A 50,219-nucleotide genomic window follows, 5' to 3' on the forward strand; every position below is an offset into this window, starting at 1 on the left:
CCGCGCCCGCTCGCCCACTCCCTGCTTGCGTCCAAATCCGTATCGTGGCATCAGGCCCGCTCCATTCCGCATGCAGACATTCCGCGGACCGCGGCGCTTTCGCACCCGGTCGCTCACAAGCCATCCCAAGACAGTTTTTCAAGAAGGAGCGGACGCATGGCCGAAGCCCTGGGCCTCGATTTCGGTACGACCAACACGGTGCTTGCGCTTGCCGATGGCGGCCTCGACACCCATTCGCTGTCATTCACCTCGCCGGCCGGCGTGAATGACAGCATGCGCACGGCGCTGTCGTTCATGAAGGATCCGCAGCTTGGCACCCGCGCGCTGAAGGTCGAGGCGGGCCATGCGGCGATCCGCAGCTTCATCGACAATCCCGGCGACTGCCGCTTCCTGCAGTCGATCAAGACCTTTGCCGCCTCGGCCCTGTTTCAGGGCACGATCGTCCAGGGCCGCCGCTTCCAGTTCGAAGACCTGATGGAGGTCTTCCTCGGCAAGCTGCAATCTTATGCCGGCGACGGCTGGCCGACCGACAGCAAGAGGGTCGTCGCCGGACGACCGGTGCATTTCGCCGGCGCCCAGCCCAATGCGACGCTTGCCATCGAGCGCTACAACGAGGCGCTGACCCGCCAGGGCTTTGCCTCGATCCACTATGTCTACGAGCCGGTGGCCGCCGCCTTCTTCTTTGCCCGGCACCTGAAGGCCGACGCGACCGTGCTGGTCGCCGACTTCGGCGGCGGTACCACCGACTATTCGCTGATCCGTTTCGAGACATCCGGCGGCAAGCTTTCGGCCACCCCGATCGGCCATTCGGGTGTCGGCATCGCCGGCGACCAGTTCGACGCCCGCATCGTCGACCACATGGTCGCACCCGAGATCGGCAAGGGCAGCAAGTTCAAGAGCTTCGACAAGGTGCTCGACGTTCCCAGCAACTACTACACCAACTTCTCGCGCTGGAACCAGCTGTCGGTGTTCAAGACCTCGCGCGAATTCGCCGACCTGCAATCGCTGGTGCGCCAGTCGCTGGAGCCGGAAAAGCTGGAACTCTTCGTCGACCTGATCGAACACGACGAAGGCTATCCGCTCTATCAGGCGGTATCGGCGACCAAGGTGGCGCTGTCTGCGGCAGACGAGGCGGAATTCAGCTTCGCCCCGCTTGGCGCCGCCGGCCGCAAGACCGTGCGCCGCGTCGACTTCGAACAGTGGATCGCCGGCGACCTCGCGCAGATCGAGGCGGCCCTCGACGAGGTGCTGACCAGTACCAACACGCCGGCATCCGCCATCGACCGGGTCTTCCTCACCGGTGGCACCTCCTTCGTTCCGGCCGTGCGGCGCCTGTTCACCGACCGTTTCGATGCCTCCCGCATCGAGACCGGCAACGAACTCGTCTCGATCGCCCATGGCCTCGCGCTGATCGGCGAACGCGACGATATCGAGCAGTGGACTGCCTGATGGCCGGGGCCTATGCTGCCCCTTGTGCTCCCAAGCCCATCCCGGCGCCGACGAAGGAATCCACCGATGCAGGTCAAACGCGTTGCTCTCACCCTCTTCGGCGCGCTGGTGCTGATCGTCGGCCTACTCTGGATGGCGCAGGGCACGGGCATCTTCCCCTACCCCGCCTCCAGCTTCATGATCGACCAGACCCCGTGGATCCTCTATGGCGCCGGCGTTGCCGTCGTCGGCGCGGTGCTGCTGTTCCTCGCACGGCGCCTTTGACAGACATGGTCTTCGCCATCTTCGCGCTTTGCCCGGCCGGCGACTTCGTCTAATGTCGCGCCATGACTGAAGCCTCCCTTGACCAGCTGAGCCCGGCGGAACTCGCCGCGCTGTTGAGTTTTTATGCCGATGCCGGCGTAGCCTGGATGGTCGAGGACGAGCCGGTCGATCGCATCGCCGAATTCGAGGCACAGAAGGCCGCCCACGAGGCGCGCCGCAAGGCCCCTTCGGCCGGGCCCACCGGAGATGGACAGCCGTCGGCAGCGCCTACGCGCGGTGCGCAGGCACCCGCCCGCCCCGCGACCAATGCCGCGCCTGCCATGGCGATCCCCGACGAGCACGCCGTGACCGAGGCGCGCTTTGCCGCCGAAAGCGCCCGCTCGCTCGACGAACTGAAAACCGCGCTCGAAGGCTTTGCCGGCTGCAATCTGAAGACCAGTGCCCGCTCGACGATCTTTGCCTCCGGCGATCCGACCGGCGGCATCATGGTCATCGGCGGCATGCCGAGCGGCGACGACGACCGCGACGGTCAGGCCTTTGCCGGGCGTGCCGGCATGCTGCTCGATCGCATGCTCTCGGCCATCGGACTGGATCGCAGCGGTCTGCTGCTGACCACCATCGTTCCCTGGCGTCCGCCCGGCGACCGGCCGCCGACCCCGATCGAGGCTGCCATCTGCCGGCCCTTCATCCAGCGCCAGATCGAGCTTGCCGAACCGAAGCACCTGCTGCTGCTCGGCAATTTCACCGCGCGCTTCTTCTTCCAGGGGCAGGAGACGATCCACCTGTTGCGCGGTCAGTGGCGCGAGATTGCCTGCGACAATCACACGGTGCCGGGGCTCGCCTGCCTGCATCCGCTGGAATTGCTGGCGGCACCGGCCGGCAAGGCGCTGGCCTGGCAGGATCTGCAGGACTTCCGCCGCCGCATCGATGGCAAGATCTGACCGCTTTTTAGGCAGAAATGAAGATTTGATGACACAGTCATGCGTTTTGTGCATGGCTGCAGCGCGCCAATACACCTTGCTTGTCTTATGTTGCGCTGCAATATTGACCCCGGGAGGATCGGAACAGCTAGGAATATCGCCGTGACCACCTCTCGCCGTCCCATCCACTGCAATTTCGGCAGCCTGCGTCATGCCGGCGAACGGGTCCGTCTCGGCCAGGGCCATCATTCCGGCGCTCTGGCCACGCATGAACAGCTGACCGCCCGCGCCTTTTCCGCCGCAAGCCGCGTCAGCCGCCCCAGTCTGGTGTTCACCGACTTTCGCAGCGTCTGAACCGATATCCGAAATTTAGCCACGAGACATGCCATGACGGCCGCACGCACCATATTCCTCAACGTCAAGACTGCCCTGCAGCAGATCCAGCACGCCGTCAGCGCATCGCGTGGCTATTCCGATGCCGCAAGGATGCGTCGTGATGACAGCCGTGCCGCGCGCGCCGCCTGGGCCAATCTCGACTGACACGATCCCGTCGGCGGATCCCGCCGGCAGCATGATGCGCCTTGGCACCATCCGTCTACGCGGCTGCCGTTTCCCGCCACAAGCGCCGGGATCCATTCCCTTTCGCCGCGGCTTCCTAGCCTGCCGAACGCTGTCGCAGCACGCTATCGGTCGCCAGCGCCTCGATGGCCCATTCGAAGGCCTCGTCCACCAGCGCCAGCTTCACCGCATGCCAGCGGCAATATTCCGCCAGATAATCGCGTGACATGAACACCGCCGTGCGGCGCTCGTCGACCCAGCGCAGGCAGTCGGCATCGACCGCCTTGCGGAAAAGCCGCTGCAGGTGCGTCCGCGACATCATGAAATGTGACGAGATGGTGCGCGCGTCCAGCCGGCCGACCGGCAGCCAGTCGGCATCGACCGTGTGGTTCACCTGGCAGATCAGTTCGTCCATCACCAGGCCACCGGCCTCGGTCCAGAGGAACATGGCAACCCGGCGCGGCGGATGGCGCCATGTCGGGTCGTCGACGGCCGCGTCGGCAAAGCGCGGCTGCGCCAGCTTGAACAGTTCCGGCCGGCGCTGCAGGATGGCCACCCGCTCGCCGCCGTCGACCAGGTCCAGCGCCGCCAGGTTGAGCATGAACCAGCCGAACATCGCTTCATAGCAGACCATCGTCACTTCGAATCGGCGCGGCCGCTTGGCCGGATCACCGCTCACCTGCACGAAGCGATAGGCGAGCAACTGGTCAAGGAAGGTCAGCACCGTGTTGCGGCTGGCGATCTTCTCGGGCAGGATCTTCGCCTTCAGGCTGCCCGTGGTCAGGCCCGGATGTCCCGGCTCGGTGCTGTGTTTCAGATAAAGCGCAAAGCCCACCTGGCTCATCAGCCAGCGCTGATGCGATGCGAGATACCGTGCAAGACGCGGATTTGCGTCAAACCGGGTTTGCAACTGCCCTGCCAGGAGCTTGAGCCCCGGCACGAGTTTCGGGCAGCCGGCGAGTTCGTCGACCGTCAGTCCCATATCTTCCCCATTCATCGACTATGCGGTTGTGATCCCGCACTGTTGAGGCGCCCCCGCCTACGGACTCGTCAAATCTCGAGGGCGCGGCCATCGAAATCGGAAAACCCAAAAAAGTCTTACCTCGCTATAGCAGCCTCAGGTTTAGTCATCAACGACGAAAGGCCGTGTTCAGACGGTTGACGCGTACAATCAAAGTGAATACTCCGCCCAAGGATACCCGGTCGAAGCCGCCGCGACGTGTCTCGTGCGGCCTTGGCTGTCGCAATCGACGGTTCCTTCGGGGGCGATTACAGGCAAGCTCACTTTATTTGCGGATACCCCCGATATGCTGAAAAGTCTCGCCTCCGTTTCCACCCTGATGCTGTCGACCCTTCTGATGATGGGCGGACTCGGGCTGATGAACTTTCTGGTGCCGGTCCGATCGGTGGCGGAGGGCTGGTCGACGATCACCATCTCGTTCATCGCCACCGGCTACACGCTCGGCTTTACCAGTTCCTGCATCGTCACGCCGATCCTGGTGCGTCGCGTCGGCCATGTGCGCGTCTTCGGCGCCGTCATCACGCTCTTGACCGTCTCCATCCTGGCCTGCTCGCTGGTGGTCGAATGGCATTTGTGGATGCTGTTCCGGGTGCTGGCCGGTTTCGGCATCGCCGGCGCCTATCTGGTGATCGAAAGCTGGCTCAACGAGCGGGTCAACAACGAAAACCGGGGCACGCTCTATTCCGTCTATATGGTCACCGCGCTGGTCGGCTCCATCGGCGGACAATATCTCGTGCCGCTCGCCGACACCTCGAGCTTCGTGCTGTTCGTCGTCTGTGGCCTGGTCTTCTCGTTCGCGCTCTTCCCGACCCTCCTGTCGACGGCCCAGTCGCCGGCGCCGATCGCCCAGGCGGAATTCGACCTGGGTCGTCTCTACCGCCGCTCGCCGGTCGCCTTTGTCGGTTCGCTGCTGTCGGGCGCGCTGTCGGGCACCTGGGGCAGCCTCGGCGGCGTCTACAGCCAGAATATCGGCATGAGCACGGCGCAGGGCGCGACGCTGCTGTCGGCGGTGCTGGCGGGCGGCGCCTTGGCGCAGGTGCCGATCGGCCGGATCTCCGACCGGATCGACCGACGCGCGGTGATGGTCGCTTGCGGTATTTTCGGTGTGATTTCCTGCGTGGTCATGGCGCTGATCGGCGACATGGGTGCCGCGCCGCTCTATGTCGCAGGCTTCATGGTCGGCTGCGTTCTCTATCCGGTCTATGCGCTCAACGCCGCCCATGCCAACGACCTGGCGGAACCGCATGAATATGTGACGATCTCCAGCGCCATCATGATCCTTTACGGCTTCGGCACGGTGATCGGTCCGCTGGCCGCCGGTGGCCTGATGCAGACCTTCGGCCCCTCCGCGCTGATCCTGTTCCTGGGCGCCGCCTTCGCCATCTATTCGGCCTATGCCGCATGGCGCATGACCCGCCGCGCACCCGACGACGGGGTCAACGAGAAGGCAGACTTCCAGGCCATGCCGATCCCGGTCATGGGTACCGACCCGTCGAACGCGCCCAACACGCTGCTGTCGGAGGCAGATCCCCTGCACCCGGCGGCCTGACCGGGGTCATCGCCGAAGACCCGTATCGCGAATGGCTCAGTTCTGCGGTGCCGAGGCGCGGCGGGCCGCCCGCCGCTCGAGCCCCAGCTGGTGCTCGCGGTAGATGATGAACAGGCCGGCGCCCACCACCACGGCAGCGCCCACCGCCGTCGAGATCTCCGGCACCTCGTCGAACACGAAGAAGGCGATGCCCGAACCGAGGATGATCGAGGAATATTCGAACGGCGCGATGGTCGAGACGTCGGCATAGCGGTAACTCTGCGTCAGCAGGATCTGGGCGATCCCGCCGGAAAAGCCGGCAATCACCATCAGCCCCAGCGAACGCAGCGGCAAGGGCTCCCAGCCGAAGAACAGCGTGACGAGCGACAGCAGCGAGGCCGTCACTGAAAAATAGAGCACGATGGTCGAGGTGTTCTCCTCGCGCACCAGCTGGCGCACCTGCAGCATGGCGGCAGCACCCAGCACCGCCGACAGCAGAACCGCGATCGACCCCATCGCCAGATCGGAATGCATCCCGCTTTCGCTGAAAAGCGTCAGCTTCGGCCATGAGATGATCGTCACCCCGACCATGCCGATCAGCACCGCCGTCCAGCGATAGACGCGAACCGTCTCGCCGAGAAAGATGGCGGCGAAGACCACCGCGATCAACGGCATGGCATAGCCGAGCGCAATCGCGTCCGGCAGCGGCAGCAGCCGCAAGCCGTAAAACCCGGCCCCCATCGACAGGATGCCGATCACCCCGCGCTTCAGATGCCCGACCGGGTTCTTCGTTGCCAGCGCCTGGCGCAGGTCGCCGCGCCAGAGCAGATAGCCGATGATCGGAATGATGGCGAAGGCCGAGCGATAAAAGGTGATCTGTCCCGGCGCGATCCCGGTGCCGACCAGCTTGATCGCACTCTGCATGGCGAGGAAGAAGACGATCGACGCGATCTTCAGCGAGATGCCGCGCAGCGGATTGGGATCGGTAGTGGGCATGAGATCGGTATCGGAGGATGAGAGGGTTGCACGAAAGCGGTCCCGTTGCGGGGGCGCTTTGCCGTGGCTTGATGCGGGCGCACATTTGCACGTCTGCACCAGGCGGACAAGATGCGTCCCCGGCAAGCCAGGCTGGTAGAACCGCGTTCTGATTAACCAATAACAAAGGATAAATCGTTAAAGTACGACTTATTCCAAGCATGTCTGACTGATTCCCTTTTTTCAAAACTCTTTTCAAGCAGGGACCGCGCATGTCGAAAGTGAATTTGACCTCCAAGCTCCCGAAGGGAGTGGCGGTCACACCGCGATCCCTTCGTCTGGTGACCGAGGATATCGGCACCGATGTCGGCCGCTTCAGCACGGACAATGCCCATATCGTGCGCCAGATCCGCCTGTTGGCGATCAACGCCCTGATCGAGGCCGCCCGCGCCGGCGAGACCGGCAAGGGGTTTGCGGTCGTTGCCAACGAGGTCCAGCGTCTCGCCCAGAATGCCGCCGACATCGCCGTGCGCTTCCAGGCCGACGTGGTGCAACGCATCGACATCGGTCACCAGATGACGGAGGTCCTCGTCGAGGACATGGAGGGCGCGCGGCTGACCGATCTGGCCCAGACGCTCATACAGTTCATCGTGCGCAATCTCTTCGAGCGGACCGCCGATGTGCGCTGGTGGGCGACCGACCCCGCCCTCTGGCAGGCCCTGGAGACGAAGGAGGTAGCCGCTGCCACCTATGCCGCGGAACGGCTCGGTGTCATCAACCGCTTCTACACGGTCTATCTCGATCTGGTGCTGACGGATGCAGCCGGGCGGGTGGTGACCTCGGCCAATCCCCGCTTCCACCGCGCCCTATCCGGCCGCAGCATGGCCGGCGAAGACTGGTTCCGGATGGCCAGCCAATGCTTGAGCGGTGACGACTACATCGTCGATTCGGTCCGGCAGAGTGCGGCCCATGGCGATCGCGACGTTCTCGTCTATGCCACGGGCGTGCGCGAGGGCGGGCGCAGCGACGGCACCCTCGTCGGAACGCTGGGCGTCTATTTCGACTGGCAGGAACAGGGGCGCGCCATCGTCGAGAAGGAAGCCAACCTGGCGCCGGCCGTGGCGGAGCGCACCGAAGTCATGCTGCTCGACGGCAATCTGCGGGTTATCGCCAGCAGCAATCCGGCACGCCGCTTCACCCATTTTCCGCTCCAGCGCACCGGCGATGCGGCACGCGGCAGCTATTACGACCAGGCCGGCGCGATCATCGCCTATGCCCGCACCCTCGGTTACGAAGACTATGACGGTCTCGGCTGGTACGGGGTCATTCTGCAGCAGACGGACAGCGACGAAATACTGCGCCAGCGCATGGGATTGAAGTGATGGCCGATCGCCGTCAGACACCTAACACTACGCTGCGTCACAATAATTCGGCATCGGAGAGCAGCAATTGCCGCACGTTTTAGCAATCGTTCAGAAATTGGTGTAATCATAAGCGCAACACCGGGACATTTCATCCCCGGTTCGGGAACGCGATTAATACTCCAATTATAAAATCAGCAGATATCGGGATATATGATGCGAACAGATACGGGCCGGGTTGTTCATCTGGCAGACTATCGCCCCACGGACTTCGTTCTGGAGCGCGTGGACCTCACTTTCGAGCTGGATCCCGAAGACACCAAAATCGAGTCGCGACTGATCTTCCATCGCCGTGAAGGCGCCGACCCGCAGGCGCCGCTGGTGCTGGATGGCGACGAGCTGACGCTGTCCGGCCTGCTGTTCGACCAGATCGAGATGGATGCCGACCGCTATACCGCCACCGCATCGAGCCTGACGATCCGCGACCTTCCGGCCGCAGAGCCGTTCGAAGTGACCGTCACCACGATCATCAACCCGACCGCCAATACCAAGCTGATGGGGCTGTTCCGCTCCAACGGCATCTATTGCACCCAGTGCGAGGCCGAAGGCTTCCGCCGCATCACCTATTTCCCCGATCGCCCCGACGTTCTGGCCGTCTACACGGTCAACATCATCGCCGACAAGGAGGCCAATCCGCTGCTCCTGTCGAACGGCAATTTTCTGGGGGGCGCCGGCTATGGCGACGGCAAGCATTTCGCCGCCTGGTTCGACCCGCATCCGAAGCCGTCCTACCTGTTCGCGCTCGTTGCCGGCGACCTCGGCCTTGTCGAAGACACGTTTACCACCGTGTCCGGCCGCGAGGTCGCGCTGAAGATCTATGTCGAGCACGGCAAGGAGCCGCGCGCAGCCTATGCCATGGACGCGCTCAAGCGCTCGATGAAATGGGACGAGGAGGTCTTCGGCCGCGAATACGACCTCGACATCTTCATGGTCGTCGCCGTCTCCGACTTCAACATGGGCGCCATGGAGAACAAGGGGCTCAACATCTTCAACGACAAGTATGTGCTTGCCGACCCGGAAACCGCGACCGATCAGGATTATGCCTATATCGAGGCGATCATCGCGCATGAATATTTCCACAACTGGACCGGCAACCGCATCACCTGCCGCGACTGGTTCCAGCTCTGCCTGAAGGAAGGCCTCACCGTCTTCCGCGACCACGAATTTTCCGCCGACCAGCGCTCTCGCGCGGTCAAGCGCATCGCCGAGGTTCGCCACCTGCGCTCGGAGCAGTTCCCGGAGGATTCCGGCCCGCTCGCCCATCCGGTGCGCCCGACGAAATACCGCGAGATCAACAATTTCTACACGACCACGGTCTATGAAAAAGGCTCCGAGGTCACCCGCATGATCGCCACCCTGCTCGGCCGCGACGGCTTCAAGAAGGGCATGGATCTCTACTTCGACCGTCATGACGGCGATGCCGCCACCGTCGAGGATTTCGTCAAATGCTTCGAGGACGCCAACAGCGTCGACCTCGCTCAGTTCTCGCTCTGGTACAATCAGGCCGGCACCCCGCAGGTCACCGTCTCCTCGGCCTATGACGAGAAGGCTTCCACCTTCACCCTGTCCCTCGAGCAGGTCGTCGCGGCCACGCCCGGCCAGCCGACAAAGGAGCCGATGGTCATCCCGCTGAGCTTCAGCCTTCTGTCCGACGACGGCACGGTCCTGACGCCTTCCTCCGTCGAAGGCGGCAAGGTCGCCGGCGATGTGCTCCAGCTTGTCGAGCGCAGCCAGACCTTCGTGTTCCAAGGCATCGCAAGCCGCCCGGTGCTGTCGCTCAACCGCGGCTTCTCCGCGCCGATCACCCTGCACTACCCGCAGAGCAAGGACGATCTCGCCCATATCGCCCGTCATGACAGCGACCTGTTCTCGCGCTGGCAGGCGGTCACCGATCTGGCCCTGCCCGCCCTGACGGCGGCTGCGCGCAATGCCGCTTCGGGCGCTGCCGTCGAAAGCGACGATGCGCTGGCCGATGTCGTGGTCGCCATTGCGGCCGATGAAAGCCTGGAGCCCGCCTTCCGCGCGCAGGTGCTGGCCCTTTCCAGCGAGGCCGATATCGCCCGGGAACTCGGCTCCAACAACGACCCCGACGCCATCCATGCCGGCCGCCAGACGGTCCTTGCCTCGATCGCCGCCCATGGCGAGCAGACCTTCAAGACCCTGTTCGATACCCTGAATGCGGCCGGCAGCGCCTATAGCCCGGATGCCGCAGGCGCCGGCAGGCGCGCCCTTCGCAACAGCGCCCTGCTCTATCTGACCTTCGTCGAGAAGTCGCCGGCACGTGCAGCCGAAGCCTTTGCCAAGGCCGACAACATGACCGACCTGTCGCAGGCGCTGTCGATCCTCGCCCACCAGTTCCCGGACGCCGAGGAAACCAGGGCAGCGCTTGCAAGCTTCGAAACCCGGTTCGCCGACAATGCCCTGGTCATGGACAAATGGTTCCAGATCCAGGCGACCATCCCCGGCGACATGGCCCTCGACCGGGTCAACGCCCTGCTTGCCAACCCCCACTTCAAGGGTGAGAACCCGAACCGGGTCCGGTCGCTGATCGGCAGCTTCGCCTTTGCCAATCCGACCGGCTTCAACCGCAAGGATGGCGCGGCCTACGACCTGCTGGCAAGCCAGGTGCTCGACATCGACGGGCGCAATCCGCAGCTGGCGGCCCGCCTGCTGACCGCCATGCGCTCCTGGCGTCTGCTCGAGCCGATGCGCGCCGACAAGGCCCGCAACGCGCTGATGCGGATCGAATCGGCGGAAACGCTTTCGGTCGACGTGCGCGACATCATCGAGCGCATGCTGCAGGCCTGAACCACCGGGTGATCTCCAGTGATTTGAAGACGGCCTGCCCCAGCGGCAGGCCGTCTTTTTTGCAGGCGCAACGCCCTGAGCTGCTTGTCTCCGTCACAAATTTCCCAGCGCAAACTTATGGTTAACAATTCGTTACAATTTGCACTGGACACAGAGAATCACCTTTGATTCACTGGGGATGGTTCGAGCGAGCGGCGCGCGAATCACACGAGGATTCAAGGCGGTAGGTATGACGAACGCTCGGCGGGCGACAGCGGCCGACGACTGGCTGCGGCTGTCGTTTTCACAGCTATCGGATGTTATCGAAGAACTGTCGAGGGCAGACGGGCCCCGATCCCGGCGGGTCGAAGCCTTCTTCCGGCAGGCAATCCCAATTCTGATCATTGCGTTTCTCGTCGTTGTGGCGGCGGCGAGAGCGATCGGTGTGGTCGGCGAACATTCCAGAATGCAAAGTTCTCTTCGTCAGACAACGGCCCTTTCTGCGACCATAGCGGCGGCAGCGTTCGCCGACCGCACCGAACTCATCAACGACAACCAGCGCAGCGCCGTCGAGACGCGGCTCAACCAGTTCCTGCCGGGCGAGCGCCTCGGCAAGGGCGGCTTCGTGCTGATGGTCGGTGCCGACGGCCAGATCTTCGCTGCCTCCACCCGCGGCCTCGACTATGTCGGCGACCGGCTGACGACGCTGCTGCCGGAAGTCGCAGCCATCCGGCGCTTTTCCGACGAGACCGGCGCCATCGAGACCGATATCGGCGGCCAGCGCCACTATGCCGTGCTGCAGCCGATCGGCGACACCGGCGCGATGATCCTGGCGGCGCAGTCGCTGAAGGGCATCGCCGATCGCTGGCGCGGCGAAGTCGCCCTCAACGTGACGCTGTTTGCCGGCATCTCGATGATCCTGCTGGTCATCGTCTATGCCTATTTCATGCAGGTCAAACGGGCCCGCGAGGCCGACGACGTGTTCATGGAAAGCAATCTGCGGGTCGAGACGGCCCTGTCGCGCGGCCGATGCGGTCTGTGGGATTTCGATCTGGCGACCCGTCGCCTGTTCTGGTCGCGCTCGATGTATGAAATGCTCGGCATGCGCCCGGACGGCACCTCGCTGTCGTTCGCCGATGCCGCGCGCATGATGCACCCGGATGACGGCGATCTCTACCAGATTGCCCGCTCGCTCGGCCGCAATGGCGACCGGCAGATCGACCACGTGTTCCGCATGCGCCACGATCGTGGCCATTATGTCTGGCTGCGGGCGCGTGCCCAGGTGATGCGGGCGCCGGATGGGCGCATGCGCATCATCGGCATCGCCATGGACGTCACCGAACAGCATCGCCTTGCCCAGCGGTATGCCGAAGCCGACCAGCGCCTGGCCGACGCGATCGAATGCACCTCGGAGGCCTTCGTGCTCTGGGACAAGAATGATCGCCTGGTGATGTGCAATGCCCATTTCCAGAAGGTCTATGGCCTGCCCGACGACATGCTGCTGCCCGGCACCGAGCGCGCTGCGGTCAATGCCGCCGCCGCCCGCCCGATCGTCCAGCGGCGGGTTATCGATCCCGACCAGAGCGGCGCCTCGCGCACCTCCGAAGTGCAACTGGCCGACGAGCGCTGGCTGCAGATCAACGAACGGCGCACCCGCGACGGCGGCATGGTCGCGGTCGGCACCGATATCACCCTTCTCAAGCGTCATCAGGAGCGCCTGCGCGAACAGGAACGCCGCCTGATGGCCACCATCGGCGATCTCTCGTCGTCGCAAAGCAAGCTGGAGCGGCAGAAGACCGAACTGTCGATCGCCAACACCAATTATCTCGCGGAAAAGGAACGCGCCCAGGCGGCCAACCGGGCAAAATCGGAATTCCTCGCCAATATGAGCCACGAGCTGCGCACGCCGCTCAACGCCATTCTCGGCTTTTCCGAAATCCTGCAGAACAACATGTTCGGCCCCATCGGCTCGCCGAAATATGCCGAATATGCCCGCGACATCCATGACAGCGGCCAGCATCTGCTGAACGTCATCAACGACATCCTCGACATGTCGAAGATCGAGGCCGGCCAGATGAAGATCCGCCGCGAGCGCATCGACCTGGTGCCGCTGATCGAGGAAAGCCTGCGCCTGACCTCGATGGCGGCGGAAGAGAAGAACATCACCATCGAGCAGCGGCTGTCCGACGGCCTCGCCGTCTATGTCGACCGCCGTTCGGTCAAGCAGGTCCTGCTGAACCTGCTGTCGAATGCGGTGAAGTTCACCGACAATGGCGGGCGCATCGCCTTGCGCGCCCATCGCAGCGCCAGGGGCATCGTGCTGACGATCGCCGATACCGGCATCGGCATTCCCTCGGCCTCGCTCGGCAAGATCGGCCAGCCCTTCGAGCAGGTGCAGAGCCAGTATGCCAAGAGCACCGGCGGCTCGGGCCTCGGCCTCGCCATCTCCCGTTCGCTGATCGCGCTGCATGGCGGCACCTTCCGCATCCGCTCGCGCGAAGGCAAGGGCACGGTCATCTCGCTGACCATTCCCGACAGCCAGCTGGCTCTCGTGCCCCCGGCGCCGCGCCGGACCCATGCCACGCTGCCGGCGGCCAATCAGGTGCGGGAGCGCGCCTGACGCCCTTTGGACATTCCCATTGACGCCACCCCGCGTCACATTTTGCCGTCGAGACACGAACCCCAGTCTTGACGGCATTTTTTTGCCCAAGCCGCAGCCCCGCAGGTCTCGTGCTGGCGACGGCCGGCGAACCGGTCAGGGCCAGCCAACCGTCAATAGATGCGACCGCGAAACATCGGGCCGAGGGCCTCCAGCCCATGCCGTTCGCCGCGATCGGTGACCTGCCGGTAGTCCGGCGGAAACTGCCTGAACTCCTCCGCCGTCGGCGCGATCCCACGCTGGTTGCGCAGGAACAGGCGCAGATATTCCGCCTCCAGCACCCGCGCCTCGAACCGCTCGCGCTCCGCCTCGACCGGCACGGCCTCCAGCTCGGCTTCGGCAGCGGCAGCATCGCCCTTGCGATAAAGCGCCAGGGCGATGGCGCCATGCAGCACCGATTTGCAGGCGGCCGTCGCCAAGGATGTCCTTGCCGCGCGGATCGCTTCGTCATAGCGGCCCTTGTCGTGGAACAGCTGCACACGCGACAGCGCAATGTGGTGCAGCAGGTTGGTGTCCACGCACTCCTGCTCCTTGGCATCCAGATAGGCATGCGCTGCCGCAGCCCCGCTTGTGCGCATCAGCGCGGTGAATTCGAAAAGCGGATCCATCAGCGCCTGGACGGCGCCCCAGGCACCATCGCTGGCCGTTTCGACCATTCCGTTTGACAACAGCATTGCATGTCCCTTCGCATTCGGTGCCGCGCGCAGGGTCTTGTCGTCCGCCCCGACCCGGCCTGCGCATCCCGCGGTCAACCGACCTCTGTTCAACGCTTGCGAAGTCGCCATCGAATTATGATCTTTTTCCGCCCAAATTACCGCTGTCGCGGGGCAGCGACGTTAAGGAATCGTTAAACATTCAAGGTGTTGCGCAGATCACACGCAACACATTGTGTTCGGGCGACGCCGCCGCTAGGGTCTTGCGCCTGCCAACCGGGATCCGCCTCTTGCCGCGTTACATCGTCCGCCTCCACCTGATCATCCCGCTGCTTGCGGCCCTGGCGCCGGTCGAGGCCTTCGCCGAGGGCAAGGTGCTTCAACGTGTCGAGACCTATGCCGTGCGGGGGACGACAGGGCTGGAACTCTATCGATCGATCGGCGAACACGGGCCGGTGCTCGGGGCCAGCCGCGCCATCGCCCATACCGGCTTCCGGCTGACATGGAAGCGGGACTACCAGCAACGCGGCGCGGCCTGCGTTCTCGCCTCGGCGATACCGACACTGGTGATCACCACGGTCCTGCCCGAGGCGAAGGGCCGCCTGCCACAGGCGTTGAAACGCAGCTGGGACATTTTCCTGGCCGGCGTTACGGCACACGAGGCCGTGCATGCTGGCTACATTCGCGACCTTGCCCGCGACATCGAAAAGGCGACCGTCGGCCTGACCGAGCCGAACGACCCCGGTTGCCGCAAGATCCGCCAGACCATGCAGCCGATCCTCGGCGCCCTGTCGACTGCGGAACGTCGCAAACAGCGGGATTTCGACAAGGAGAGTTTTGCCGACGGCGGTCAGGTTCACCAGTTGATCCTGGCGCTCGTCAACGGCCCGTGACGGCCTTGGAAAGCCGCAGATTGCTCTATTACCAAGTTTTCATCTGGCGGACAGTTCGCCGTAACCTGACAAGCCCTATATCTCTGTCATCCACCGCCCGGCATGACAAAGCATGCCCTGCAATAACGCTTCGAAAGAAGGGAAACATCACAATGAACCGTCTGACTGCAAATGCTCGCCTGACCAGGATCCTGCGGAACACCTCGGCCGTTGGATTGGCGGCCGTCATCGCTGCCGGCGCCCTGCCCGCCTTCGTCACCCCGTCCTACGCCGAAGCGGTCAAGGTCAACGCGCCGAGCATTCCGAGCTTCGCCGATGTCGTGAGCGCCGTATCGCCGGCCGTTGTGTCGGTGCGCGTCGAATCCGAAATCCAGCCGGCTGCGGCCGACAACAGCTTCTCGTTCGGCTGGGGCGGCCAGGGCTTCGACAGCCTGCCGGATGATCACCCGCTGAAGCGCTTCTTCAAGGAATTCGGCGACCAGGGCCAGAATGGCGACGACCATGGCGGTCCGCGCCACATGCAGCCGAAGGGCGGCAAGGGCAAGCTTCGCCCGACCGCCCAGGGTTCCGGCTTCTTCATCTCCGAAGACGGCTACATCGTCACCAACAACCACGTGGTCGATGATGGTGCCGCCTTTACCGTCGTCATGAAGGACGGCACCGAGCTGCCGGCCACGCTGGTCGGCAAGGACAGCCGCACCGACCTCGCCGTCCTGAAGGTTGACGCACCCAAGCAGAAATTCACCTATGTGAAGTTCGCCGACGACGACAAGGTGCGCATCGGCGACTGGGTGGTTGCCGTCGGCAACCCGTTCGGTCTCGGCGGCACCGTGACGGCCGGCATCGTGTCTGCCCGCGGCCGCGATATCGGCTCCGGACCCTATGACGACTACATCCAGATCGACGCTGCGGTGAACCGCGGCAATTCCGGTGGCCCGGACTTCAACCTCAACGGCGAAGTCATCGGCATCAACACCGCGATCTTCTCGCCGTCGGGCGGCAATGTCGGCATCGCCTTCGCCATCCCCGCCTCGCTGGCACAGAACGTGGTGCAGGAACTGATCAACAAGGGCAGTGTCGATCGCGGCTGGCTCGGCGTGCAGATCGAGGCCGTCACCAAGGACATCGCCTCGTCGCTCGGCCTTTCCGAACCGGAAGGCGCGATCGTCGTCGCACCGCAGGCCGGATCCCCCGGTGAAAAGGCGGGCGTCAAGCAGGGTGACGTGATCATCGCGGTCAACGGCGACAAGATCAAGGACAACCGCGATCTGGCCCGCAAGATCGGCAACATGCAGCCCGGCACGAAGGTCGAACTGTCGATCTGGCGCGACGGCAAGGCGATCAGCAAGTCCTTCGACCTCGGCAAGTTCCCGACCGACAAGCAGCTGGCCGCCGCCAACTCTGACGACCAGACCGAGCAGGAGACCGGCACCGACGGTGCGCTTGCCTCGCTCGGCCTCAACGTCCAGCCGTCGGATGATGGCAAGGGCCTGGCGATCACCGACGTCGATCCCAACTCGGATGCCGCCGATCTCGGCATCAAGTCCGGCGACACCATTGCCGCCGTCAACAACCAGGACGTCAACTCCGTCGAGGATGCCCAGAACGCCCTCGACGCCGTCAAGAAGGCCGGCCGCACCAAGGTTCTGGTGCTCGTCCAGACGTCCAATGGCAATCGCTTCGTGGCCCTGCCGCTCGGCGACGCCAGCGACGACGACAAGGGCTGATCCCATCCATCCCCTCGTCCCGGCGGTGCGTAACTCTGCCGCCGGGATATCAAAGGCGGGCGCTGTGCGGCATGACCCTTCCTGCACGGCGCCCGTCTTCGTTTTCCCTTCCGCAGATATCCCAGGAGTTTCCTCATGATGTCGACATCACAAGACACAGGCAAAACCGCTGACCCGGCTTGTGCCGACAAGGCGGCGGGCGGTAGTGTCGCGCACATGAAGATACTTGTCATCGAGGACGACCTCGAAGCCGCAGCCTATATGAGCAAGGCTTTCCGCGAGGCCGGGATCGTCGCCGACCATGCCAGCGACGGCGAAAGCGGCCTGTTCCTGGCCAGCGAAAGTACCTATGACGTGATGGTCATCGACCGTATGCTGCCGCGGCGCGACGGTCTGTCGGTGATTTCCGAGCTGCGCCAGCGCGGCGTCAATACGCCGGTGCTGATCCTGTCTGCGCTCGGCCAGGTCGATGACCGCGTCACCGGGCTTCGCGCCGGCGGCGACGACTACCTTCCCAAACCCTATGCCTTTTCCGAACTGCTGGCCCGTGTCGAGGTTCTCGGCCGCCGAAAGGGGACGCCCGAGCAGGACATGATCTATCGGGTCGGCGATCTCGAGCTCGACCGGTTGTCGCACGAGGTCCGCCGCGCCGGCCGCGAGATCCTGCTGCAGCCGCGAGAGTTCCGCCTGCTCGAATACCTGATGAAGAATGCCGGCCAGGTCGTCACCCGCACCATGCTGCTCGAGCATGTCTGGGACTATCATTTCGACCCGCAGACCAATGTCATCGATGTCCATGTCTCGCGCCTGCGCTCCAAGATCGAGAAGGACTTCGGCAAGCCTTTGCTGAAGACCGTGCGCGGGGCCGGCTACATGATCAAGGACGAGGGCTGAGGCCAGGCATGCAAAGGCTCGGCATCCTGTTCAAGTCGACAGCGGTCCGCCTCTCGGCGGTCTATATCCTGCTGTTTGCCATCTGTGCCGCCTTTCTGGTCTTCTACGTCACGGCCCTGTCGCAGCGCCTGCTCGACCAGCAGACCCAGGAAAGCCTGCTGGGCGAAGTCAAGGAAGTGCAGCGCGCCTACGAACGCGGCGGCATGAACTACTTGGTGGCGATGATGGAGCGCCGCGCCAGCCAGCCCGGCGCCAATCTCTACGTCATCGCGAGCCCGGTCGGTGAAATCCTCGCCGGCAATGTCGCCTCCGTCGCCCCCGGCGTGCTTGCCCGCCTCGGCTGGACCGATCCGCCCTTCCACTACAAGCGCTACACGATCAGCGACAATGACGACGACGACCGCCGCCATGTCGCGGTCGCCAACGTGTTCAAGCTCGATAACGGCCTCAGGATCCTGGTCGGGCGGGATCTCGGCGAACCGACCAAGTTCCGCGGCCTTGTCCGTCGCGCCCTGATGGTGGCGCTGGCGATCATGGGTCTCGGCGCGCTGGTATTGTGGTTCGCGATCGGCCGCAATGCGCTGCGCCGGATCGACAGGGTCTCGGCCGCCAGCAAGCGGATCATGGCCGGCGATCTCTCCCAGCGCCTGCCGGTCAGCGGCTCCGGCGACGAGTTCGACCGTCTGTCCGAGGGGCTCAACGCCATGCTCGGCCGCATCGAAAAATTGAACGAGGGCTTGCGCCAGGTCTCCGACAATATCGCCCACGACCTGAAGACGCCCCTGACGCGGCTGCGCAACAAAGCCGCCAATGCGCTCGACGAAGATGACGAGGCCACCCGGCGTGCCGCGCTCGACGGCATCATCGGCGAATCCGATCTGCTGATCCGCACCTTCAACGCGCTGTTGATGATCAGCCGCGTCGAGGCCGGTTCGATCGCCGCCGAACTCAGCGATGTCGATCTCTCGGCGATCGCGGCGGATGCCGTCGAACTCTACGAGCCCGTGGTCGAGGATGCCAATCTGGTGCTGACCGGCTCGGTTGCGCCCGGCATCAGCATCCGCGCCAACCGCGAACTGATCGGCCAGGCGATCACCAACCTGCTCGACAACGCGATCAAATATGCCGATGGCGGCCCCGACAACGAGATTCATCTGTCGCTCACCCGTCGCCCCGACTGTGTGGTGATCGGCGTGCGCGATCACGGCCCCGGCATTCCGCTCGACCAGCACGAGGAGGTGGTCAAGCGCTTCGTCCGGCTCGATGCCAGCCGCTCCAAGCCCGGCACCGGGCTCGGCCTTTCGCTGGTGCGGGCCATCATGTCGCTGCATGGCGGCCGCCTCGAACTGACCGCCACCGATCCGTCGAACGAGACCCATCCCGGCCTGACGGCGACCATGATCTTCCCGACCAAACTCCCCTAGCGATTTTCCCTGACGGCATGGGGTGACGTCCGTCCGCGAAGCACGTAAACCGGGTTGGTCCGCATCGTGGAGGAGCAGGATGTCGAACCAGAATGTGCGGTTGCGCGACGTCGAACCCGGCGTGCTGCAGCCGTTCAACCAGGCCGAGCTGAAGTCGGTCGCCGCCAGCCTGAAATCCCTTGCGCGCGACCACCCGGAGCTTGCCGCGTGTCTCGCCGAATCCGGTCCGCTGCGCGACATGCTGACCGCCGCCCTCACCCTTTCGCCCTATCTGCGCGATAGCGTGGCGATGGAGGCCGACCTGCTCGCCCGCGCGCTCGCCGAACCGCTCGAACCGCTGCTGTCGCATATCGTGCGCGAAGCCCGCGACGCCTGGAAGCCGGATGCGGCGGCAATGCCCCTCTCCGACGGCGTGCTGATGACACGGCTCAGGATCGCCAAGCGCCGCCTGTCGCTGCTGACGGCGCTGGCCGATCTCTTTCGCCTGTTCGATGCCCGCCAGACGACCCGCTGGCTGAGCGCGCTTGCCGACGCCGCGGTCGCCGCCGCCGTCGACCACCTGCTGCTGTCGGGAGAACAGAGCGGCAAGCTGAAGATCGCCGATCACGCCCGCCCCTCCCATGGCAGCGGCCTGATCGCGCTCGGCATGGGCAAGCTCGGCGCCTGCGAACTCAACTATTCCTCCGACATCGATATCGTCATCTTCTTCGAACCGGATGCCGGCATTCTCATCGATCCGGAGGATGGCACCGAGACCTATAGCCGACTGATGCGCCGTCTGGTGCGCATCCTGCAGGAGCGCACCGGCGACGGCTATGTCTTCCGCACCGATCTGCGGCTGCGCCCGGACCCGGGCTCGACGCCGCTGGCGGTACCCGTCGAAGCCGCCCTTCTCTACTATGAGGGGCGCGGCCAGAACTGGGAACGCGCCGCCTTCATCAAGGCCCGCCCGATCGCCGGCGATCTCGCGGCCGGCGAGACCTTCCTTGGCGAACTCAGACCCTTCGTCTTCCGCAAATATCTCGATTATGCAGCGATTGCCGACATTCACGCGATCAAGCGGCAGATCCATGCCCACAAGGGTCACGACGCGATCAAGGTAAAGGGTCACGACATCAAGCTAGGCCGCGGCGGCATCCGCGAGATCGAATTCTTCGTCCAGACCCAGCAGCTGATCGCCGGCGGCCGCATGCCGGCTTTGCGGGTCAAGGGCACCGAGGACGGGCTGAAGGCGCTCAACCAGGCAAACTGGATCGATGATGCGACCACCCGCGAACTGACCGTCTGCTACTGGTTCCTGCGCGATGTCGAACACCGGCTGCAGATGGTGCGCGACGAACAGACCCATCTTCTGCCCGAGAGCGACAACGAGCTTCGCCGCATCGCCCTGATGCTCGGCTTTGCCAATTCCAGGGCTTTTGCCATCGAACTCGAGGCCGTGCTCGGCACGGTGGAGCAGCGATATGGCAAGCTCTTCGAAGCCGAGGAAACCTTGTCGGGCGTTGCCGGCAATCTCGTCTTCACCGGGCAAAAGGACGATCCGGGCACGCTGAAGACGCTGGCAGCGCTCGGCTTCGAACGGCCGGAAGACATGTCGCGGATCATCCGCACCTGGCACAATGGTCGCTACCGCGCGACCCACTCCGTCGAGGCGCGCGAGCGGCTGACGGCGATCATGCCGAACCTGCTGCGCATCTTCGGCGAGAACCGGCGGGCGGACGAGGCACTGCTGCGCTTCGACAGTTTCCTCAAGGGACTGCCGGCCGGCATCCAGCTGTTCTCGCTGCTGTCGAACAATCCGCCCTTGCTGGAGCTGATGGTCAAGGTCATGGCCGCCGCCCCAAGGCTCGCCGACATCATCGCCGGCCGGCCGCATGTGTTCGACGGCATGCTCGATCCGGCCTTGCTGGTCGAGTTGCCGACCCGCGACTATCTCGCCGCCCGGCTGTCGGCCTTTCTCGATCCGGCGGGTCATTACGAGGAGATCCTCGACCGTCTCAGGATCTTCGCGGCCGAACAGCGCTTCCTGATCGGAATCCGGCTGCTCACCGGCGCGATTACCGGCGGAGATGCCGGCCGCGCCTTCACCGATCTTGCAGAGCTGGTGATCACCGCCACGCTCGACGCGGTGCGCCGCGAGATGGACAGGGCCCACGGGGTCTTTCCCGGCGGCGAGGTGGCGCTGATCGGCATGGGCAAGCTCGGCAGCCACGAACTGACCGCCGGCTCCGATGTCGATCTGATCCTGCTCTACGACTATGACGAACAGGCCGATGCCTCGCTCGGCCCGCGATCGCTCGATGCGACGCGCTATTTCACCCGCCTCACCCAGCGCCTGATGGCGGCCCTCTCGGCCCCGACCGCCGAAGGCGTGCTCTACGAAGTCGACATGCGCCTTCGCCCGTCCGGCAACCAGGGCCCGGTCGCCACCCGCATCGGCGCGTTCGAACGCTACCAGCGCGAGGAGGCCTGGACCTGGGAGCACATGGCGCTGACCCGCGCCCGGGTGGTCGCCGGTGACGCCGGCCTGACGGCGCGGGCCGAGACGATCATCGCCAGTGTGCTTGCCACCCGGCGCGACCCCGCAAGGCTTGCCGCCGATATCCGCGAGATGCGCGACCTGATCGAACAGGAAAAGCCGCCTCGCGACATCTGGGATTTCAAGCTGATCCCCGGCGGCCTGATCGATCTCGAATTCATCGCCCAGCATCTCGTCCTCTCGGCACCGAGGCGGGGCGATATACCGGATGCGAAAAGGCTTTCAACCGCCGACCGGCTTTCGCTGCTCGGTCCGGCGACGATCGCCCCTGCCGATCTCGATCTCTGTCAGACGGCGCTGCGTCTGTTCAGCGATGTGTCGCAGGTGATCCGCCTCTGCATCGACGGCCCCTTCGAACCGGACACGGCACCGGCCGGCCTGATTGATCTTATCATCCGCAGTGCCGGCACACGGGATCTTGCCACTCTGGAGGAACAGGTCCGCGACCTCTCCGCCGCCATCCGCGGCATTTTCGACAGAAGCGTTCGCCCGCCAGCCTAGCCCCTCTGCCGCATCTTCCGACGCCCGTACGCCGCACTTGCGCGCTGTCCTTCAGCCTGTCTTGCAAGGCCTTGTATCATCGCGATGCAAGATAAGGCGCATTCTTACCATCCCGACAATCGATCCTTAATACCTCGTCCCTAATGTTCCAAGTTCTTATGGAATTCCATAGCAAGGCGAGGGGCCCTGCCAATGTCATTTTCAGACCGGATACGCACGGCCTACCGCAATCTCGTATCCTTTCTCAGCGTTCCGAATGACAGCCCGGTGCTGACCGTCGCGCAGTTCGAGGCCCTCTCGCGCCAGGTCCCGCTCCTCTACATCATCCTTGCGGTCAACATGCTGACGGTGGCCTGGACCCATCGCCAGGTCGCCCCCGACTGGATGGTCGTCTATATTCCCGCCGCCTTCTGCGGCATCTGCGCCCTTCGCGGCTACAGCTGGTACAGCCATCGCGATGTCGCCGTCACGCCGGAGCACGCCTATGCCAGGCTTCGGGCGACCAATCGCCTCGCGCCACCGATCACCGCCGTCTTCGTGATCTGGGCGCTTGCCCTTTTCCAGCGCGGCGACGCCTATCAGCAGGCGCATGTCGCCTTCTACCTGGCGGTCACCGTCATCGGCATCATGCTGTGTCTGATGCATCTGCGCTCGGCCGTGCTGCTGGTCTCGACCATCGTCACCTTGCCGTTTCTGGTCACCATGGCGCTGTCGGGGCGGGAAAGCTTCCTGGCCACCGCGATCAACATCGTCTTCGTCAGCGCCGCGCTGATCCTCGTCATCCACGCCCATTACAACGACTTCCGGCAGTTGGCCCTGTCGCGGCAAGCGCTCGAAGAGCGCAATGCCGCGGTGCTGTCGCTGTCCGACGAGAATATGCGGCTTGCCAATCTCGACAGCCTCACCAAGCTGTCCAATCGCCGCCGCTTCTTCCACAATCTGGAGCGCGCCTTCACCAGGGCCCGGGGACAGAACGGCCGGCTTGCGGTCGCCATCGTCGACCTCGACGGGTTCAAGCCGATCAACGATCTCTACGGCCATGCCGTCGGCGACAAGGTGCTGGCCGAGATCGGCCTGCGCCTGGCCCGCTTCGAAGGCGACGACCTGCTGATCCACCGCCTCGACGGCGACGAATTCGCGCTGCTGATGACCTGCGCCGCGCTCGACGAAAGCCACATCATCACGCTCAGTACGCAGATCTGCGATGCGATTGCAGCCCCGATCGCCCTTGCCAACACGATGGTCCAGATCACCGGCTCGCTCGGCGCGGCCATCTATCCGAATGTCGGCTCCAGTGGCCAGGACCTCTACGAGCGTGCCGATTATGCGCTTCACACCGCCAAGCGCCAGCAGCGCGCCGGCATCGTCCTGTTCAACCAGCAGCAGGCCGACGAGCTGTCGCGCCAGCAGGTGGTCGAAGAGGCGCTGGCAACCGCAGACCTGGCCCAGGAACTCAGCCTCGCCTTTCAGCCGATCATCGACGTCCAGACCGGCCGGGTTGCCGGATTCGAGGCGCTGGCCCGCTGGACCAGCCCGCAGCTCGGGCGCGTGTCGCCGGGCGAATTCATCCCGGTCGCCGAGCAGAGCGGCCGCATCACGCTGATCACGCGCATGCTGCTGGACAAGGCGCTTGCCGTTGCCGCCACCTGGCCGAAGGACGTCTATCTGTCGTTCAACCTGTCGTCCCATGATCTGGCAAGCAGCGACGGCATGCTGCGGCTTCTCGCCTCGGTGGAGGCCGGCGCGGTCGACCCGTCGCGGATCAATTTCGAGATTACCGAGACGGCCGTCATGTATGATTTCGAGCAGACGCGCTCATCCATCCAGATGCTGCGCCATCTGGGCGCCGGCGTGTCTCTCGACGATTTCGGCACGGGCTATTCGAGCCTCAGCCATATCCACCGCCTGCCCCTCACCCGGATCAAGATCGACCGGTCTTTCGTCAGCAACATCCAGTCGCTGCAGTCGAGCATGAAGATCGTCCGCTCGGTACTGACGCTCTGCTTCGAGATGGATCTGGACACGGTGGTCGAAGGGGTGGAAACCGATCAGGAGCTGTTCACCGTCGAGGCTCTCGGCGCGCGCTTCGTGCAGGGCTTCCATTTCAGCGCCCCGATCAGTGCCGAGGAGACGCTTCCAGCCATTGCCCGGCTCTGGTGTCAGCCGGCCGCCAACCGTCGCATCGCCTGAGGGCAAGGTTCACGCCGCCACGCGCCCCAGTCAGCCGGCATCCTTGTCTGCCAGCAGCGCCTGCAGCCTTGCCTCCTCGTCGGCCGACAGCCGGTCGGCAGGCGAAGGCGGACGCCGCCGGGTATAGACGAACATCGCGACAGCACCGATCAGCAGAAGCACCAGCGGTGCGCCCCAGAGAATATAGGTCTTGGCGGTGAAACGCGGTTTCAGCAGCACGAATTCGCCATAGCGTGACACGACATAGTCGATCACCTTGCGGTCGCTGTCGCCCTGCACCAACCGCTCGCGCACCAGCACCCGCAGGTCGCGTGCCAGATCGGCATTGCTGTCGTCGATCGACTGGTTCTGGCAGACCATGCAGCGCAGCTGGGCCGAGATTTCGCGGGCCCGATGCTCGAGTTTCGGATCGGACAGGACCTCGTCCGGATTGACGGCAAAGGCCGGCGCCGCCGCCGTGAAGGCCGCGACCACCAGCATCAGGGCCAGCGCGCCGCGTCTCAGGCGACCGGCCGTCTTTGCCTTTGCCTGCAAGGCCGTCATTCCGCCGCCTCCAGCGCGCCGGCCGGCGTCGCCCGCGCGCTGCGCTTCGGCGCGCCGATGCGCAGACGCCGGTCCGACAGCGAAACCGCGCCGCCGAGCGCCATGATCACCGCGCCGAACCAGATGCACAGGATCCACGATTTCCACCAGATGCGCACCACCATGCCGCCATCCTTCGACGGATCGCCGAGCGACACGTAAAGCTGGCTGAGACCGAAGGTGCGGATACCGGCTTCCGTCGTCGGCATGCGTCTCGCCGTATAGAGCCGCTTGGAGGAAATCACCTCGCCGCGCGACAGGCCATCCTCGCGGATGTCGAAATGCCCACGGTCCGCGGTGAAGTTCGGTCCGGTCGCGGATGTCAGCCCCTTGAAGGTCAGTGAATAGCCGCCGGCCTCCACCGTGTCGCCGGGCTTCATCTCGGTGACCATTTCCGTCGAGAAGGTCGATGCGGAGACAATGCCGATGACGCTGACGCCGAGCCCCAGATGGGCGAGCGCCGTGCCATAGGCCGAGCGCGGCAGGCCGGCAAAGCGGCGCCAGGCAACGGCAAAGGCAAGCTTTTGAAAGCCGGAGCGGATGAACAGATCCGACAAGGCGCCGAACACCAGGAAAAAGCCGGCCGCGAGTCCGAGCAGCGCCAGCACCGGCCCGCCGTTTTCGACATACCAGAGGATGGCGCCGGCGACGAAGGCGAGCGCTGCGGCCGCATAGAGCCGCTGCAGCGCGCCCAGGAGGTCGCCGCGCTTCCAGGCCAGCATCGGGCCGAACGGCACGAAGACCAGAAGCGGCACCATCAGCAGGCCGAAGGTGAGATTGAAGAAGGGCGGTCCGACGGAAATCTTGTCGCCCGTCAGCGTCTCGAGGATCAGCGGATAGAGCGTGCCGATCAGTACGGTGGCGGTCGCAACCGTCAGGATCAGGTTGTTCAGCACCAGCGCGCCTTCGCGCGAGATCGGCGCAAACAGACCGCCGCTTTTCAGCATCGGCGCGCGCAGCGCAAACAGCGTGAAGGCGCCGCCGATGAAGATCGTCAGGATGCCGAGGATGAATACCCCGCGCGACGGATCGGTGGCAAAGGCATGCACCGAGGTCAAGACGCCGGACCGCACCAGGAAGGTGCCCAGCAGCGACAGCGAAAAGGTGAGGATCGCCAGAAGCACGGTCCAGATCTTCAGCGCCTCGCGCTTTTCCATCACCAGCGCCGAATGCAGCAGCGCCGTGCCGGCCAGCCAGGGCATGAAGGAGGCGTTTTCGACCGGATCCCAGAACCACCAGCCGCCCCAGCCGAGTTCGTAATAGGCCCAATAGGAGCCCATGGCGATGCCGCAGGTCAGAAACATCCAGGCGGTCAGCGTCCAGGGCCGCACCCAGCGTGCCCAGGCCGCATCGATGCGCCCGTCCATCAGGGCGGCGATGGCGAAGGAAAAGCTCACGGAAAAGCCGACATAGCCGAGATAAAGCAGCGGCGGATGAATGGCGAGGCCGGCATCCTGCAACACCGGATTGAGATCCTGGCCCTCGGCCGGCGCCGGCCAGAGCCTGAGGAACGGATTGGAGGTAAACACGATGAACAGGATGAAGGCCGTGGCAATCCAGGCCTGCACCGCCAGCACATTGGCCTTCAACCGTTCCGGCAGATTGCCGCCAAAGACCGCGACCATAGCCGAAAACAGCGACAGGATCAGCAGCCAGAGCATCATCGATCCCTCGTGATTGCCCCAGACGGCGGAAAAGCGATAGACCGTCGGCATCAGCGAATGGGAGTTCTCCCACACGTTCTTCACCGAAAAGTCCGAGGCGAGATAGGCCCAGGTCAGCGTTCCGAAAGAGAACACGACAAGCCCGAACATCGCGATCGTGCCGGTGGTGGCGACCGCCATCATCGCGCCGTCGCCGCGCCTGGCGCCGATCACCGGCAGGATGGACACGATCAGGGCGGCGGCCAGCGCCAGCACCAGTGCGTAATGGCCAAGTTCGATGATCATTGCACCGCCTCCTTGGCCGAAGCCGCCTGGCCTTCCCACACACCGTCCTTCTTCAGCCGGTCCGCAACCTCTTTCGGCATGTAATTCTCGTCATGCTTGGCAAGCACCGTGTCGGCAACGAAGGTATGGCTGCCGTCGAACGAGCCTTCGGTGACCACCCCCTGCCCCTCGCGAAACAGGTCCGGCAGGATGCCGGTATAGGTGACCGGCACCGTCGCCTTGCCGTCGGTCACCGAAAAGGTCACCGTCTTGCCCTGCCCGCGCACCACCGTGCCATCGGCCACCAGGCCGCCGAGCCGGATGCGCGTGCCCGGCCCAACGCTCGTGGTCTGCAGGTCGCCCGGCATGTAGAAATAGGCGATTGTCTGGCCGAAGGCGAACATCACCAGCAGCACGGCGGCAATGATGAAGCTCATGCCACCGGCAATCACGGCGAGACGTTTCTGCTTGCGGCTCATTTCAGCGCATCCTCCACCGGCAGCTTCAAGGTCCGTGCCTCGGCCAGCAGGGTCTTGCCTTGCTCGCTGTCGGGCGGAAAGGCGGCTAGTCCGCGTTTCAGCGCATCGAGCGCCTTGGCCTGCTCGTCCAGCATGGCATAGGAACGGACGAGACGCGACCATCCCGCCGCATTGTTCGGGTCATCGCGCAGCTTGGCATCGAGACTGTCGACCATGCCGCGGATCATCTGTTCGCGGTCCTTGCCGCTCATCTGGTTGGCGGCGGCGACATCGGCAGCGCTCGGATTACCCGGTGCGCTCGCCACGCTGCCCTCGGTCGCCGCGCCGGCACCGCCCGCCGGTGCCGCGGCGACCGTGCCGCCATTGGCCTCGACATGCCGGTTGACCACCTCAAGCCAGGGGGCATCCTTCGGCGACGTCTCTACAATCGCCTCGAAGGCCGCGCGCGCCTCGTCCTTCTTGCCCGACTGTTCCAGCGCCAGCGCCAGATAATATTGCGCCTGCGGATCGTCGGGGGCGAGCTTCAGGGCCTTTTCGAATGCGCTGCGCGCCTCGTCGGTCACCACGCCTTCGGCCTGCGCGATCACCGCCTCGCCAAGCCCCTTCAGCCGCACGGCATTCTCGCCGAGCAGCCGGATGGCATTGCGATAGGCGAGGTCGGCGTCGCCGAACCGGCCCATGCGCATGTAGATCGGCGCCACGACATCCCAGCCGGAACCATCATCGGGGTTGGCCGCCAGATGCTTTTCAACCTTGGTGACGAGCAGCGCCAGATTGTTGCCGGGATTTTCAAGCCGGGCTGCGAGCGGCTGGTCGGGAATGCCGGGCGCGCCGGTGCCGAGATAGAGGCCGAGCGCGATCACCGGCAGGAGGACGATGACGAAGACCTGCGCCAGGCGATGCCGCCCGTCCACGCCGGCCGCGGCCTGCTCCTCCTCGTGGCTGACGGCGATCAGCCGACGGGCAATCTCGGCGCGCGCATAATCGGCGTCCTCGGGCGCGATCGTGCCGGTTTCCCGGTCCCGTTCGAGTTCCCCCAGCTGGTCGCGGTAGACGGCGGCCTCGCCGGCGGAGACGGTCGCGACAACCTCCCTGCTGCGCCAGAGCGGCAGAAGCAGGAAGAGCGCGACCACAAAGGTCAAAATCGCGGCGGCAATCCAGAATGTCATGAGGCCCAATTAATCCAACCCGTCCGGCTTTCCAATCACCAAACGGCCGATGACGAAGAGTTGAGGCGATTGGCCGCAAGCCGGTGCATCGAATGCGTTCGCCGAACACGCTTCCATGTCGCGCAAGCCGCACCCCGTCTGGCGCCCGTCGCATCCGGCCGGCAAACCGATTCGGGCTCGATCAGCCCGCGCCAGCGCCTCAGGTCAGGGGCGTCCAGGTGCCCTTGTCGTTGCGGCAGGCAGCCCCGCGCGCCTCGACGGTCTTGCCGTTGGCGGTCAGCTTGTGGCTGTACTGGCGGCAGTTCTGCGCCCCCACCTGATAGGGCGCATTGGCCACCACCTCGCCGCCGACGCCGTCGGCGCCCTGCCATGTCACCGGCTGTCCGCCGGGCGACGCTTCCAGCGCCCTGTATTCGGCTTCCAGCGCGCGCTCACGGTCACCGCTCGACAGCTGCACATTGGTGCGCTTGACGATCCCGCCCTGCAGCGAGGCGATATAGACCGAGGACGAGCTCTTGTGCGACAGGCCGCCAAGCAGCGACGTCGAGGTCGCTGCGGCCGGTTGCGGCCCGTTGGGGGCCTTCGTCGCGCAGCCCGCGGGCACGGCCGCGGCCGCCACAACGAGAAGCGCGCATTTGCTCAGTCCTGCCACATGTATCCCCATCGGTTAAGCCATCGATCCTGTCTGCTGCCCAGCAGAAATGGCATCATTAAGGCCGGTTCGGGTCACCCAAGCTTAACCCCGTTGCGTCTCGCGTGTCACCCCCGGCAGGAGCAGTCGCGCGCGAAGCCCGCCCATTCGCGACCGGTCTAACTCAAATGAGCCCTGATATTCCAGTGAAATCTCCTTGACGATCGAGAGACCGAGGCCACTGCCCGGCCGCGTCTCGTCCAGCCGCCTTCCGCGCTTCATCGCCTCTGCGGCCTGGTGCGGCTCCAGACCCGGACCGTCGTCCTCGACCGTCACCATCACCAGATGGCGCCGCGTCCCGTCGGCGGCGGGCTCCTGGCTGCCTTCGGCCACCGCCGACACAGACACCCGGCCTTCGGCATAGCGGGCGGCGTTTTCGAGCAGATTGCCGACCGTCTCCTCCAGATCCTGCGCCTCCAGCGCCAGCATCAGTCCGGGCGGATCGATATGCAGCGTGAACTCGGTCGCGGGATTGAGCTTGCGCATCACCCGCACCATCCGCTCCAGCACCGGCGCCACCTCGCAGCGTGCCAGCACCGAGCCCTGCTGGGCGGCAATCCGGGCCCGGTTCAGATAGCTCGTCACCTGCGCCTGCATCGCATCCGTCTGGCTGCGCACCAGCTGCCCTTGTTCGGGCGGAAGGGTGCGCGCCTCATTGATCAGCACGGCAATCGGTGTCTTCAGCGAATGGGCCAGATTGCCGACCTGCATGCGAGCCCGGTCGACGATCCGCCGGTTGCTGTCGATCAGCGCATTGACCTCGTTGACCAGCGGCAGGATCTCGCGCGGGAAATTGCCCTCCAGCTCGTTGGCCGCGCCGGCGCGGATCCGCTCCAGCGCCTGCTTGGCGTCCTTCAGGGGCCTCAGGCCCGAGAGAATGCCGAACGCATTGAGCGCCAGCCCGACAATGCCGAAGACCGCCAGCGCGATGTAAAGCCGGCGCTCGAATCGGGCGATCTCGCCTTCCAGTTCGTTCAGGTTGCCGGTCACGCGAAACCGCGCCGCCTGGTCGGAATTGTCGAGCACCACTTCCGTCTCGTCGACGCGCAGCCGGTTTCCGGCATAGTCGCGCAGCTCGTAGAATCGCTCGTAGTTTTCGTCGAAGGGGATCTCCGCGACGCTCGGCACCGGCAGCGAATTGACCCCGAGCGAGGTCGAGGTCAGCCTCACCGAGGCAAAGCTGCCGAGCGGTTCGACCAGCCAGTAGAAGCCGGTGGCGGGCTGGGAGAATTTCAGGTCCCCCAGTTCCGGAGAACCGTTCAGATTGCCGTCGTCGCCGATGGTGATCGAATTGATCACGTTGAACAGCTGGGCATGCAGCAGATGGTTGAACGACCGCTCGGCGCCCTGCCGGTAGAGCGCCGAAATGACAATCGCAATGGTGATCAGCGCCACCGCCGACCACAGTGTCGCCAACAGCAGGACCCGCTCGGTGAGCGACCTAATCCGCATGGGCGGCAGGTTGGGCGCCGGAATTGGCGGCGGGCGGCTGTATCCGGTAGCCGAGACCGCGCACCGTCTCGATCAGGTCGATGCCGAGCTTCTTGCGCAGACGCCCGACAAACACCTCGATCGTGTTGGAATCGCGGTCGAAATCCTGATCGTACATGTGCTCGACCAGTTCGGTGCGCGACACCACCTCGCCCATGTGATGCATCAGATAGGAGAGCAGCCGGAATTCGTGCGAGGTGAGCTTCAGCGTCGCTCCCGACACCGTCACCTTCGACGACTTGGTGTCGAGATGCACGGGGCCGCAGACGATTTCCGAGGAGGCATGACCGGCAGCCCTGCGGATCAGCGCGCGGATGCGGGCCAGCACCTCTTCCAGATGGAAGGGCTTGGCGACGTAATCGTCGGCGCCGGCATCGATGCCGGCCACCTTGTCGCTCCAGCGGTCGCGGGCGGTCAACAGCAGCACCGGCATGGTGCGCCCGGCCTTGCGCCACTGTTCCAGCACCGTGATGCCGTCCATCTCGGGCAGACCGATATCGAGAATCACCGCGTCATAGGGCTCGGTGTCGCCGAGAAAATGCCCCTCCTCGCCGTCGGATGCGGTATCCACCACATAGCCGGCTTCCTGCAGGGCCTCGGCCAGCTGGCGGTTGAGATTGATATCGTCTTCCACGACGAGAATGCGCATGCGTCCCCCTTGGGCGTCGTCTTCGTCTTGTCTGACCGCTGCGGCCGCGCAACGCCTTGCGGCGTTATGCTGACCGGCGGTCGGTGTTCACACTCGACCGGCAGCCGGCCTTACCTGGCGGGCACCCGCACCGTCACCTTGCGCGGACGCTGGTTGCCATTGCCCGGCACCAGCACGGTAACGACGCAGGAATTGCCGGACGGTTGCACCGACAACAGCTGCCCGCCCGTCTGGCCGACGGCGCGTCCCGCGGCCGAACGGCAGTCCACCCCGTCGCCTCCATTGGCGGCACCGCCGCGGCTGCGGTTATTGTCGTTGCGCTGCTGCACCAGGATCAGGGGAGCACCCTCGTCCGCCGAGGCGACAACCGGCAAGGAAGGCGCCGCGATCACACTGGCCAGAACAGCCGCAAGGAGGGTGAAAGCCATTTGCACACTCTTCGTTCCGGAGTTTCAATGGTCACTATGTAACCGACCGGGTCTGAATGGCAAATGAATAGGCCCGATATCCAGGGTGTTCGACGGCGCTCCCCCGCGCGCGACCGCGAAGGCGGCAGCTTTCGCCGGGGTTTCGAGCGATGGGGCACGCCATCGCCAGGGCGCGTCCGGGCGCCACGAACTCCGGCCGCACAGAGCCATCTCAGCGATCGGAACGAAAGCTCCGCAAGACCGTTATCCGCCACCGAGACATGGTGTCTCGCAACAGGAGAACGACAATGGGCAGCACTGCAGACAAGGTTTCCGGCAAGGCCAACGAAATCGCCGGCAAGGCGCGCCAGAGCGCCGGCAAGGCCCTCGGCAACGAGGAAATGCAGGTCAAGGGCATGGCTCAGGAAACCAAGGGCGACGCACAGCAGGCCAAGGGCGAAGCCAAGGACGCGGTCAAGAAGGTCGTCGACAAGGCTTGATCCGCTCCGTTTGCGTGGGCGGCAAGGTGCCGCCCCGGCAAACGATATCTACGAGGTCCGGCGCCTGCGCGGCATCGCGCAGGCCCAATCGGCCGCTTCGCATGGTGACCGACCTGCCGTTAATCGGCACCGGCCACATCACCGCGCCCGACCGTCACCTGGCCCTGCGCACGCCTCGCCGCCGCGCGCCAAGCAGGCCCAGAAAGCTTACCGTCAATGCGGCGACCGACAGGCCGCCGATCCCTGGCGGAAAGCCGTTGCCCAGCATCAGACCGTAGTTCGACCAGACCAGCAGGATCTGCAGCCCCGCGATCCCGAGCGCGGTCGCCACGGCAAGCGGGTTGTTGCGCGCACCCACGCCGCCCTGCCGCAGATAGGCAAACACGAAGGGCACGATCAGCAGGGACTGCAACACCAGGAAACAGATCTCCAGAACCGGCGACAGCTCCCCGATCGCCATCGGTGCCACCATCGCCAGAAGGTTGAGCAGCAGCACGGTCGCCATCTCACTGAGCACGATCGGCCAGATCAGGATCTCCAGCGGCGCCGTTGCCGACGGCGGCGTCCCAGCCGATACGGCCCGCTGCCAGACGGCCTGCCACAGGCCGGCGGCCAGCACCAGCAGCCCCACCGACAGCACAAGCAATCCGCCGCCCAGCGCCCAGATCGACGGCGATAGCGCTCCGCCGCGCGACATGTCGAACGCGGCGGCGAGAGCCGACGGCAATCCGGCCAGGACCGGCATGCACCACAACAGCCAGAAGCCGTTGCGCAGCCCGGTCAGGCGGATGCGATCCGAAAGAAAGAGAAAGATGGCGGTCGCGCCGACATAGCTGCCGACGGCAAGCGGCGGGAAGAGATCGAATTCGGCCGGCACCAGTCCGCCGGCGGCCAGGCTTGCGGCAATGCCGCGCCCTTGCAGCGCCGCCAGGGCGAGCACGAGCAGTTTGACGACGATCCTGCCGATCCGGCGCAGACGATCGTCCCGCCCCCAGTCCGGCCGATAGGGCACCAGCCGCGCAAGCTCGATCCAGCCGAACACGGCCAGCAGCGGCCCCGTGCCAAGGGCAAAGATCGAAATCCGGGCGATCGCACCGGGTGCCATATTGGCCAGCACCTTCGGATCGGCCCCCGGCAGCGGAATATGCGTGCCGACAGCATAGACGACCGCAACGGCTGCGAAGATCGCGATGGCGCGCGCTGAAGACATGAAACCGTTCCCCTGATCCGTGATCTGGCCTGATGGCAGGTGTCCCGGACGGTCGACAGAATTATCTCCGCCCACCGTCCGGCCCGACAAAAAGACAGAACACGGCCTAAATACGGCGGTGAGGGCGCAATCGCGGGTTCTACCCGGCCCTTTCACCGTCATATCCGCGAAGTGCCCTGCCGGGCACCGCGCGGGTTCGCGGTCGGGGCTCAGCCGTTGATCGCCGTGAAGGTGCTTTCATAGCGGCCCTCGCGCTCGGCATTGCGCTGGAACGCCACCCGTTCGACCAGGATCTCGTCCGGCACCCGGTCCTGCGACAGGATCTGCACCACTTCGGCAATGAAGGCATCGAGCGGCAGCGCCATCGGCGCCTTCGACTGGCCCGGCGTCAGTTCGGTGGCGACCAGCGGCGGTGCGATTTCATGGACTCGCACCGACGTGTCTTTCAACTGATGCCGCAGTCCCTGCGACCAGGAATGGATCGCGGCCTTGGTCGCCGAATAGACGGGGTTCTGCGCCCGCGGCACGAAGGCGAGGCCGGAGGAGACGGTCAGCAGCGCGGCCTCCGGACGGCTGCGCAGATGCGGCAGAAGGGCCGCGGCCAGATGGATCGGCGCCGTCAGATTCGTCGCAATGGTGCGATCGGCAACATCGGTGGACACCGTGTCGGCGGTATAGTCCTCGGCTTCCATGATGCCTGCATTGAGGATCACCGCATCGAGATCGGCATGCTCGGCCAGAAGCTGCGCCGGAAACGCTGCCAGTGCAGCGGCATCGGTCACGTCCAGCGGATAGCCGGCCATCTCGGGATTGCGGTCGAGGGCCGCCTGCAGGGATTGCGGATTGCGCCCGGTGATGATGATCCGGTTGCCCTTGGCCTGCAGTGCCTCGGCAAGCGCCAGGCCGATGCCGGAATTGCCGCCGGTGATCAGGATCTTGCGATTGGTAAACGCCATGGGAAGGATGCCTTTTGTCCGTTGAAGATGGCGCAGATATGCCCTTCATGGTATCTTCTGGAAAGTAGGCACCTGAAATATCTATAGTTACTCAAAAGAGAGTATATTGTTATGACTGCGAAATCTCCCTGCGATGCGTTCGAGGACCCGCCGCCCACGACGCCGGAACTCGACCGGCTGGTGACCGAGATCATCGGTCGGGTCGCCGACAAGTGGACCATGCTGCTGATCGAGATCCTCACCGAGAACGGCGATTGCCGCTTCGGCGAACTGTCGCGCCGCTGTGAGGGCATCAGCCAGAAGATGCTGACCCAGACCCTGCGGGCGATGGAACGGGACGGGCTGGTGACGCGGACGGTCTATCCGGTCGTGCCGCCAAAGGTCATCTACGCATTGACCGATCTCGGACTGGGCCTCAGCAAGGCGTTTTGCGGGGTCTGGATCTGGGCCGAGGGCAATCAGGCCCGCATCGAGGCGGCGCGCCGGAGCTACGACACCCGCGAGCCGTGAGGCCATCGGCGGAATGCGGATCGGTCTGCACGAGACCGACCCGCCAGACAGGTCGCGCCCGGCGCCCCCGCCCTGATCCTCAGCCGATCGACTTCGTCGCCGCCAGCCGGCCCCAGATGGCCAGCAGGCCACCGACCGCGCCGGCCAGCGTCACCGCGGTATCGGCCAGATCGCCCTGCAGGCCCTGGTCGAGATCGAGCCCGCCCAGTTGCAGCAGCGGCGCCGCCACTGCGATCAACCCGCCCCAGACGGTGCGCGAGGTATACCAGGTCTTCGTCGTGTCCATGCCATGTCTCCTTTTGCTCTTCGGGATGAAAGCGGGTGGCGGTCACGGGCGGATTTCGGCGCTGGCCGAAACCCCCTCCGGCACCTTGCGGCCGAGTTGGCGCACGCGGATCGCAAGGGTTGTCTGCCGACCGCCGAAATCGGCAATCTCGTCGCCCGCCGGATAGGTCCAGCCGGGTGCCGCCGTCTCGACGCTGCGTTTGACATTCTGGCCGGAGAGGATCTCCAGCCGGTAGCGTTCCTCCGGCTCGTCCAGCGCAATGTCGCGCGCCGCCCAGTCGTCGGCGTCGATCCGGCCGCGCCGTAGCCAGGAGAAGACAATCTCGCCCCCCGCCCCGCGCGCGCCGCGCAGATGCACCGGTGCCAGCGGCGTTGCCGCCCGAAGACCCGCCGTCACGGCAACCGGCGGCAGTCCGCCGCCTGCCCGCCCCACCGGGTCGGCGATCCAGTCGAGCGGCAGGCCGACCTCGTCCGGGGTCAGTCCGAGCGGCGTCACCGCAGTGTCGAGCAGGACGACACGGGCGCCCGGATCGGCGCCTTTTGCCATCTGATCCTCGCTGCCGGCCAGTCCGCGCAGCAGCGTCGCCAGCCGCCAAACGCCCGGCGCCGTCTCGACGGCGTCGGCAAAGCCGATCACCTCGAAGCCGCCGCCCGTGCTGGCAATCGCCATCCGGTTGGCACCGTTCAACACCGCCGCTTCGCTCGCCGACGAGAGCGCGCCGTAGCTCAGCAGCAGCAGAACCGCGTTCGCCCGGTCGAAGCGACCGACAGGTCCGGGCAACAGCGTCGCGGTCAGCCGGCCGATCACCGCCGGCCGCTCGATCACCACCCGGTCGGCATAGGTCTCGCCGTCCGGCGCCGAGGAGAGCGCGATGCGGCGGAAAGGGCGGGTGAGCGCCGCCACCCGGGCAAAGCCCGTTTCTGGACCCGGTTCGAAAGCCGGCAGGTCGAGATAGACGATCTCCGGCGCAAAGCCTTCGCTGGCCCGGCTGCCTGCTGCCGCATCCTCGGTCTGGCCGGCGCCTGCCGGTCTCGGCGCGGCAGCCATCCGGTTGAGCGTCAGCGCCCGTGCCAGCCCGTCCTCGATCCGGGTGACCAGATAGCGCCCGTCCAGCGGCGCGCCGAAGCGCAGCACATCGCCGGTTTCCACCCCGATCTCGCCCGGCCCGAGCGACAGTTCCAGCCGGTAGCGGGCCATGCGGTCATCGCGCAACATCGCCTCGACGGCGAGCAGGGCCGTCTCCTCCGGCAGCACGGCCGGCAGGTCGGTCGCGATCACCCGGTCGGTCGCAGCGGCGATCCGGCGCGAGCGCACGCTTGCCTCCTTGTAGTCGCCGGCCTCGTCGAAAAAGGTCAAAAGCGCCGCGCCCGCATGGTCGGCGTCGTGTCCGCGCGTCTCGGTAAACAGCGGCTCGCCGTCGAGATCGGCCAGCACCTCCAGCGTCGTCGCCGGCAGGCTCACCTTGTGGCGCGCACGCAGGACAAGCGTTTGGCCGCGCGGAAAGATATCGAGCGAAAACGCCGCCGCCAGCGGCTCCAGCATCGCCCGTGCCGACGTCACCTGCGCCTGGGCATAGCCGGTCAGGTCGCCCGACACGCCGGACACATCGACATCGGCAATCCCGTGATCGGCAAGGATCGCCGCGATGACCGCGGACAGCGTGCCGGCCCCCAGCCGCGCGTTCAGCCAGTGGCCGGTGCGCCAGTTGTTGCCGTCGGCAAACAGCTCCCGGTCGAAGGGAAAGGCCGGATAGGGACGCGCATCGTAGGCCCAGACGAACAGCCGGTCGGCATCGACCATGCCGGCCGGCCGCTCCGGCGCCTGCCAATAGCGATGATGCGCTTCCAGAAACCGCCTCTGCATGGCGTCGTCACGCGCCCCGCTGGAAAAATGGGGCAGCGCGCTTTCGGCCGATTTCGGATCGGGAAACACATTCGGCTGGTTGGCCCCCTTGTCGACGGCCGGGCAGCCAAGCTCGGTGAACCAGACCGGCTTCATCCCCGCCTGCCAGCCGGTCGGCTGGCCAAGCTCCACGCCGCCCCGCCGCTCGTAATGGCGGTTGCCCCACCAGGCCTCGATATCCTTGGGGCGGTAGACCCAGGGCTTGCCCGCGGCACCGTCGGTGATCGGGGTGCGTATGCGCAGTCGCCGGTCCGCGTCACCGGCATAATACCAGTCGAACCCCTCGCCGCCGGCGATCTGGCGCATCAGCCCGTCCGGATCACCGGCACTGTCGAACCCGTCCGGGCTCGCCGCAGCCAGATCCGCCTCGCGCCAGTCGGCCAGCGGCATGTAATTGTCGATCCCGACGGCCGTGATGGCGGCATTCGCCCAGAGCGGATCGAGATGGAAATAGACGTCACCGGCGCCATCCTCCGGCTGGTGGCCGAAATACTCGCTCCAGTCCGCCCCATAGGTGATCGCGCAGGCGTCGCCCAGAAGGCTGCGCACCGCTTCTGCCAGCGCCACCAGCTGCTCGACGAAGGGAAAGCCGTCGAGCCCGTCGCGCAACGTCGTCAGCCCGCGCAGCTCCGAGCCGATCAGGAAGCCGTCGACCCCGCCGGCCGCTTCTGCCAGCAGCGCATAATGCAGGATCATCCGGCGATAGCTTTCCTCCTGGCCGTGATAGGCCACGCGCCCGCCCGAGACCGTGAAGTCCGCAGCCGTCGCCGCGCCGCAAAAGGCGGCGATCTCGGTTCTTGCCGCATCAGTTCCGTCGGTTGCCCCGCCGCGTCCGGGCGCCACCGCCCCGGTGATCCGCCCGCGCCAGGGATAGGCCGCCTGCTCTGCCCCGCCATAGGGGTCGGCGAGCCCGTTGCCTTCAGGCACATCCATCATCAGGAAGGGATAGAGCGTCACCTCCAGCCCGCGGGCCTTCAGGTCGCGGATCGCCTCGACCACGCTCTGGTCATCGGGCGTCCCGCCAAAGGCCGGGCCGCCGGCATGGTGGCTGACCGGATGGGCATCGCCCCTGCCCAGCCCGCTCACCTGCCAGGCCCGGCTTTCATTGCGGCTGGAAACCTCCACGCCCGGCACGATCCGGCATTCGCCGGCCCGCAGGTCCGTGCCGAACCATGTGACCACCAGCGCCACGCGCTTCAGGTTCGGGCAGAGCGCCTGCAATTCGTCGAGAGAGGCCGTCCAGTCGGTGTTGGCCACAAGCGTGTTGCGGTTGATGATCCGCGCCGCGCCGTCGCCGGTCTTCTCTGTCACGCGCGTCGTCGCATAGCCGTGCTCGGTGGCACCCGGAATGATCGTGATCGCGCGCAACTGCCCCTCCAGCGCGCCGACCGGCCGGACCACCTCGAATTGCAGCACCGGAATGCGATTGCCGAAATCGTCGAGCGGCAGCCGCTCGAACACCACATAGGCAAGCCCTCGATAGGCGGGCGCCATGCCCTCGCCCTGCTTCGCCTCGATCAGCGGATCGGGCAATTGCTGCTCGTCGCCCCGATAGACGCGCATCTCGACATCCCCGAGATCCAGTTCGCGCCCGTCGGCATAGACGCGCCGCACCAGCGCGATCGGCCCTTCGCAAAGCCCGACGGCGATATTGGCGAAATAGCGGTAGGTCTTCACCCGGGTGCCCGACGCCTTGCCGCCCTGCCGTTCGACATTCACCGCCTCCTCGAACCGGGTCGCCCAGATCAGCGTGCCTCCGATCCGCATGGTGCCGTAGACCCTTGCGATCGCCGTGCCCTCGGAGGCGCCGGGAATGCGCGCGGTGGCCAGCCGGCTGCCGGAGCGTGTCGAGCCGCCGCCGATCAGCGCCCTGTCGACGAGATTGCCGGCCAGCGCCCCGGCGGCGCGCCCGAAGATCGCGCCCAGGGGTCCGAAGACCCCGCCAAGCGCCGCCCCCGCTGCCTGAAACAGAATGGTTGCCATGTGCCGTCCTCGCTGCCCCCGAAATCGCCCGACCGCGCCCGTCCGATGGCCGCAGCCACGGCCCCCCGCGCGATAGCCCCCACCAAAGCCCTCACCAACGGCAGGGCAGTCGCATATTGGAAGCGCCCCTCCCCACAAGGGGGAGGGCTTAATCCAGTCACACCGTCGGCGAATAGAAAACGAGCGGCTCCCGCGGATATTCTCCCCCCTTGTGGGGGAGTTGGCCGGCAGGCCGGAGAGGGCCTTTTCTCATGCGATTGCCTGGCGCGCAGAGTGAGAGAGAGAGAGACGCCGGCACCGGACCTTTGCCCGGCCACGTTCACCGCCGCGCGCAATCCGTATCTCCGCGCGAGCCCCCGTCGGCCAGCCCCTTTCACCCCGCCGGAAACCGGAACACGCCGGCCACCCGCCGCCGCCATCCCGGCACCAGCGCCGAGCGCACCACGCCGGCCTGTTCATACGCATGGATGAAATGCGAGGGGCCTTCCAGAACCCCGCAATGCCTGGCCGGCAATCCTGCGCGAAAGCGGAAGATCAGCACGTCGCCCGCCTCGGCCTTGCCCAGCCCGTCGACCGTCACCAGATGCCGCGACGCGGCGTCGAGCAGCCGCTCGCCGCCGCCATTCTCCCGGCTGCCACCACGCTCGGCCCAGTCGGCGGCATAAGGCCCCGGCGTCTCCGGCTCGTCGCCGTAGAGCTCGCGCCACAGCCCGCGGATCAGTCCGAGACAATCGCAGCCCACGCTCTTTGCCGTCCCCTGGTGGCGATAGGGCGTGCCGATCCAGTCGCGCGCCAGGTCAACGACGCGGGCGCCGGCCAGCGGTTCAGTCATAGAGCGGACTGCCGTCATGCACGGTCTCTCCATCGACATAGGAATAGGCAAAGTCGCTGCCGGGCATATGCGGAAAGCCGCGGAAATTCAGCCCGTTGCCGAAACGGCGCCGGCAGGTCGAAAACGTCTTGTCGCAGCCGGCCGTAATAGAAAAGCCGTCGCCCACCCCGGGCGCCGCATCGAGCGGCAGGAAAAACCGGATCAGCAGGTCCGCCTCTTCCGTCTCGGTCGTCTCCAGGTCTGCGGCAAGGCCGGCAAGCGGCCCGCCTGAAAACTGCAAAACCCCGCGATCGAAAAACCCGGCGGCGAAGCTGGAAAGCCCGGCGGCCCGGATCACCTCGGTCCCGGTCTGGGTCACCACGCCGTTGCCGCGCCAGGCAGCCAGATCCACCCGGCAGCGGGCGTCGCCCAGCATGGCGTCGCAGCGCCGGTTGAAGATCCGGCCTTTCTCCTGGCCCAGCCTGTGCATCAGGCTGCGCAGTTCGGCGGTAAAGGCGCCGCCCGCCCGGCTCACCTCGCCGATCTCCTCGACACGCAGCAGCACATGGCTGTCCGGCGTCTGCCAGTCGACCAGCAGCACCTCGACCCGGGCACCGTCATAGCGGCCGGCCCGCAGGTCCTCCTCGGTGATCGCCGCATCGGAAAACCCGCCCGTCACCGTCGAGCCCGTTGCGGCAAAGCCGCTTTCGGCCGTCGTCTCCGAGGCCCGGAAGCCGCTCGCGGCCCGAAACATCGTGCCCCCGACGACAAGATCCCGGTCATGTTCGGTAAAGCCGAGCACCACGCCGTCGCGCCGCGTCACCCGCCAGCACTGGCAAAGCGTGGTCGCCCCGGTGGCGATCCGGGCGGCAAGCCCGTCGGGCAGCGTCTTCATGGCAGCACCTCGATCAGCGGAATGGCCGGAATGCGCCCGGCGGCAAAGGCCGACAGGTTGATCTCGATCCGGTCGGTGTCGAAGCGCACCGGCACGTCGAAGGCAAAGCCCGCCGTCACCGCCGCCCCGGCCGCCGGCACATGGCCGCCGGCAAAGGTGACGATCCCGGTGGCGCTATCCACGGCAAAGGCACCCGCCGCCTGCTCGACACCCGCCACCGCCACTCGAACGGTGCCCGCCACCGGCTTTGCGATCGCCCGCACCGTGCTGGCGCCCGCATCGCCATAGATCTTCACCAGCGGAAACACCGCCGTCTCGCCGTCGCCTGCGCCGATCACCTGGTCGCCGGGCCCGACCGGCCTCCCCGGCGGCGCCGAGGATCCGTCGATCGGATCGCGGAACCGGAACCCGTTCAGCTGTCCGCTGCGCGCCTCGAAAAACGCGAGCACGGCATAGAGATCGGCGACCGAGCGCAGGCCCGATCCCGCATCATAGACCCGCCGCGACCCGGCCCAGCGCCGGTTGCGCGCCTCGCGCCCGTTCGACAGGTTGACGATATCCGTCCGCCGGACCGGACCGCCGCTGGCGCTCAGCGACACCCGCAGCGGAAACTGCACCTCATGAAATCCGGTCATTCAATGGCTCCATGGTTCACCCGCCAGGCGCGCATGCCCGCAGCCGGAACAGGTCCGGTAAACACGCGTGTCCGCACGTGTTCTGGCTTTTTGTTATTACGCATCTCCGGACGGAAAACCGCGACCGCACTTTTCGTGGAAATGCTCCGGTTCGGCCTCCCCTCGGGCAGCGCTATCGCAGAGAAGACATTCGCCCTCTCAAATCCGCCCGCCCGCCCCCTCCCCCGAAGCACGGACACTCCCTGCGCAACCAACCTGACGCGCCCTCGGCGGTCAGGCGCGCGCAGTTGCGCGGCCTGCTCTGCCCTTGTCGCGGAGAGGGGCCGGCAATCTGCAAGGGCCGCATTTCAACATCGGCCCCGGCGTCGAGCCGGTCCGGGACGGCTCGGGAAAGCACGATCTCGCGAAGCCCGCGACGGGCAGACGTCACCCCGAACACGCATCGCCGTCGGCGATCAGGTTCCCCGCCGCCCCCGCGCGACACTGCGCGCCAGCATGGCGGTGATCTGTCCCTCGCTCTTGCGAAAACTCTCCGCGTCGGTGGCCGTCACGTTGAACACGATCTGGGCCGGCGCCTGCCCGCCATTGAGGCTGACGCCGAGCGATCCGTCGGCGCCGCGCTGCAGCGGCAGGATCGCCTCCGAGCCCGCCTCGCCCATCAGCCCGGTGCCGCCGCCCATCGCAAACAGGGTCGGGCGGGTCACCACCCCGCCATCGGCAAATGGCGTTACCCGGCCGGGCACGCCCCCTTGCGCGAAGGCGAAAAGGTTGCCGAGCCCGGCCGTCAGGCTCGCCCCGGCGGAAGAGACCAGCCCCTCCAGCGGCTTCAGCCCCGCCTTCAGCCCGATATCGGCAAGCCGGGTCCCGAGCCCCTTCAGAACGTCGTCGAAATCCTTGCCGCCGACCACGGCCCCCGACAGCGCGCCGGTCATCGCCCGGCCGAAGCTTGTCGCCCGCGTTTCCAGATCGGCGAGGGCCGCCAGCGCCCGGCTGGCATCCAGATCGACGCCGAGCGTCACATCGTCATCCTCGTCCATCGCTTTTCTCCATCCGCCTGTGCCTTGCGCGACATCGCGACGCGCAACTTCCATCACCCCACTGCGGCGCCGCCGGCCATGCGGTGAGCGCGCCGTCAGCCGTCCGGATAGCGCGCCATCAGCGCCGCCAGCCGGGTTCTGCCGAAGCGCTCGCCCCGCCCCGCAAGTCCGCCGGTCAGCGCCACGAATTCGGGCAGCGTCAGGGTCCAGAATTTCTTCGGCTCAAGCCGCAGCAGAGAAAGCCCGGCATGCAGCATCGCGTCCCAGGGGATCGTCTCCCGCTCCGACGCCCCCGCTGCAGGCCCGCGGCTCACCGCTGCGGCGCGCAAGGGCCCGGCGCAACGGCGCCTCCCCCTGTCCCGCCGACCGCCCCGCCGGTCACCTCGGCTGCGCCAGCCTCGCTTTCCACGAGACCGGGACCGCCGCCCCTTCGTCTCACGCCGCTGGCCGGGAAACCGCCCGGTTGATCCGCGCCCCGCTCGCCGTCGGCGCCGGGCCCTTCGCCCGCCGCGCCAAATGTCACGCGCAACAGGTCGCCGACCAGCCGCGCCGCGCCTTCGACCCCGCCCTCGAGGCTCAGCATCGCCACGTCCTCGTCGGCGATGGCGTTGCCGGCGCCGCGCAGTCCGGCGCCCAGAATGGCGATCAGGTCGCCGGCCCGCAGCCGCCCGGCCGACAGCCGCGCTGCCAGCATGCCCAGGCTGTCTGCCCCCAGCGCCGTCTCCAGTTCGGCCAGCGCCCCGAGCGTCAGGCAGAGGATCCGGCGCTCGCCGTCGATCATCCCCTCGACCTCGCCGCGCCTGCGGTTGGCCCGGCAGGCAAGCCGCCTTTCCTGCGCCGCCGCGCCCATCACAGCGCCCCGAAGGCGAGGCTGCCGGCCGATTCCAGCGCAATCTCGAAGGTGAGCTCCCCGTCGTGATTGCCGGAATAGTCGAGCGCCGAGATCTGGAAAGGCCCGGTCACCGTGCCGAAATCGGGGATCACCACCTGCATCGGCACCAGGCTTGCGGCAAAAAAGGCATTGCGGATCAGCGCGTCGGAGCCGGCATCCTTGAACAGGCCGGACCCGGAAATCGCCGCCCGCTGCACCCCGGCGCCGCCGAGCAGCTCGCGCCAGCGCCCGGCGCTCTCGCCGTCGGTCACATCGACCGTCTGCGCATTGAAGGCGAGCCGCCTGGCCCGCAGCCCCGCCACCGTCTGATAGGCCTCACCGTCATGCACCTTGACCAGCAGGTCCTTGCCCTTCTGCACGCTCATCGCGGTCTCCTTCGATGTGTGGATTTGTCTGTTGTTTCGGCGTGTCTGGCGCGGCGGGGGTCCTGCGCCTTGGCGCGATCATCCTTGGGCCACGCAAGCGCGCGGGCCTGAAGCCCCGTTACGTGCGGCAATTGCCACGCCACGCCTCCTCCTCACCCGCGAGCCGCGCTTGCGCGAGAGAGGGTACCGCCCGAGCAAACCGCATCCCTGCGCCCTCGTCGTCCTCGGGTTACCCCGAGGATCCGAGCCTCGAACGCCAACGACGGGAACGCACAACCGCAAGGATAGAAGCGGCCGCCAAACGTCCCCTCATCTCCCAGCCGGGGTATGCGCTGCGCGGGAACACTTCGGGCCCCCTGGTCCGTCGCGCCTTATTCTTTCCGCTCGCAATCGCCCATGGCTAGCGACTTAGTCTTGTCCGCCCCCTCTGGCCTGCCGGCCATCTCGACCACATGGGGGCGAAAACGCGCGGGACCCGACGGCCTCATCTGCCGGGCGTGCCGCAGGTCAAGCCCTCCCCCTTGTGGAGGGTTGGGAGGGGATCTTTCAGCAGGGAATACGGGCTTGCGACCGGAAAAACAGGCGTTGCGCGCAGGGCATGCCTTCCGTCGCCCGTTTGGCTGGAATTGGCCCCAAAAGCACGCCGAACCGGCAACCGCCTCGGATGCCGCTCGCTCACACCACCCTGTCGTCGCACAGCCGGCAATGCTGGTCCGTCTCGATCTCCACCTGCAGCGTCACATGCCCGATCCGGTGCCGGGTGCGCAGATCCTCTGCCACCCCGTGCAGAAACGCGTCGCCCGGATGCCCCGCCGGCATGAACAGGTGGCAGGTGAGCGCATTTTCGGTCGTCGACAGCGCCCAGATATGCAGGTCGTGCAGCCGCTCCACCCCCGGCAGCGCCTCCAGATCAGTGCGCACCTTGCTCTGGTCGATGCCGCGCGGCACCGCGTCCATGGCAAGGCTCAGGCTGTCGCGCAGCAGTCCCCAGGTGCTGACGAGGATCACCACGGCGATCGCCAGGCTGATCGCCGGGTCGAGCCACAGCCAGCCGGTCGCGCCGATCAGCAGGGCGGCGATGATCACGCCGACCGTCACCCCGGCATCGGCCGCCATATGCAGAAAGGCGCCGCGAATATTCAGGTCGTCCTTGGCGCCGCGCATGAACAGCATCGCCGTGCCGGCATTGACCACCACGCCGATTGCCGCCACCCAGATGATCATGCCGCTGTCCACCGGCTGCGGCGCGTAGAGCCGGTGCACCGCCTCGATCAGGATCGCGCCCACCGCCACCAGCAGGATGACGGCATTGGCAAGCGAGGCGAGGATCGGCGCCCGCTTGAAACCATAGGTGCGGGTCAGCGACGGCGGCCGGGCGGCAAGCGTCGCCGCCACCCAGGCAATCACCAGACCCAGCACGTCGGAAAGATTGTGCCCGGCATCCGCCAGCAGCGCCAGCGAGCCCGACATCAGGCCGAACACGGCCTCCAGCGCGACATAGACGATGTTGAGCGTGATACCGATCGCGAACGCCTTGCCGAAGGTCGCCGGCGCATGCGAATGCCCGCCCGGACCATGGTCATGTCCATGATGACCGTGCCCATGCTTGTGGTCGTGTTTGTGATCGTGCCCGTTACCATGGGCGTGATCGCTGTCGGTATGGGCGGGGCGGGTCTCGTGTGCGTGTGGCAAGGGCTTCGGCTTTCCGTAGGTCTCGTGCGTGCGGGTCTTTCGCTCACCCGGACAGATAACTGCCGGAGGGCGGCCAGGTTCGATCATGGCGGACACTAATTCCTCTAGCCACTAGAGCTTCAAGTCCGTTTTTTTCTCACCCGATCGATATCCCGGCGAATCCTGCCCCGGCAGACCGAAAATCCGCCCGGCTTTGCCAATGGCCGCGATCCTGCTGACAGATCCTGGCCAGCCGCCACCGCTTTGCCCACAACTCTCCCTTGCAGCAGGCCGGCGTCACGGCTAGAAGATAGCGTCTGCCCTCTCCCGCCGGATCTCCCATCCATGTCGCCCGCCGATATAGCCCGCTCATGTCACCAGACCGCCTCCGCCTGATTGCCGTGCTCGCCGTCAGCCAGATCGTCGGCTGGGGCACCACTTTCGACATGCCGGGCGTGCTCGGCCGAACCATTGCCGGCGATCTCGATCTGGCCAACGAGGTGGCCTTTGCCGGCCTGACGGTGATGATGGTGACGGGCGGACTGCTCGGGCCCCTGACCGGCCGGCTGCTGTCGCGCCATGGCGCGGCCCGGGTGCTGGCCTCGGGTTCGGTTTCCTTTGCCCTCGGGCTGGCCCTGCTGGCGCTGGCGGCCGGGCCGATCCTGTATTTCGCCGCCTGGGGCCTGCTCGGCATCGGCGCCGCCTTCGGCCTTTCGGTCCCCTGCTATGCCGCCGTCGTCGAGCGCGAGGGACAGGATGCCAAGCGCACCATCGCCCTGCTGATGATCTTCACCGGCCTCTCGGCGGCAATCTTCTGGCCTATCTGGTCGGCGCTCGACGGCATTATCGGCTGGCGCAATGCAGCCCTTCTCGCCGCCGCCCTGCAATTCTTCGTGCTGGCCCCGCTGCATCTCTTCGCGCTGCCGAAGGTCGTTGCCCATGACGACACCAAACGGGCCGCCGCCGCCATCGAGCCCCTCGCCTTGACGCCGGCCATGGCGATGACCGCCATCGTGCTGATCGGCCTCGTCTCGGCCGCCTTCAACCTGGTCGGCGTCGGCATCGGCACCCAGCTGATCCCCTTCCTGCAATCGGCCGGCGCCACGCCGGCGCTGGCGCTGCAGCTCGGGTCGCTGCGCTCGGTGTTCGGCATTTCCGCCCGCGCCGTCGATCTCGTCACCGGCAAGCGCGGTTCGGCGCTGCTTTCCGGCACGATTGCCGCGGGGCTGATCCTGGTGTCCCTGCCCTTGCTGTGGTTTTCCGGCGGCAATCCTGTCTTGCTGCTCGCCTTCGTCGCCTGCTACGGCTTCGGCTCGGGCATTGCCGCGGTCACCCGGGCGCTTCTGCCGCTCTCCTTCGTCTCGCCCGCCCGCTATGCAAGGGTCTCGGCCAATCTGTCGCTGACCAGCAATCTTGCCATGGCGACCGCCCCGGTCATCACCACCGCCGTCCTCGACCGTGCCGGCACCCATGGATTGATCACCTATTGCGGCCTGCTGGCCGCGTTCACGCTTGCCGGCCTTGTCTGGCTCGGACTGATCGCCCGGCGCGGACGCCTGGCCCCTTCGCCCGCCCTGCAGAGGGGGGGCTTCTGATCGTCGGCGTGATCCCGCAGCCGGTCCCCGGTCGCGGCAAGGGCCATCAGCGGCTTGCCTTTTCCCAGCCGGCGGTGCGGGCCTCGCTTTCCGAACAGAACCACCGCTCGCCATATTCGGTGCGAATGATCGTCCGGTCGTAATCCTCTTGGCCGGGTGTGTGATAGATGTGCCGGCCCGACTGAACGGCAATATTGCCCTTGATGTTGCAGCCGGGGTCGAGCATCGCCCGGGCCGTCGAGCCCGGATGATCGGTGTTGGTCAGGACCAGCGTGTAAGCCAGTGTTGCGAAGACGAGAAGTGTTTTCATGAGCACATCCTGACATAAACTCTTTGCAGCTCCGTTGAACCCGTCGCAACAATTGCACAGATCAGCATACGCCCTGATTTTCCGGGCAAACGCCGCCCTGTCCGCCCCCGTCCGTCAGTCCTCCACCACCACCCGGAATTGCGTCTCGGCCAGGAAATACGCGCTCTTGGCCGCGCGCCGGCTCGACGTTCTCCGGTGGTCGAGCGACACCGGCCCCCGCGCCCCGAGCGACAGATCCGCCTGACTGAGCGCCGCGCGCAGGGCCGCTGCGATCGCCTCGGCCGCGCGCCGCCCGCTTGCCCAGGCCTCATAGGTCAGCAGGATCTCGCTCACCCCGCCACCATCGGCGCCGATCTGTCGCGTCTCCACCGCGCCGGTCACCAGGCAGGGCAAGATCCGCGCCTCCGGTCGCCGGTCGAAGATCGACGCCCCGACCAGGCCTTGCAGATCGGCATCCGCTGTCAGCCGCGCATGAATGGCCGTCAGCACCGCATTGACCGGATCGCTCATCGCCTTGCCTTTCCGGGACTGCCGTTTGCGGCCTCGTCCCCTTTCGCCACCTCTGCCGCCCCCTCTGGCGCGCCCTCTGGTGGTTGCCCCCCGCGCGCAGCGGCCGGCCCCGCTTCGGCGCCGACCACCGAAGGTCCCTTGGGTCTCGCGACCGCCGCCAGCCGCCCCAGCACCAGCGCGCGCAGCGCCTGCGCCAGATCGCCCGATGTCGTCGAGATCGACCGTTTCACGCGCCCGCCTCCTCGACGGAGGCCAGCAGCAAGCGGCCGGTTTCGTCGGGGTCGCGCAGGCTCCGGATGACGAACAGCCGCAGGCCCTTTCGAAACCGCATGCCGCTTGCGATGCCCGCGCGGTGGCGCAGCCAGACGCGGTGCGTCACCGTCACCGTCTCGGCCCCCGCCACCTCCTCGACACGGGCCGCCAGCGGCTCGATCCGGCACCAGAGCGATGCCACCGCCTCGAACGTGACCACGGCCCCGCCCTGCCCGTCCGGCATTTCCACCGGCTGCTCCAGCCAGAGCCGCGCCGTCAGCGCCCCCGGGTCGAGCGACACGCCGGCCATCAGAGCGCCCTCCGGCCATAGGGCGCGATCAGCCGTTCATAGCCGTCCGGAATGGCCGCCGGCTGGTCGCCCGGCGGCACCACGCCGCGATAGGCAAACATCAGCGCCACATGCATCAGGATGGCCCGCTTCAATTCGTCCGGAACCTCGGCCCCGGTCTCGCCGAAACCGGCGGTAAAATCGATCTCGATGCCGTTCAGCGCCCGTCCGGGCGCCGGCCGCTCGGACAGCCAGAGCCGCGCCGGCCGGCTTGCGCCGTCCAGATAATGTCCGGAAAGCGCGGCAGGGCTTGCCGCCCCGGCCGCGTCATAGACCGTCACCGCGTCCACCCGCATCACCGGCCCATGGTCGATCCGCACGATCCCGCTTATCGGCCAGCAGTCCAGGTAAAGCCTGTAGCGCTGGGTGATCAGGGCAATCCCCGCCATGCGTTCCAGATGCCGCGTAGCAATCGAGATCAGCGCGCCCACCAGCGCGTCCTCCTCGACCCCGTCGATGCGCATATGCGCCTTGGCCTCGGCCAGCGTCACCGGCTCGACACCCGGCCCCTCGATCAGAGCATAGGTCATGCATGTCTCCAGATTGTCAGGATAGAGAATTGGAAAACTGAAATGCGCGACCACGGCCAGCAGCGCGCGCCAGACGGTATCCGCAGGACGGTTCGAGACCCGTGGCCCGGCCCAAATCAGGCCGACGCGGACAGAAGGCTGTTGCAGCGTGCAAGAGAACGCGGCGCACTCAGCCAGAGCAGCAGATGCCGGCAGTCCACAGATCCGTCACGCTCGCCGATACCCCCTCTGCCCTGCCGGGGTCGGCCGAGCTCTTTTCGAATGGGCAGTGGCTACTCGCCGAGAGCGGAGCATCAGCCTTTTTGATTGGACCCGATCCTCGCGCTGCACCATTCCAACACCGAATGGGAGCAAGGATATCGGCGAAGTTGCGTCTGGATCGATACCGGGGCGCAAGTTGCCGAAGCTTCAGCTCACGATAGCTTAATTGAGATTTCCTCCGTAATGACCGCAACGGCCCGGGAGCCGTCATGCGGCATCTTCGAGTGGAATGGTCCTGCCCCTGGAATGCGGCGTCGCGAAAGCCGGATCGAGCGGCCGCCCCCAGCCGATCTCCCCCCCTTGATGGGGAGATGCCCGGCAGGGCAGAGGGGGGTAAGCGACACCCGCGCCCGGTCGGTCTGCCGCAGTCCCCCTCTCCCCGCGCGAAGCTGCGCCGTTGCACTCGAATGCCAATGACCGCAACGGCCCGGGAGCCGTCATGCGGCATCTTCGAATTGAATGGTCCTGCCCCTGGAACGCAGCATCGCGAAAGCCGAATCGAGCGGCCGCCCCCAGCCGATCTCCCCCCTTGAGGGGGAGATGCCCGGCAGGGCAGAGGGGGGTAAGCGACACCCGCGGCCGTCGGTCTGCCGCAGTCCCCCTCTCCCCGCGCGAAGCTGCGCCGTTGCATTCGACTGCCGATGACCACTTTGGCCCGGAAGCCGTCATGCGGCATCTTCGAGTGGATTGGTCCTGCCCCTGGAATGCAGCGTCGCGAAAGCCGGATCGAGCGGCCGCCCCCAGCCGATCTCCCCCCTTGAGGGGGAGATGCCCGGCAGGGCAGAGGGGGGTAAGCGACGCCCGCGCCCCGTCGGTCTGCCGCAGTCCCCCTCTCCCCGCGCGCAGCTGCGCCGTTGCATTCGACTGCCAATGACCGCAACGGCCCGGGAGCCGTCATGCGGCATCTTCGAGTTGAATGGTCCTGCCCCTGGAACGCAGCATCGCGAAAGCCGAATCGAG

45 protein-coding genes and 1 pseudogene are annotated in these 50,219 nt (G+C 66.1%); 18 read left to right on the forward strand and 28 right to left on the reverse strand.

What is annotated here, in order from left to right; genetic code table 11:
- Positions 1-156 precede the first annotated feature (156 nt).
- The 5 genes from J2Z17_RS11425 to J2Z17_RS11445 all read left to right on the forward strand — a co-directional run bounded on the left by J2Z17_RS11425 (position 157) and on the right by J2Z17_RS11445 (position 3,173).
- The gene (locus J2Z17_RS11425; RefSeq protein ID WP_209945001.1) at positions 157-1,449 is read left to right on the forward strand and encodes an Hsp70 family protein; all 1,293 of its coding nucleotides are present in this window, start codon (positions 157-159) and stop codon (positions 1,447-1,449) included.
- A gap of 66 nt (positions 1,450-1,515) precedes the next feature.
- Complete coding sequence (locus J2Z17_RS11430) at positions 1,516-1,713, forward strand: hypothetical protein (RefSeq protein WP_209945003.1); 198 nt, start codon at positions 1,516-1,518, stop codon at positions 1,711-1,713.
- 62 nt (positions 1,714-1,775) lie between these two features.
- Positions 1,776-2,654 carry a uracil-DNA glycosylase gene (locus tag J2Z17_RS11435; protein WP_209945005.1) on the forward strand — a complete coding sequence of 293 codons (879 nt, stop codon included), beginning with the start codon at positions 1,776-1,778 and terminating at the stop codon, positions 2,652-2,654.
- A 141-nt stretch (positions 2,655-2,795) separates the two neighbouring features.
- Positions 2,796-2,987 carry a hypothetical protein gene (locus J2Z17_RS11440; RefSeq protein ID WP_209945007.1) on the forward strand — a complete coding sequence of 64 codons (192 nt, stop codon included), beginning with the start codon at positions 2,796-2,798 and terminating at the stop codon, positions 2,985-2,987.
- Positions 2,988-3,020: 33 nt separating this feature from the next.
- Positions 3,021-3,173: a hypothetical protein gene (locus J2Z17_RS11445; protein ID WP_209945009.1), complete on the forward strand. Its 153-nt coding sequence runs from the start codon at positions 3,021-3,023 to the stop codon at positions 3,171-3,173.
- 115 nt (positions 3,174-3,288) lie between these two features.
- Here J2Z17_RS11445 and J2Z17_RS11450 read toward each other — a convergent pair whose 3' ends face one another.
- Entirely contained in the window at positions 3,289-4,173 is an 885-nt protein-coding gene (locus J2Z17_RS11450; RefSeq protein WP_209945011.1) for a hypothetical protein, read from the reverse strand.
- 325 nt (positions 4,174-4,498) lie between these two features.
- On the opposite strand from J2Z17_RS11450, the gene J2Z17_RS11455 reads away from it, so the two are divergent.
- Positions 4,499-5,761: an MFS transporter gene (locus J2Z17_RS11455; RefSeq protein ID WP_209945013.1), complete on the forward strand. Its 1,263-nt coding sequence runs from the start codon at positions 4,499-4,501 to the stop codon at positions 5,759-5,761.
- Positions 5,762-5,797: 36 nt separating this feature from the next.
- On the opposite strand, the gene J2Z17_RS11460 is transcribed toward J2Z17_RS11455, so the two are convergent.
- Complete coding sequence (locus J2Z17_RS11460) at positions 5,798-6,736, reverse strand: DMT family transporter (RefSeq protein ID WP_209945014.1); 939 nt, start codon at positions 6,734-6,736, stop codon at positions 5,798-5,800.
- A 251-nt stretch (positions 6,737-6,987) separates the two neighbouring features.
- Here J2Z17_RS11460 and J2Z17_RS11465 point away from each other — a divergent pair, with 251 nt between their 5' ends.
- The 3 genes from J2Z17_RS11465 (at position 6,988) to J2Z17_RS11475 (ending at position 13,543) form a co-directional block, all read left to right on the forward strand.
- Positions 6,988-8,097 carry a methyl-accepting chemotaxis protein gene (locus J2Z17_RS11465; RefSeq protein WP_209945016.1) on the forward strand — a complete coding sequence of 370 codons (1,110 nt, stop codon included), beginning with the start codon at positions 6,988-6,990 and terminating at the stop codon, positions 8,095-8,097.
- A gap of 195 nt (positions 8,098-8,292) precedes the next feature.
- Positions 8,293-10,944 carry an aminopeptidase N gene (gene pepN, locus J2Z17_RS11470; RefSeq protein WP_209945018.1) on the forward strand — a complete coding sequence of 884 codons (2,652 nt, stop codon included), beginning with the start codon at positions 8,293-8,295 and terminating at the stop codon, positions 10,942-10,944.
- A gap of 229 nt (positions 10,945-11,173) precedes the next feature.
- The gene (locus J2Z17_RS11475; RefSeq protein WP_209945020.1) at positions 11,174-13,543 is read left to right on the forward strand and encodes an ATP-binding protein; all 2,370 of its coding nucleotides are present in this window, start codon (positions 11,174-11,176) and stop codon (positions 13,541-13,543) included.
- 152 nt (positions 13,544-13,695) lie between these two features.
- Here the strand turns inward: J2Z17_RS11475 and J2Z17_RS11480 are convergent, their stop codons facing one another.
- Positions 13,696-14,256, reverse strand: a complete 561-nt coding sequence (locus J2Z17_RS11480) for a hypothetical protein (RefSeq protein WP_209945022.1) — start codon at positions 14,254-14,256, stop codon at positions 13,696-13,698.
- A gap of 269 nt (positions 14,257-14,525) precedes the next feature.
- On the opposite strand from J2Z17_RS11480, the gene J2Z17_RS11485 reads away from it, so the two are divergent.
- The 6 genes from J2Z17_RS11485 (at position 14,526) to J2Z17_RS11510 (ending at position 24,403) form a co-directional block, all read left to right on the forward strand.
- Positions 14,526-15,128 carry a DUF922 domain-containing Zn-dependent protease gene (locus J2Z17_RS11485; protein WP_209945025.1) on the forward strand — a complete coding sequence of 201 codons (603 nt, stop codon included), beginning with the start codon at positions 14,526-14,528 and terminating at the stop codon, positions 15,126-15,128.
- Positions 15,129-15,280: 152 nt separating this feature from the next.
- Positions 15,281-16,855, forward strand: a complete 1,575-nt coding sequence (locus tag J2Z17_RS11490; protein WP_209945027.1) for a Do family serine endopeptidase — start codon at positions 15,281-15,283, stop codon at positions 16,853-16,855.
- Positions 16,856-16,990: 135 nt separating this feature from the next.
- Positions 16,991-17,749, forward strand: a complete 759-nt coding sequence (locus J2Z17_RS11495; RefSeq protein WP_280923360.1) for a response regulator transcription factor — start codon at positions 16,991-16,993, stop codon at positions 17,747-17,749.
- 8 nt (positions 17,750-17,757) lie between these two features.
- Positions 17,758-19,173: a sensor histidine kinase gene (locus tag J2Z17_RS11500; protein WP_209945032.1), complete on the forward strand. Its 1,416-nt coding sequence runs from the start codon at positions 17,758-17,760 to the stop codon at positions 19,171-19,173.
- Positions 19,174-19,252: 79 nt separating this feature from the next.
- On the forward strand, positions 19,253-22,213 hold the full coding sequence (locus tag J2Z17_RS11505; RefSeq protein ID WP_209945034.1) for a bifunctional [glutamine synthetase] adenylyltransferase/[glutamine synthetase]-adenylyl-L-tyrosine phosphorylase: 2,961 nt from the start codon (positions 19,253-19,255) through the stop codon (positions 22,211-22,213).
- A 192-nt stretch (positions 22,214-22,405) separates the two neighbouring features.
- Positions 22,406-24,403: a putative bifunctional diguanylate cyclase/phosphodiesterase gene (locus J2Z17_RS11510; protein ID WP_209945036.1), complete on the forward strand. Its 1,998-nt coding sequence runs from the start codon at positions 22,406-22,408 to the stop codon at positions 24,401-24,403.
- Between the two features lie 30 nt (positions 24,404-24,433).
- Here J2Z17_RS11510 and J2Z17_RS11515 read toward each other — a convergent pair whose 3' ends face one another.
- The 8 genes from J2Z17_RS11515 to J2Z17_RS11550 all read right to left on the reverse strand — a co-directional run bounded on the left by J2Z17_RS11515 (position 24,434) and on the right by J2Z17_RS11550 (position 31,820).
- Positions 24,434-24,946, reverse strand: a complete 513-nt coding sequence (locus tag J2Z17_RS11515; RefSeq protein ID WP_209945038.1) for a cytochrome c-type biogenesis protein — start codon at positions 24,944-24,946, stop codon at positions 24,434-24,436.
- Complete coding sequence (locus tag J2Z17_RS11520; protein ID WP_209945040.1) at positions 24,943-26,934, reverse strand: heme lyase CcmF/NrfE family subunit; 1,992 nt, start codon at positions 26,932-26,934, stop codon at positions 24,943-24,945. Before J2Z17_RS11520 ends, J2Z17_RS11515 begins: the two co-directional genes overlap by 4 nt.
- Positions 26,931-27,392 carry a cytochrome c maturation protein CcmE gene (gene ccmE / locus J2Z17_RS11525; RefSeq protein WP_209945042.1) on the reverse strand — a complete coding sequence of 154 codons (462 nt, stop codon included), beginning with the start codon at positions 27,390-27,392 and terminating at the stop codon, positions 26,931-26,933. Before ccmE ends, J2Z17_RS11520 begins: the two co-directional genes overlap by 4 nt.
- Positions 27,389-28,561 (reverse strand): c-type cytochrome biogenesis protein CcmI, encoded by a 1,173-nt coding sequence (ccmI, locus tag J2Z17_RS11530; protein WP_209945044.1) that lies wholly within the window; start codon positions 28,559-28,561, stop codon positions 27,389-27,391. The genes ccmE and ccmI overlap by 4 nt, the downstream gene beginning before the upstream one ends.
- 199 nt (positions 28,562-28,760) lie before the next feature.
- On the reverse strand, positions 28,761-29,225 hold the full coding sequence (locus J2Z17_RS11535; protein ID WP_209945046.1) for a hypothetical protein: 465 nt from the start codon (positions 29,223-29,225) through the stop codon (positions 28,761-28,763).
- 72 nt (positions 29,226-29,297) lie between these two features.
- The gene (locus J2Z17_RS11540; protein WP_209945048.1) at positions 29,298-30,704 is read right to left on the reverse strand and encodes an ATP-binding protein; all 1,407 of its coding nucleotides are present in this window, start codon (positions 30,702-30,704) and stop codon (positions 29,298-29,300) included.
- A complete protein-coding gene (locus J2Z17_RS11545; RefSeq protein ID WP_209945050.1) occupies positions 30,694-31,392 on the reverse strand; it encodes a response regulator transcription factor in 699 nt (232 codons plus the stop codon). The genes J2Z17_RS11540 and J2Z17_RS11545 overlap by 11 nt, the downstream gene beginning before the upstream one ends.
- A gap of 110 nt (positions 31,393-31,502) precedes the next feature.
- Positions 31,503-31,820: a hypothetical protein gene (locus J2Z17_RS11550; protein WP_209945138.1), complete on the reverse strand. Its 318-nt coding sequence runs from the start codon at positions 31,818-31,820 to the stop codon at positions 31,503-31,505.
- Between the two features lie 287 nt (positions 31,821-32,107).
- Here J2Z17_RS11550 and J2Z17_RS11555 point away from each other — a divergent pair, with 287 nt between their 5' ends.
- Positions 32,108-32,299: a CsbD family protein gene (locus tag J2Z17_RS11555; RefSeq protein ID WP_209945052.1), complete on the forward strand. Its 192-nt coding sequence runs from the start codon at positions 32,108-32,110 to the stop codon at positions 32,297-32,299.
- 154 nt (positions 32,300-32,453) lie between these two features.
- Here the strand turns inward: J2Z17_RS11555 and J2Z17_RS11560 are convergent, their stop codons facing one another.
- Positions 32,454-33,509, reverse strand: coding sequence for a hypothetical protein (locus tag J2Z17_RS11560; protein ID WP_209945054.1), 1,056 nt, complete (start codon positions 33,507-33,509; stop codon positions 32,454-32,456).
- A gap of 209 nt (positions 33,510-33,718) precedes the next feature.
- The gene (locus J2Z17_RS11565; RefSeq protein WP_209945056.1) at positions 33,719-34,465 is read right to left on the reverse strand and encodes an SDR family oxidoreductase; all 747 of its coding nucleotides are present in this window, start codon (positions 34,463-34,465) and stop codon (positions 33,719-33,721) included.
- 111 nt (positions 34,466-34,576) lie between these two features.
- Between J2Z17_RS11565 and J2Z17_RS11570 the strand changes: the two genes are divergently transcribed.
- Positions 34,577-34,975 carry a winged helix-turn-helix transcriptional regulator gene (locus J2Z17_RS11570; protein WP_209945058.1) on the forward strand — a complete coding sequence of 133 codons (399 nt, stop codon included), beginning with the start codon at positions 34,577-34,579 and terminating at the stop codon, positions 34,973-34,975.
- 79 nt (positions 34,976-35,054) lie between these two features.
- Here J2Z17_RS11570 and J2Z17_RS11575 read toward each other — a convergent pair whose 3' ends face one another.
- The 10 genes and pseudogenes from J2Z17_RS11575 to J2Z17_RS11620 all read right to left on the reverse strand — a co-directional run bounded on the left by J2Z17_RS11575 (position 35,055) and on the right by J2Z17_RS11620 (position 45,560).
- Positions 35,055-35,261 (reverse strand): hypothetical protein, encoded by a 207-nt coding sequence (locus J2Z17_RS11575; RefSeq protein WP_209945060.1) that lies wholly within the window; start codon positions 35,259-35,261, stop codon positions 35,055-35,057.
- Between the two features lie 42 nt (positions 35,262-35,303).
- A complete protein-coding gene (locus J2Z17_RS11580) occupies positions 35,304-39,146 on the reverse strand; it encodes a baseplate multidomain protein megatron (RefSeq protein WP_209945062.1) in 3,843 nt (1,280 codons plus the stop codon).
- A 373-nt stretch (positions 39,147-39,519) separates the two neighbouring features.
- Positions 39,520-39,978 (reverse strand): NlpC/P60 family protein, encoded by a 459-nt coding sequence (locus J2Z17_RS11585; RefSeq protein WP_209945064.1) that lies wholly within the window; start codon positions 39,976-39,978, stop codon positions 39,520-39,522.
- Positions 39,971-40,852, reverse strand: coding sequence for a DUF2163 domain-containing protein (locus J2Z17_RS11590; RefSeq protein ID WP_209945066.1), 882 nt, complete (start codon positions 40,850-40,852; stop codon positions 39,971-39,973). The genes J2Z17_RS11585 and J2Z17_RS11590 overlap by 8 nt, the downstream gene beginning before the upstream one ends.
- Positions 40,849-41,487, reverse strand: a complete 639-nt coding sequence (locus J2Z17_RS11595; protein WP_209945068.1) for a DUF2460 domain-containing protein — start codon at positions 41,485-41,487, stop codon at positions 40,849-40,851. The genes J2Z17_RS11590 and J2Z17_RS11595 overlap by 4 nt, the downstream gene beginning before the upstream one ends.
- 455 nt (positions 41,488-41,942) lie before the next feature.
- Positions 41,943-42,524, reverse strand: a complete 582-nt coding sequence (locus tag J2Z17_RS11600; RefSeq protein ID WP_245224025.1) for a phage tail tape measure protein — start codon at positions 42,522-42,524, stop codon at positions 41,943-41,945.
- A gap of 95 nt (positions 42,525-42,619) precedes the next feature.
- The gene (locus tag J2Z17_RS11605; RefSeq protein ID WP_342454398.1) at positions 42,620-42,838 is read right to left on the reverse strand and encodes a phage tail assembly chaperone; all 219 of its coding nucleotides are present in this window, start codon (positions 42,836-42,838) and stop codon (positions 42,620-42,622) included.
- A gap of 179 nt (positions 42,839-43,017) precedes the next feature.
- A pseudogene (locus tag J2Z17_RS25195) lies at positions 43,018-43,374 on the reverse strand (gene transfer agent family protein); the annotation flags it as partial.
- Positions 43,374-43,781, reverse strand: coding sequence for a phage major tail protein, TP901-1 family (locus J2Z17_RS11615; RefSeq protein WP_209945072.1), 408 nt, complete (start codon positions 43,779-43,781; stop codon positions 43,374-43,376). The pseudogene J2Z17_RS25195 and the gene J2Z17_RS11615, both read right to left, overlap by 1 nt.
- A gap of 675 nt (positions 43,782-44,456) precedes the next feature.
- Positions 44,457-45,560 carry a cation diffusion facilitator family transporter gene (locus tag J2Z17_RS11620; RefSeq protein ID WP_209945074.1) on the reverse strand — a complete coding sequence of 368 codons (1,104 nt, stop codon included), beginning with the start codon at positions 45,558-45,560 and terminating at the stop codon, positions 44,457-44,459.
- A 263-nt stretch (positions 45,561-45,823) separates the two neighbouring features.
- Here J2Z17_RS11620 and J2Z17_RS11625 point away from each other — a divergent pair, with 263 nt between their 5' ends.
- Positions 45,824-47,047: an MFS transporter gene (locus J2Z17_RS11625; RefSeq protein WP_209945076.1), complete on the forward strand. Its 1,224-nt coding sequence runs from the start codon at positions 45,824-45,826 to the stop codon at positions 47,045-47,047.
- Between the two features lie 46 nt (positions 47,048-47,093).
- Here the strand turns inward: J2Z17_RS11625 and J2Z17_RS11630 are convergent, their stop codons facing one another.
- The 5 genes from J2Z17_RS11630 to J2Z17_RS11650 form a co-directional block, all read right to left on the reverse strand.
- The gene (locus J2Z17_RS11630; protein WP_209945078.1) at positions 47,094-47,357 is read right to left on the reverse strand and encodes a sunset domain-containing protein; all 264 of its coding nucleotides are present in this window, start codon (positions 47,355-47,357) and stop codon (positions 47,094-47,096) included.
- Between the two features lie 114 nt (positions 47,358-47,471).
- Positions 47,472-47,867 (reverse strand): DUF3168 domain-containing protein, encoded by a 396-nt coding sequence (locus tag J2Z17_RS11635; RefSeq protein WP_209945080.1) that lies wholly within the window; start codon positions 47,865-47,867, stop codon positions 47,472-47,474.
- Positions 47,864-48,097 carry a hypothetical protein gene (locus tag J2Z17_RS11640; protein ID WP_209945082.1) on the reverse strand — a complete coding sequence of 78 codons (234 nt, stop codon included), beginning with the start codon at positions 48,095-48,097 and terminating at the stop codon, positions 47,864-47,866. Before J2Z17_RS11640 ends, J2Z17_RS11635 begins: the two co-directional genes overlap by 4 nt.
- Positions 48,094-48,429, reverse strand: a complete 336-nt coding sequence (locus J2Z17_RS11645; protein ID WP_209945084.1) for a phage head closure protein — start codon at positions 48,427-48,429, stop codon at positions 48,094-48,096. Before J2Z17_RS11645 ends, J2Z17_RS11640 begins: the two co-directional genes overlap by 4 nt.
- On the reverse strand, positions 48,429-48,998 hold the full coding sequence (locus J2Z17_RS11650) for a head-tail connector protein (protein WP_209945086.1): 570 nt from the start codon (positions 48,996-48,998) through the stop codon (positions 48,429-48,431). Before J2Z17_RS11650 ends, J2Z17_RS11645 begins: the two co-directional genes overlap by 1 nt.
- Between the last annotated feature and the right edge of the window lie 1,221 nt (positions 48,999-50,219).

Origin of the sequence: Heterorhizobium halophytocola, from assembly GCF_017873095.1 — a bacterium.
Classification (GTDB): domain Bacteria; phylum Pseudomonadota; class Alphaproteobacteria; order Rhizobiales; family Rhizobiaceae; genus Allorhizobium; species Allorhizobium halophytocola.

What these genes read in the sequence shown, in the direction of transcription:
- J2Z17_RS11465 (WP_209945016.1), top strand. Translation starts at nt 6,988, where the DNA reads ATGTCGAAAGTGAATTTGACCTCCAAGCTCCCGAAGGGAGTGGCGGTC.
- J2Z17_RS11455 (WP_209945013.1), top strand. Translation starts at nt 4,499, where the DNA reads ATGCTGAAAAGTCTCGCCTCCGTTTCCACCCTGATGCTGTCGACCCTT.
- J2Z17_RS11630 (WP_209945078.1), bottom strand. Translation starts at nt 47,357, where the DNA reads ATGAAAACACTTCTCGTCTTCGCAACACTGGCTTACACGCTGGTCCTG.
- J2Z17_RS11540 (WP_209945048.1), bottom strand. Translation starts at nt 30,704, where the DNA reads ATGCGGATTAGGTCGCTCACCGAGCGGGTCCTGCTGTTGGCGACACTG.
- J2Z17_RS11490 (WP_209945027.1), top strand. Translation starts at nt 15,281, where the DNA reads ATGAACCGTCTGACTGCAAATGCTCGCCTGACCAGGATCCTGCGGAAC.
- J2Z17_RS11495 (WP_280923360.1), top strand. Translation starts at nt 16,991, where the DNA reads ATGATGTCGACATCACAAGACACAGGCAAAACCGCTGACCCGGCTTGT.
- J2Z17_RS11500 (WP_209945032.1), top strand. Translation starts at nt 17,758, where the DNA reads ATGCAAAGGCTCGGCATCCTGTTCAAGTCGACAGCGGTCCGCCTCTCG.
- J2Z17_RS11505 (WP_209945034.1), top strand. Translation starts at nt 19,253, where the DNA reads ATGTCGAACCAGAATGTGCGGTTGCGCGACGTCGAACCCGGCGTGCTG.
- J2Z17_RS11595 (WP_209945068.1), bottom strand. Translation starts at nt 41,487, where the DNA reads ATGACCGGATTTCATGAGGTGCAGTTTCCGCTGCGGGTGTCGCTGAGC.
- J2Z17_RS11435 (WP_209945005.1), top strand. Translation starts at nt 1,776, where the DNA reads ATGACTGAAGCCTCCCTTGACCAGCTGAGCCCGGCGGAACTCGCCGCG.
- J2Z17_RS11565 (WP_209945056.1), bottom strand. Translation starts at nt 34,465, where the DNA reads ATGGCGTTTACCAATCGCAAGATCCTGATCACCGGCGGCAATTCCGGC.
- J2Z17_RS11590 (WP_209945066.1), bottom strand. Translation starts at nt 40,852, where the DNA reads ATGAAGACGCTGCCCGACGGGCTTGCCGCCCGGATCGCCACCGGGGCG.
- J2Z17_RS11635 (WP_209945080.1), bottom strand. Translation starts at nt 47,867, where the DNA reads ATGAGCGATCCGGTCAATGCGGTGCTGACGGCCATTCATGCGCGGCTG.
- J2Z17_RS11580 (WP_209945062.1), bottom strand. Translation starts at nt 39,146, where the DNA reads ATGGCAACCATTCTGTTTCAGGCAGCGGGGGCGGCGCTTGGCGGGGTC.
- J2Z17_RS11520 (WP_209945040.1), bottom strand. Translation starts at nt 26,934, where the DNA reads ATGATCATCGAACTTGGCCATTACGCACTGGTGCTGGCGCTGGCCGCC.
- ccmE (WP_209945042.1), bottom strand. Translation starts at nt 27,392, where the DNA reads ATGAGCCGCAAGCAGAAACGTCTCGCCGTGATTGCCGGTGGCATGAGC.
- J2Z17_RS11625 (WP_209945076.1), top strand. Translation starts at nt 45,824, where the DNA reads ATGTCACCAGACCGCCTCCGCCTGATTGCCGTGCTCGCCGTCAGCCAG.
- J2Z17_RS11450 (WP_209945011.1), bottom strand. Translation starts at nt 4,173, where the DNA reads ATGGGACTGACGGTCGACGAACTCGCCGGCTGCCCGAAACTCGTGCCG.
- J2Z17_RS11585 (WP_209945064.1), bottom strand. Translation starts at nt 39,978, where the DNA reads ATGACTGAACCGCTGGCCGGCGCCCGCGTCGTTGACCTGGCGCGCGAC.
- J2Z17_RS11645 (WP_209945084.1), bottom strand. Translation starts at nt 48,429, where the DNA reads ATGGCCGGCGTGTCGCTCGACCCGGGGGCGCTGACGGCGCGGCTCTGG.
- J2Z17_RS11620 (WP_209945074.1), bottom strand. Translation starts at nt 45,560, where the DNA reads ATGATCGAACCTGGCCGCCCTCCGGCAGTTATCTGTCCGGGTGAGCGA.
- J2Z17_RS11535 (WP_209945046.1), bottom strand. Translation starts at nt 29,225, where the DNA reads ATGGGGATACATGTGGCAGGACTGAGCAAATGCGCGCTTCTCGTTGTG.
- J2Z17_RS11555 (WP_209945052.1), top strand. Translation starts at nt 32,108, where the DNA reads ATGGGCAGCACTGCAGACAAGGTTTCCGGCAAGGCCAACGAAATCGCC.
- J2Z17_RS11615 (WP_209945072.1), bottom strand. Translation starts at nt 43,781, where the DNA reads ATGAGCGTGCAGAAGGGCAAGGACCTGCTGGTCAAGGTGCATGACGGT.
- J2Z17_RS11570 (WP_209945058.1), top strand. Translation starts at nt 34,577, where the DNA reads ATGACTGCGAAATCTCCCTGCGATGCGTTCGAGGACCCGCCGCCCACG.
- J2Z17_RS11515 (WP_209945038.1), bottom strand. Translation starts at nt 24,946, where the DNA reads ATGACGGCCTTGCAGGCAAAGGCAAAGACGGCCGGTCGCCTGAGACGC.
- J2Z17_RS11550 (WP_209945138.1), bottom strand. Translation starts at nt 31,820, where the DNA reads ATGGCTTTCACCCTCCTTGCGGCTGTTCTGGCCAGTGTGATCGCGGCG.
- J2Z17_RS11430 (WP_209945003.1), top strand. Translation starts at nt 1,516, where the DNA reads ATGCAGGTCAAACGCGTTGCTCTCACCCTCTTCGGCGCGCTGGTGCTG.
- J2Z17_RS11460 (WP_209945014.1), bottom strand. Translation starts at nt 6,736, where the DNA reads ATGCCCACTACCGATCCCAATCCGCTGCGCGGCATCTCGCTGAAGATC.
- J2Z17_RS11575 (WP_209945060.1), bottom strand. Translation starts at nt 35,261, where the DNA reads ATGGACACGACGAAGACCTGGTATACCTCGCGCACCGTCTGGGGCGGG.
- J2Z17_RS11560 (WP_209945054.1), bottom strand. Translation starts at nt 33,509, where the DNA reads ATGTCTTCAGCGCGCGCCATCGCGATCTTCGCAGCCGTTGCGGTCGTC.
- pepN (WP_209945018.1), top strand. Translation starts at nt 8,293, where the DNA reads ATGCGAACAGATACGGGCCGGGTTGTTCATCTGGCAGACTATCGCCCC.
- J2Z17_RS11600 (WP_245224025.1), bottom strand. Translation starts at nt 42,524, where the DNA reads ATGGACGAGGATGACGATGTGACGCTCGGCGTCGATCTGGATGCCAGC.
- J2Z17_RS11475 (WP_209945020.1), top strand. Translation starts at nt 11,174, where the DNA reads ATGACGAACGCTCGGCGGGCGACAGCGGCCGACGACTGGCTGCGGCTG.
- J2Z17_RS11650 (WP_209945086.1), bottom strand. Translation starts at nt 48,998, where the DNA reads ATGACCTATGCTCTGATCGAGGGGCCGGGTGTCGAGCCGGTGACGCTG.
- J2Z17_RS11480 (WP_209945022.1), bottom strand. Translation starts at nt 14,256, where the DNA reads ATGCTGTTGTCAAACGGAATGGTCGAAACGGCCAGCGATGGTGCCTGG.
- J2Z17_RS11445 (WP_209945009.1), top strand. Translation starts at nt 3,021, where the DNA reads ATGACGGCCGCACGCACCATATTCCTCAACGTCAAGACTGCCCTGCAG.
- J2Z17_RS11510 (WP_209945036.1), top strand. Translation starts at nt 22,406, where the DNA reads ATGTCATTTTCAGACCGGATACGCACGGCCTACCGCAATCTCGTATCC.
- J2Z17_RS11545 (WP_209945050.1), bottom strand. Translation starts at nt 31,392, where the DNA reads ATGCGCATTCTCGTCGTGGAAGACGATATCAATCTCAACCGCCAGCTG.
- J2Z17_RS11425 (WP_209945001.1), top strand. Translation starts at nt 157, where the DNA reads ATGGCCGAAGCCCTGGGCCTCGATTTCGGTACGACCAACACGGTGCTT.
- ccmI (WP_209945044.1), bottom strand. Translation starts at nt 28,561, where the DNA reads ATGACATTCTGGATTGCCGCCGCGATTTTGACCTTTGTGGTCGCGCTC.